The sequence below is a fragment of the Streptomyces sp. NPDC058289 genome (genome assembly GCF_042880975.1).
Classification (GTDB): Bacteria; Actinomycetota; Actinomycetes; order Streptomycetales; family Streptomycetaceae; genus Streptomyces; species Streptomyces stoeckheimensis.
In genome coordinates this window covers 1-55,292 of record NZ_JBHVYI010000013.1, presented here as the reverse complement: position 1 = coordinate 55,292, position 55,292 = coordinate 1, and the positions used below count along the sequence as shown (strand labels likewise).

52 protein-coding genes and 2 pseudogenes (1 of these 54 running past the window's edge) are annotated in these 55,292 nt (G+C 72.6%); 25 read left to right on the top strand and 29 right to left on the bottom strand.

Translation table 11 applies throughout. The features are described 5' to 3' along the window. From ACFVX6_RS09295 to ACFVX6_RS09275, 5 genes are all read left to right on the top strand, one after another. On the top strand, positions 1-984 hold the 3' portion of the coding sequence (locus tag ACFVX6_RS09295) for an AMP-binding protein (RefSeq protein WP_389689548.1). Its footprint begins 669 nt before the window's first position; 984 of the gene's 1,653 nt are visible here — the last part of the coding sequence; its start codon lies off the left edge, out of view; its stop codon occupies positions 982-984. A gap of 4 nt (positions 985-988) precedes the next feature. Further along, a complete protein-coding gene (locus ACFVX6_RS09290) occupies positions 989-1,798 on the top strand; it encodes a PaaX family transcriptional regulator C-terminal domain-containing protein (protein WP_389689546.1) in 810 nt (269 codons plus the stop codon). 26 nt (positions 1,799-1,824) lie between these two features. Continuing rightward, a complete protein-coding gene (locus ACFVX6_RS09285; protein WP_389689544.1) occupies positions 1,825-2,283 on the top strand; it encodes a hypothetical protein in 459 nt (152 codons plus the stop codon). A gap of 102 nt (positions 2,284-2,385) precedes the next feature. Continuing rightward, complete coding sequence (locus ACFVX6_RS09280; protein ID WP_389689542.1) at positions 2,386-3,225, top strand: GNAT family N-acetyltransferase; 840 nt, start codon at positions 2,386-2,388, stop codon at positions 3,223-3,225. Further along, complete coding sequence (locus tag ACFVX6_RS09275; protein ID WP_389689540.1) at positions 3,222-3,665, top strand: hypothetical protein; 444 nt, start codon at positions 3,222-3,224, stop codon at positions 3,663-3,665. The genes ACFVX6_RS09280 and ACFVX6_RS09275 overlap by 4 nt, the downstream gene beginning before the upstream one ends. 7 nt (positions 3,666-3,672) lie before the next feature. Here ACFVX6_RS09275 and ACFVX6_RS09270 read toward each other — a convergent pair whose 3' ends face one another. Next, on the bottom strand, positions 3,673-6,006 hold the full coding sequence (locus ACFVX6_RS09270) for a bifunctional salicylyl-CoA 5-hydroxylase/oxidoreductase (protein ID WP_389689538.1): 2,334 nt from the start codon (positions 6,004-6,006) through the stop codon (positions 3,673-3,675). A 4-nt stretch (positions 6,007-6,010) separates the two neighbouring features. Beyond that, positions 6,011-6,838 carry an enoyl-CoA hydratase family protein gene (locus ACFVX6_RS09265; protein WP_389689536.1) on the bottom strand — a complete coding sequence of 276 codons (828 nt, stop codon included), beginning with the start codon at positions 6,836-6,838 and terminating at the stop codon, positions 6,011-6,013. A 223-nt stretch (positions 6,839-7,061) separates the two neighbouring features. Here ACFVX6_RS09265 and ACFVX6_RS09260 point away from each other — a divergent pair, with 223 nt between their 5' ends. After that, complete coding sequence (locus ACFVX6_RS09260; protein ID WP_389689534.1) at positions 7,062-7,481, top strand: ATP-binding protein; 420 nt, start codon at positions 7,062-7,064, stop codon at positions 7,479-7,481. A gap of 37 nt (positions 7,482-7,518) precedes the next feature. On the opposite strand, the gene argF is transcribed toward ACFVX6_RS09260, so the two are convergent. The 5 genes from argF to ACFVX6_RS09235 form a co-directional block, all read right to left on the bottom strand. After that, entirely contained in the window at positions 7,519-8,529 is a 1,011-nt protein-coding gene (argF, locus tag ACFVX6_RS09255) for an ornithine carbamoyltransferase (RefSeq protein WP_389689532.1), read from the bottom strand. 141 nt (positions 8,530-8,670) lie between these two features. Continuing rightward, positions 8,671-9,900, bottom strand: a complete 1,230-nt coding sequence (locus ACFVX6_RS09250; RefSeq protein ID WP_389689530.1) for an arginine deiminase — start codon at positions 9,898-9,900, stop codon at positions 8,671-8,673. Positions 9,901-9,995: 95 nt separating this feature from the next. Then, positions 9,996-10,493: a hypothetical protein gene (locus ACFVX6_RS09245; protein WP_389689528.1), complete on the bottom strand. Its 498-nt coding sequence runs from the start codon at positions 10,491-10,493 to the stop codon at positions 9,996-9,998. A 179-nt stretch (positions 10,494-10,672) separates the two neighbouring features. Then, positions 10,673-13,258, bottom strand: a complete 2,586-nt coding sequence (locus ACFVX6_RS09240; protein ID WP_389689526.1) for a polynucleotide kinase-phosphatase — start codon at positions 13,256-13,258, stop codon at positions 10,673-10,675. Beyond that, positions 13,255-14,754, bottom strand: coding sequence for a 3' terminal RNA ribose 2'-O-methyltransferase Hen1 (locus ACFVX6_RS09235; RefSeq protein WP_389689524.1), 1,500 nt, complete (start codon positions 14,752-14,754; stop codon positions 13,255-13,257). The genes ACFVX6_RS09240 and ACFVX6_RS09235 overlap by 4 nt, the downstream gene beginning before the upstream one ends. Before the next feature lie 68 nt (positions 14,755-14,822). Between ACFVX6_RS09235 and ACFVX6_RS09230 the strand changes: the two genes are divergently transcribed. Both ACFVX6_RS09230 and ACFVX6_RS09225 read left to right on the top strand, forming a co-directional pair. Beyond that, on the top strand, positions 14,823-15,068 hold the full coding sequence (locus tag ACFVX6_RS09230) for a hypothetical protein (protein WP_389689522.1): 246 nt from the start codon (positions 14,823-14,825) through the stop codon (positions 15,066-15,068). Between the two features lie 197 nt (positions 15,069-15,265). After that, entirely contained in the window at positions 15,266-15,688 is a 423-nt protein-coding gene (locus ACFVX6_RS09225) for a hypothetical protein (protein WP_389689520.1), read from the top strand. Here the strand turns inward: ACFVX6_RS09225 and mmuM are convergent. Both mmuM and ACFVX6_RS09215 read right to left on the bottom strand, forming a co-directional pair. Next, entirely contained in the window at positions 15,675-16,586 is a 912-nt protein-coding gene (gene mmuM / locus ACFVX6_RS09220; protein WP_389689518.1) for a homocysteine S-methyltransferase, read from the bottom strand. The genes ACFVX6_RS09225 and mmuM overlap by 14 nt on opposite strands. Positions 16,587-16,599: 13 nt before the next feature. Continuing rightward, positions 16,600-17,523: an LLM class F420-dependent oxidoreductase gene (locus ACFVX6_RS09215; protein ID WP_389689516.1), complete on the bottom strand. Its 924-nt coding sequence runs from the start codon at positions 17,521-17,523 to the stop codon at positions 16,600-16,602. A gap of 200 nt (positions 17,524-17,723) precedes the next feature. On the opposite strand from ACFVX6_RS09215, the gene ACFVX6_RS09210 reads away from it, so the two are divergent. Further along, positions 17,724-18,011 carry a hypothetical protein gene (locus ACFVX6_RS09210; protein WP_389689641.1) on the top strand — a complete coding sequence of 96 codons (288 nt, stop codon included), beginning with the start codon at positions 17,724-17,726 and terminating at the stop codon, positions 18,009-18,011. Between the two features lie 201 nt (positions 18,012-18,212). On the opposite strand, the gene ACFVX6_RS09205 is transcribed toward ACFVX6_RS09210, so the two are convergent. From ACFVX6_RS09205 to ACFVX6_RS09190, 4 genes are all read right to left on the bottom strand, one after another. After that, positions 18,213-18,698, bottom strand: a complete 486-nt coding sequence (locus ACFVX6_RS09205) for a DUF6099 family protein (RefSeq protein WP_389689514.1) — start codon at positions 18,696-18,698, stop codon at positions 18,213-18,215. Positions 18,699-18,822: 124 nt separating this feature from the next. Then, positions 18,823-19,215: a nucleotide pyrophosphohydrolase gene (locus ACFVX6_RS09200; protein WP_389689512.1), complete on the bottom strand. Its 393-nt coding sequence runs from the start codon at positions 19,213-19,215 to the stop codon at positions 18,823-18,825. Next, positions 19,212-20,510, bottom strand: coding sequence for an ATP-binding protein (locus ACFVX6_RS09195; RefSeq protein ID WP_389689510.1), 1,299 nt, complete (start codon positions 20,508-20,510; stop codon positions 19,212-19,214). Before ACFVX6_RS09195 ends, ACFVX6_RS09200 begins: the two co-directional genes overlap by 4 nt. Positions 20,511-20,577: 67 nt before the next feature. Then, positions 20,578-20,973, bottom strand: a complete 396-nt coding sequence (locus ACFVX6_RS09190; protein WP_250742110.1) for a cell division protein SepF — start codon at positions 20,971-20,973, stop codon at positions 20,578-20,580. Between the two features lie 182 nt (positions 20,974-21,155). On the opposite strand from ACFVX6_RS09190, the gene ACFVX6_RS09185 reads away from it, so the two are divergent. Both ACFVX6_RS09185 and ACFVX6_RS09180 read left to right on the top strand, forming a co-directional pair. Continuing rightward, entirely contained in the window at positions 21,156-21,866 is a 711-nt protein-coding gene (locus ACFVX6_RS09185) for a DUF2470 domain-containing protein (protein ID WP_389689507.1), read from the top strand. Positions 21,867-21,954: 88 nt separating this feature from the next. Then, positions 21,955-22,875 carry an NADP-dependent oxidoreductase gene (locus ACFVX6_RS09180; protein ID WP_389689505.1) on the top strand — a complete coding sequence of 307 codons (921 nt, stop codon included), beginning with the start codon at positions 21,955-21,957 and terminating at the stop codon, positions 22,873-22,875. Between the two features lie 21 nt (positions 22,876-22,896). Here the strand turns inward: ACFVX6_RS09180 and ACFVX6_RS09175 are convergent, their stop codons facing one another. The 8 genes from ACFVX6_RS09175 to ACFVX6_RS09140 all read right to left on the bottom strand — a co-directional run bounded on the left by ACFVX6_RS09175 (position 22,897) and on the right by ACFVX6_RS09140 (position 30,747). Continuing rightward, on the bottom strand, positions 22,897-23,265 hold the full coding sequence (locus ACFVX6_RS09175; RefSeq protein ID WP_351370450.1) for a ferredoxin family protein: 369 nt from the start codon (positions 23,263-23,265) through the stop codon (positions 22,897-22,899). Next, on the bottom strand, positions 23,262-24,845 hold the full coding sequence (locus ACFVX6_RS09170) for an FAD-dependent oxidoreductase (RefSeq protein WP_389689503.1): 1,584 nt from the start codon (positions 24,843-24,845) through the stop codon (positions 23,262-23,264). The genes ACFVX6_RS09175 and ACFVX6_RS09170 overlap by 4 nt, the downstream gene beginning before the upstream one ends. Beyond that, positions 24,842-26,191 (bottom strand): LLM class flavin-dependent oxidoreductase, encoded by a 1,350-nt coding sequence (locus ACFVX6_RS09165; protein ID WP_389689501.1) that lies wholly within the window; start codon positions 26,189-26,191, stop codon positions 24,842-24,844. Before ACFVX6_RS09165 ends, ACFVX6_RS09170 begins: the two co-directional genes overlap by 4 nt. A 120-nt stretch (positions 26,192-26,311) precedes the next feature. Further along, on the bottom strand, positions 26,312-27,217 hold the full coding sequence (locus ACFVX6_RS09160) for an ABC transporter permease (protein WP_389689499.1): 906 nt from the start codon (positions 27,215-27,217) through the stop codon (positions 26,312-26,314). Further along, on the bottom strand, positions 27,214-28,044 hold the full coding sequence (locus ACFVX6_RS09155) for an ABC transporter ATP-binding protein (RefSeq protein WP_389689497.1): 831 nt from the start codon (positions 28,042-28,044) through the stop codon (positions 27,214-27,216). The genes ACFVX6_RS09160 and ACFVX6_RS09155 overlap by 4 nt, the downstream gene beginning before the upstream one ends. Before the next feature lie 8 nt (positions 28,045-28,052). Then, positions 28,053-29,087, bottom strand: coding sequence for an ABC transporter substrate-binding protein (locus ACFVX6_RS09150; protein ID WP_389689495.1), 1,035 nt, complete (start codon positions 29,085-29,087; stop codon positions 28,053-28,055). A 73-nt stretch (positions 29,088-29,160) separates the two neighbouring features. Then, positions 29,161-29,718, bottom strand: coding sequence for an NADPH-dependent FMN reductase (gene ssuE, locus ACFVX6_RS09145; RefSeq protein WP_389689493.1), 558 nt, complete (start codon positions 29,716-29,718; stop codon positions 29,161-29,163). Positions 29,719-29,808: 90 nt separating this feature from the next. Continuing rightward, complete coding sequence (locus ACFVX6_RS09140; RefSeq protein WP_389689491.1) at positions 29,809-30,747, bottom strand: TauD/TfdA dioxygenase family protein; 939 nt, start codon at positions 30,745-30,747, stop codon at positions 29,809-29,811. A gap of 840 nt (positions 30,748-31,587) precedes the next feature. Here ACFVX6_RS09140 and ACFVX6_RS09135 point away from each other — a divergent pair. The 4 genes from ACFVX6_RS09135 (at position 31,588) to meaB (ending at position 37,965) form a co-directional block, all read left to right on the top strand. Next, positions 31,588-32,865 carry an ROK family protein gene (locus ACFVX6_RS09135; RefSeq protein WP_389689489.1) on the top strand — a complete coding sequence of 426 codons (1,278 nt, stop codon included), beginning with the start codon at positions 31,588-31,590 and terminating at the stop codon, positions 32,863-32,865. 62 nt (positions 32,866-32,927) lie between these two features. Next, on the top strand, positions 32,928-34,784 hold the full coding sequence (locus ACFVX6_RS09130; RefSeq protein WP_389689487.1) for a methylmalonyl-CoA mutase family protein: 1,857 nt from the start codon (positions 32,928-32,930) through the stop codon (positions 34,782-34,784). Continuing rightward, positions 34,781-36,976, top strand: a complete 2,196-nt coding sequence (gene scpA / locus ACFVX6_RS09125; RefSeq protein ID WP_389689485.1) for a methylmalonyl-CoA mutase — start codon at positions 34,781-34,783, stop codon at positions 36,974-36,976. The genes ACFVX6_RS09130 and scpA overlap by 4 nt, the downstream gene beginning before the upstream one ends. 5 nt (positions 36,977-36,981) lie before the next feature. Further along, the gene (meaB, locus tag ACFVX6_RS09120) at positions 36,982-37,965 is read left to right on the top strand and encodes a methylmalonyl Co-A mutase-associated GTPase MeaB (RefSeq protein ID WP_389689483.1); all 984 of its coding nucleotides are present in this window, start codon (positions 36,982-36,984) and stop codon (positions 37,963-37,965) included. Between the two features lie 168 nt (positions 37,966-38,133). Here meaB and ACFVX6_RS09115 read toward each other — a convergent pair whose 3' ends face one another. Beyond that, positions 38,134-39,144: an asparaginase gene (locus ACFVX6_RS09115; protein WP_389689481.1), complete on the bottom strand. Its 1,011-nt coding sequence runs from the start codon at positions 39,142-39,144 to the stop codon at positions 38,134-38,136. Between the two features lie 136 nt (positions 39,145-39,280). Between ACFVX6_RS09115 and ACFVX6_RS09110 the strand changes: the two genes are divergently transcribed. From ACFVX6_RS09110 to ACFVX6_RS09095, 4 genes and pseudogenes are all read left to right on the top strand, one after another. Continuing rightward, the gene (locus ACFVX6_RS09110; protein ID WP_250742902.1) at positions 39,281-39,730 is read left to right on the top strand and encodes an Lrp/AsnC family transcriptional regulator; all 450 of its coding nucleotides are present in this window, start codon (positions 39,281-39,283) and stop codon (positions 39,728-39,730) included. A 165-nt stretch (positions 39,731-39,895) separates the two neighbouring features. Then, positions 39,896-40,072, top strand: a complete 177-nt coding sequence (locus ACFVX6_RS09105) for a hypothetical protein (protein WP_389689479.1) — start codon at positions 39,896-39,898, stop codon at positions 40,070-40,072. Then, positions 40,069-40,617 (top strand): annotated as a pseudogene (locus ACFVX6_RS09100) (caspase domain-containing protein); the annotation flags it as partial. The gene ACFVX6_RS09105 and the pseudogene ACFVX6_RS09100, both read left to right, overlap by 4 nt. A gap of 487 nt (positions 40,618-41,104) precedes the next feature. Continuing rightward, positions 41,105-41,625, top strand: a pseudogene (locus tag ACFVX6_RS09095) (ATP-dependent helicase); the annotation flags it as partial. A 58-nt stretch (positions 41,626-41,683) separates the two neighbouring features. Here ACFVX6_RS09095 and ACFVX6_RS09090 read toward each other — a convergent pair. Then, positions 41,684-42,718, bottom strand: a complete 1,035-nt coding sequence (locus ACFVX6_RS09090) for a hypothetical protein (protein ID WP_389689477.1) — start codon at positions 42,716-42,718, stop codon at positions 41,684-41,686. Between the two features lie 338 nt (positions 42,719-43,056). Between ACFVX6_RS09090 and ACFVX6_RS09085 the strand changes: the two genes are divergently transcribed. The 5 genes from ACFVX6_RS09085 to ACFVX6_RS09065 all read left to right on the top strand — a co-directional run bounded on the left by ACFVX6_RS09085 (position 43,057) and on the right by ACFVX6_RS09065 (position 48,263). Next, a complete protein-coding gene (locus tag ACFVX6_RS09085) occupies positions 43,057-44,931 on the top strand; it encodes a DNA/RNA helicase domain-containing protein (protein ID WP_389689475.1) in 1,875 nt (624 codons plus the stop codon). A 144-nt stretch (positions 44,932-45,075) separates the two neighbouring features. Beyond that, positions 45,076-46,674: an amidohydrolase gene (locus ACFVX6_RS09080; protein ID WP_389689473.1), complete on the top strand. Its 1,599-nt coding sequence runs from the start codon at positions 45,076-45,078 to the stop codon at positions 46,672-46,674. A gap of 14 nt (positions 46,675-46,688) precedes the next feature. Next, a complete protein-coding gene (locus ACFVX6_RS09075) occupies positions 46,689-46,919 on the top strand; it encodes a hypothetical protein (protein WP_389689471.1) in 231 nt (76 codons plus the stop codon). Next, positions 46,916-47,653, top strand: coding sequence for a 4'-phosphopantetheinyl transferase family protein (locus ACFVX6_RS09070; protein ID WP_389689469.1), 738 nt, complete (start codon positions 46,916-46,918; stop codon positions 47,651-47,653). Before ACFVX6_RS09075 ends, ACFVX6_RS09070 begins: the two co-directional genes overlap by 4 nt. 82 nt (positions 47,654-47,735) lie before the next feature. After that, positions 47,736-48,263 carry a GNAT family N-acetyltransferase gene (locus ACFVX6_RS09065; protein ID WP_389689467.1) on the top strand — a complete coding sequence of 176 codons (528 nt, stop codon included), beginning with the start codon at positions 47,736-47,738 and terminating at the stop codon, positions 48,261-48,263. Between the two features lie 84 nt (positions 48,264-48,347). Here the strand turns inward: ACFVX6_RS09065 and ACFVX6_RS09060 are convergent, their stop codons facing one another. The 6 genes from ACFVX6_RS09060 to ACFVX6_RS09035 all read right to left on the bottom strand — a co-directional run bounded on the left by ACFVX6_RS09060 (position 48,348) and on the right by ACFVX6_RS09035 (position 53,918). Then, complete coding sequence (locus ACFVX6_RS09060; RefSeq protein WP_389689465.1) at positions 48,348-49,532, bottom strand: acetylornithine transaminase; 1,185 nt, start codon at positions 49,530-49,532, stop codon at positions 48,348-48,350. Next, positions 49,529-50,497, bottom strand: coding sequence for an acetylglutamate kinase (gene argB, locus ACFVX6_RS09055; protein WP_389689463.1), 969 nt, complete (start codon positions 50,495-50,497; stop codon positions 49,529-49,531). The genes ACFVX6_RS09060 and argB overlap by 4 nt, the downstream gene beginning before the upstream one ends. Positions 50,498-50,529: 32 nt before the next feature. Then, complete coding sequence (argJ, locus tag ACFVX6_RS09050) at positions 50,530-51,681, bottom strand: bifunctional glutamate N-acetyltransferase/amino-acid acetyltransferase ArgJ (RefSeq protein WP_389689461.1); 1,152 nt, start codon at positions 51,679-51,681, stop codon at positions 50,530-50,532. Beyond that, on the bottom strand, positions 51,678-52,715 hold the full coding sequence (gene argC, locus ACFVX6_RS09045; protein WP_389689459.1) for an N-acetyl-gamma-glutamyl-phosphate reductase: 1,038 nt from the start codon (positions 52,713-52,715) through the stop codon (positions 51,678-51,680). The genes argJ and argC overlap by 4 nt, the downstream gene beginning before the upstream one ends. 86 nt (positions 52,716-52,801) lie before the next feature. Next, positions 52,802-53,470 carry an isochorismatase family protein gene (locus tag ACFVX6_RS09040; protein ID WP_389689457.1) on the bottom strand — a complete coding sequence of 223 codons (669 nt, stop codon included), beginning with the start codon at positions 53,468-53,470 and terminating at the stop codon, positions 52,802-52,804. Between the two features lie 235 nt (positions 53,471-53,705). Further along, entirely contained in the window at positions 53,706-53,918 is a 213-nt protein-coding gene (locus ACFVX6_RS09035) for an MbtH family protein (RefSeq protein WP_389689455.1), read from the bottom strand. Between the two features lie 187 nt (positions 53,919-54,105). On the opposite strand from ACFVX6_RS09035, the gene ACFVX6_RS09030 reads away from it, so the two are divergent. Beyond that, positions 54,106-55,221, top strand: coding sequence for an alpha/beta hydrolase-fold protein (locus tag ACFVX6_RS09030; RefSeq protein ID WP_389689453.1), 1,116 nt, complete (start codon positions 54,106-54,108; stop codon positions 55,219-55,221). The last annotated feature ends 71 nt before the right edge of the window (positions 55,222-55,292 follow it).

Genomic DNA, 55,292 nt, shown 5'->3' with positions numbered 1-55,292 from the left:
GTGGCCGACACCTTCTCCCGGGAGGTGCTGCGCCCCCGCCCCGAGGACGTCTTCGCGGGCAGTCCGCCGCTCGGCTTCACCTTCGGCCTGGGCGGACTGGTGGTCTTCCCGCTGCGGGCCGGCGCCTCGGCGCTGCTGCTGGCGGACGGCTCCCCGCGCCGGCTGCTGCCCGCGCTGGCCGAGCACCGGGTGTCGGTGCTGTTCACCGCGCCCACCGCGTACCGGTCGATGCTGGACACGCTGGGCCCGTACGACACGGGCGCCTACGACCTCTCCGCGCTGCGCCGCTGCGTCTCGGCGGGCGAGAACCTGCCGGCCGCCACCTGGCAGGCCTGGTACGAGCGCACGGGCCTGCGGATCATCAACGGGATCGGCGCCACCGAGCTGCTGCACATCTTCATCTCGGCGGCCGACGAGGACATCCGGCCAGGTACGACGGGCCGGGTGGTGCCGGGCTGGGAGGCCCGGGTGGTCGACGCGGCGGGGCTGCCGGTCGCGGACGAGGTGCCGGGGCTGCTGGCCGTACGGGGGCCGGTGGGCTGCCGCTACCTGGCGGACCCGCGGCAGGGCGAGTACGTACGGGACGGCTGGAACCTCACGGGCGACACCTACGTCCGCGACGCGGAGGGCTATTTCCGCTACGTGGCCCGGGCCGACGACATGATCATCTCAGCGGGGTACAACATCGCGGGACCCGAGGTCGAAGAAGCGCTGCTGCGCCATCCCGACGTGCTGGAGGCGGCCGTGGTCGGCCGCCCGGACGAGCGGCGCGGGCAGATCGTGGTCGCGTACGCGGTCCCCCGGGAGGGCGCGGTCCTGACCGAGGACGCCCTGCGCACCTTCATGCGGAGCGAGCTCGCCCCGCACAAGTGCCCGCGCACCTTCGTCTTCCTGCCCGCCCTGCCCCGGACGGCGACGGGCAAGCTGCAACGCTTCCGGCTGCGCGATCAACACGATGCCGATCACGGACACGAATTAGAGTGAAGCCGTGGTCGAGCAGCACACCCCGCGATCCCTGATCGTCACGTTCTACGGTGCCTACGGGCGGGCCTTCCCGGGCCCGGTCCCGGTGTCGGCGCTGGTCCGCCTGCTGGGCGCGACCGGCGTGGACGCTCCGTCCGTCCGCTCGTCGGTGTCCCGGCTGAAGCGGCGCGGCTTCCTGCTGCCCGCGCGGACCGGGGACCGCTCGGCGGGGTACGAGCTCTCCGGGGAGGCGCGCCGGCTCCTGGAGGACGGCGACCGCCGGATCTACGGAGCCGCCCGCCCGGCGGAGTCCCAGGAGTGGCTGCTGGCCGTCTTCTCCGTCCCGGAGCAGGAACGGGCGAAGCGGCACCTGCTCCGCTCCCGGCTGGCCGGGCTCGGCTTCGGCGCGGTGGCGCCCGGCGTGTGGATCGCCCCGGCGCAGTGGGACGGGGAGACCCGGCACACCCTGGAGCGACTGCACCTGACGCCGTACGTGGAGCTCTTCCGGGGCGCCCACCTGGGCTTCGCCCCGACGGCGGAGTCGGTCTCCCGCTGGTGGGACCTGGCGGCGCTGGCCAAGCAGCACGAGGAGTTCCTCGACCTCCACGAGCCCTCGCTGCGCGCCCTGCAGACGGGCACGGCCGACCCGACCCCGGAGGCCGCCTACCGCGGCTACCTGCTCGCCCTGGACACCTGGCGCCGCCTCCCGTACGCGGACCCGGGCCTGCCGCGCGCCCTGCTCCCGGCGGACTGGCCGGGCGACCGCTCGGCGGCGGTCTTCGCGGAGCTCCACGAGCGGCTGCGGGACCTCGGGGCCGGCTTCGTGGAACCGTAGCGGGGACCGGGGCGTCACCTGGTCTCGTGACAGGAACCGAACACCCGCCGCGCCGAGTCCGATCCGAGCCCCTGCCCGCGGACCCGGCCCCCGGCCCTGTCCCGGACTCCCCCCGCACGTGGCCCCACGTCCTCTCGCTGGTCGCTTCCGGGTTGCTGGGCGCGGCCGCCGGGTGCCTGGCGATCTCCCTCGCCGCCCACTCCCGCGCCTATTGCGACGCGGGCCGGGACGCGGGCGGCATGACCGAGCTGACCTTGCTGCTCCCGGTCCTGGTGGTGGGCTTCGCGTTCTGCGGGGTGATGGTCGCGATGCTCACGCCGCGCAGGCACCCGCTGCTGCGGATGGTGCCGGTGGTGCTCGCGCTGGGCGCGCTGGTGCTCTGGTTCTTCGCCGTCAGGGGCACCCTGGACGGGTATCCGGGGGACCTGGGCCGGTGCGGCCCGGACAACGTGCCGCCGTGGTGGCCGGGCTGGCTGCCGAGCTGACCCGGGCGGGGCGCCTCGACGGCCGCGGCCCGGGCGCGGCCGGGGCGCGGCCCGGGCGGAAAAGGGGCTGTACCGCGCGCTCGACGCGGGTGATCATGTGCCATGACGTGGACCTTCACCCCTGATCTGGCGGCCTGGGTGGCCGCCGTGCGCCCCGCGGTGGCGGCGCAGCCCGTGCCCCACACCCAGCTGGTCACGGTCATCGACGCGCTGGAGCGGCAGGGCCTGGACGCCTTCGGGTCCGAGCCGCCCCTCTTCGGCTGGTGGACCGGGGCCGACGGACTGGTCGCGGGCGCCGTGGTCCAGTGCCCGCCGCATCCGCTGCTGATCGGCACGCTGCCCGCCGAGGCGGTCCGGGAGCTGGGAACCGCCCTCGCCTCGGAGCCGCTGCTCGCCGGGGTCGACGCGCTCAACGCCCGCCGCGAGGACGCGGGGGCGCTGGCCGTCTCCTGGGGGAAGCCGACCGAGGTAGTGGAGGAGAACCGCCTCTACCGGCTCGCCGGGCTCATCGCCCCCGACCCCGCGCCGGCCGGGCGGGCCCGACCCGCGGCGGAGGCCGACCTCCCGCTGCTCCTGGAGTGGGTCACCGCCTTCAAGCAGGAGTCCGGCGAGGGCGGGGCCGCCTCGGAGGCGGCCCTGCGCGACCGGCTCTCGTACGGGGGCGTGCTGCTCTGGGAGGACGCCGGGACCCCGGTCTCGCTGGCCGGGTTCTTCCGCCCGATCGACGCGGTGACCCGGATCGGCCCGGTCTACACCCCGCCGGAGCTGCGCGGCCGCGGGTACGCCGCCGGGGCCACCCACGCCGCGACCGAGGCGGCGCACGCGGCCGGAGCTGCGGAGGTGCTGCTCTTCACCGACCTGGCGAACCCCACCAGCAACCGCGTCTACCAGCGCCTGGGATACACCCCGGTCGAGGACCGGGTGGAGGTGGCCCTGGCATGACCGGCCCCGCAGAAGGTGAGGAACCGGTCGAGCCCTTCTGGATGCTGGCCGCGAACGTGGTCATGTGGCGCCGCTACGGCGAGGGCGGCCAGGGGCAGCGCCCGGGCACGAAGATGTTCAAGGGCGGCTCCAAGGTGTTCGTCGGCACCACGCGGGGCGGCCTCCGGGACTGCGAGGTCGCCGGGCGGCCGCGACACGGTCGCGGGTACCGGCAGTCCTACGTGGCCACCCGGCACCTGCACAGCTTCCGCCCCGTGCTCGTACGCTCCCCTGCCCTCCTACGGTTCGAAATGGGCTACTTGGAGGAGGAGTACGCCCAGAACCTCGCGGTGCTCCTGGAGCACTATGCCTGGGAGCTCCGCTCCGGCGCATGGCCCGACCGGCCGCATCCGGAGCCCTGCCACTGCCACGAGTGCCTGACCCTGCGGCCACACCGGTAGGCGGGAGCTACCCCCGCCCCGTCGGCGGCTTGCGGCTGCCGGCGCGGTAGGGGGCGGGCCAGGGTGCGGCCGGGCCGGTGTAGGACTGGTCGGCGGCCGCGTGCAGGGTCCAGTGCGGGTCGTAGAGGTGGGGGCGGCCGAGGGCGCAGAGGTCGGCCCGGCCCGCCAGCAGCAGGGAGTTGACGTCGTCCCAGGAGGAGATCGCCCCGACCGCGATCACCGGGACGTTCAGGGCGTTGCGGATCCGGTCGGCGTACGGGGTCTGGTACGCGCGCCCGTATTCGGGGGTCTCCTCCGCCACCACCTGGCCCGTGGAGACGTCGATGGCGTCGGCGCCGTGAGCCACGAAAGCGCGGGCGATGGCCACCGCCTCCTCGGGCGAGGTGCCGCCGGGCGCCCAGTCGGTGGCCGAGAGGCGGACCGTCATCGGCCGGTCGGCGGGCCAGACGGCGCGGACCGCGTCGAAGACCTCCAGCGGGAAGCGGAGCCGGTTCTCCAGCGTGCCGCCGTAGGCGTCGGTGCGGTGGTTGGTCAGCGGGGAGAGGAAGCCGGACAGCAGGTAGCCGTGCGCGCAGTGCAGTTCCAGCAGGTCGAAGCCGCAGTCGGCCGCCCGGACGGCGGCGGCGGCGAAGTCGGAGCGGACGGCTGCGAGGTCGGCGTCGCTCATGGCCCGGGGCACGGCCGAGACTCCGGGGCGGTAGGGCAGTGCGGAGGCGGCCACCAGGGGCCAGTTCCCCTCGGGGAGCGGGGCGTCCATGCCCTCCCACATCACCCGGGTCGAGCCCTTGCGGCCCGAGTGGCCGAGCTGGACGCCCAGCGCGGTGCCGGGCGCCGAGGTGTGCACGAAGTCGGCGATCCGCGCCCAGGCGGCCGCCTGCCCGGCGGTGTAGAGGCCCGTGCAGCCCGGGGTGATCCGGCCCTCGGCGCTGACGCAGACCATCTCGGTCATCACCAGGGCGGCCCCGCCCAGCGCCCGCGCGCCGAGGTGCACCAGGTGGAAGTCGCCCGGCACGCCGTCGCCGTCCGCCGCCGAAGCCGAGGCCCCTCCATCCGCTGAATACATGTCCATCGGGGAGACCACGACCCTGTTGCGCAGGGTCAGTCCCCGCAGGGTGAACGGCGTGAACATCGGCGGGGTTCCCGCCGCGTCCGGGCCCGCATCGGGGGCGGCCTCGGGGCAGCCGAAGTCGCGCTCCACCGCACGCGTGAAGCGCGGATCGCGCAGCCGCAGGTTGCCGTGGGTGACCCGCAGACTGCGGGTGAGGAGGTTGAAGGCGAACTGCCGGGCGGGCTGTTCCACGTACCCGGCGAGCTCCTCGAACCACCGCATGCTGGCGGCCGCCGCCCGCTGGGTGGAGGCCACCGCCGGCCGGCGTGCGGCCTCGTAGGCGGCCAGTGCGGCCGGGACGTCCGCCTCGGTCTCCACCGCCCGGGCCAGCGCGAGCGCGTCCTCCACCGCCAGTTTGGTGCCGGAGCCGATCGAGAAGTGCGCGGTGTGCGCGGCGTCGCCGATGAGCACCGTGTTGCCGTGCGACCAGCGCGCGTTGACCACCGTACGGAACTGCGTCCACGTGGAGCCGTTCCCGCGCAGCGGCCGTCCCCGCAGCGCCTCGCCGAAGATCTTCGCGCAGCGGGCCGCCGATTCCGCCTCGTCACAGAGGTCGAAGCCGGCACTGTGCCAGACCTCCTCGCGCATCTCGACGATCACGGTCGAGGAGTCCGCCGCGTAGGGGTAGGCGTGCAGCTGCATGACCCCGTGCTCGGTCTCCGCGATCTCGAAGCGGAAGGCCTCGAAGGGGAAGTCGGCGGCGAGCCAGATGTACCGGCACCGCCCGCCCGTCACGGTGGGCCCGTAGTGCTCCGCCGCGGCCTCCCGGATCCGGCTGTGCACCCCGTCGGCCGCGACCACCAGGTCGTACGAGGCTGCGAGCGCCTGCGGTTCGGGGGCCGGGGTGCGGAAGCGGAGCCGGACCCCGAGGCCCGCGCAGCGCTCGTGCAGGATCTCCAGGAGTCGGCGCCGCCCGAGCGCGGCGAACCCGTGGCCGCCGGAGGTCAGCAGCCGGCCCCGGTGCACGATGTCGATGTCGTCCCAGCGGACGAACTCGGCGCTCAGGGCCGCGTAGACCACGGCGTCGGCCGCTTCGATGCCGCCGAGCGTCTCGTCGGAGAGGACCACCCCGAAGCCGAAGGTGTCGTCGGGGGCGTTCCTCTCCCACACGTCGACCGCATGCCCCTGCCGGGCCAGCAGCGCGGCGGCGTACAGCCCGCCCGGGCCCCCGCCGACCACGGCGACCCGCAGGGCGGCGCCCTGACGGCCGGTGCTCTGACGGCCGCTGCTCATCGCGCTACCTGCCCTTCCACTGGGGCGGCCGCTTCCCGGTGAAGGCCGCGTGGAACTCCCGGTAGTCCTCGCCGTTCATCAGCAGGGCCTGGGTGTTCGCGTCGAGTTCCACCGAGGCGGCGAGCGGCATGTCCAGCTCGGCGGTCAGCAGCGCCTTGGTCTGCGCGTACGCGAGGGCCGGACCGGCGGCGAGGTGCGCGGCGAGCTCCGCCGCGCGTACGGAGTCCTTGCCCTCCTCGGTGACCTCGCTGAGCAGCCCGATCCGCTCGGCCTCCGGCGCCCTGACCTGCTCCCCCAGCATCAGCAGCCGGGTGGCGTGCCCGAGCCCGACGACGCGGGGCAGCAGGTACGCGGCGCCCATGTCGCCGCCGGAGAGGCCGACCCGGGTGAAGAGGAAGGCGAAGCGGGCGGTGGGGTCGGCGATGCGGAAGTCGGCGGCGAGCGCGATGACGGCCCCGGCGCCGGCGGCGACCCCGTGGACGGCGGCGATGACCGGGAAGGGGCATTCGCGCAGGGCGCGCACGACCTGTCCGGTCATCCGGTTGAAGTCGAGGAGCTGGGCGGTGTCCATCGCGAGGGTGGCGCCGATGATCTCGTCGACGTCGCCTCCGGAGCAGAAGCCGCGCCCTTCGCCGCCGAGCACGAGGGCCCGCACGGAGCGCTCCCGGGACAGTTCGGCGAGCAGGTCGCGCAGGTCGGCGTAGGCCCCGAAGGTGAGCGCGTTGAGCTTCTCGGGGCGGTCGAGGGTGACGGTGGCGACGCCGTCCCGCCGGTCCACCCGGAGGTGGTTCCAGCGTTCGGTCGCGGGTGTGGAACCGAGGAAGGGACTCACCCTCCCGAAGGTATCACCGGTCCATGACTGTCGTCAGGGAAGCGCGATAACTGTGGGTCGATGCCGGGCCCCGGACGCCACACACACCGAAGGTCCCGAGCCGGTGTGCCCGACGTCCCTTGCGATCACGTCGGGGTGCCCTACGGCAGGACATTTCCACTTCGTATCGTTGAAAACAGGATTTCCCCCGCCCCTACGAGCAAACGGAACGGACGGTCCTGCCTTGCCCGATGCCTCCGCCTGGCGGATAGCCCTGCCGCACACGACAGCGGCCGTGCCCATCGCCCGCGCCCTCGTCCGTACGGCGCTCGCCGACATCGAGGCGCCCGCCGACAGCGACACCGCCGAACTGCTCACCGCCGAACTGGTCGCCAACGCCGTGGAGCACACCCCCGGCGACGCCCCCATCGAGCTCGTCGTGGAACTGCTGGCGAACGGCTGCCAGGTCGAGGTCCACGACGGGGATCCGCAGCTCCCCGCCGACCTGACCGCCCCAGGCCCGGACGACGCCCATCCCGACCCCTGGCAGGAGCACGGCCGCGGCCTGCTGCTGATCCGGACCCTGAGCTCGGCCTGCGGGCACCGCGCCACCCCGCACGGCAAGGCCGTGTGGTTCACCCTGCCGTCCCGGCCGGCCCTCTAGGGCGCCCGGCCCCCGACGTCTCAGCCCCGACGCATGACTATGCGGCCGACTCCGCGAGGGTCGCGACGAGCACGGCCTTGATGGTGTGCAGCCGGTTCTCGGCCTCGTCGAAGACGACGGAGTGCTTGGATTCGAACACCTCGTCCGTGACCTCCAGCGACTCCAGCCCGTGCCGCTCGTGGATCTCCCGGGACACCTTGGTGCCGAGATCGTGGAAGGCCGGCAGGCAGTGCATGAACTTCACGTCCGGGTTCCCGGTGGCGCGCAGCACGTCCATGGTGACGGCGTACGGGCTCAGCGCCTCGATCCGCTCGTCCCAGACCTCCTTGGGCTCCCCCATGGACACCCAGATGTCGGTCACCACGAAATCGGCCTGTCCGACGCCCTCCGCGAGGTCCTCGGTGAGCGTGATCCGGGCGCCACTGGCGGCCGCCAGCTCGCGCGCCGCGGCCACCACGGGCGCGGCCGGCCAGTAGTGCTCCGGCGCGACGATCCGTACGTCCATGCCGAGCAGCGCGCCGGTCACCAGGTAGGAGTTGCCCATGTTGAAGCGGGCGTCGCCGAGGTAGGCGAAGGTGATCCGCTCCAGCGGCTTGGTGCAGTGCTCGGTCATCGTGAGCACGTCGGCCAGCATCTGAGTGGGGTGCCAGTCGTCGGTGAGGCCGTTGAAGACGGGCACGCCGGCGTGTGCGGCGAGCTGCTCGACCGTGTCCTGCGCGTCACCGCGGTACTGGATGCCGTCGAACATCCGGCCCAGCACCCGCGCGGTGTCCTTGACCGATTCCTTGTGGCCCATCTGGGATCCGGAGGGATCGAGGTACGTGGTGTGGGCGCCCTGGTCGGCGGCGGCGACCTCGAAGGCGCAGCGGGTGCGCGTGGAGGTCTTCTCGAAGATCAGGGCGATGTTCTTGCCCTGGAGGCGGCGCCGCTCGGTCCCTGCCTTCTTGGCCGCCTTGAGTTCGGCGGCGAGCTCGACCAGGCCGCGGAACTCGGCGGCGGTGAAGTCGAGCTCCTTGAGGAAACTGCGGCCGACAAGTTCGGTGGCCATGGGGGCGCTCCAGAGTCACGGTGACAGGGGATGCTGGAAGTCTATACGACCGCCTGCATTGATATACAGAGCCTTCCCGTGTGAACCCGACCCCGACCTGACCTGCCCCTGCTTCCTGTCCCGCCCCCGCACCCCCGCCGGCTAGGACACCGCGTCCCGCTCCACCGGACAGCTCATGCAGCGCGGCCCGCCCCGCCCCCGCCCCAGCTCGCTGCCCGGGATCTCGATCACCTCGATGCCCTGCTTGCGCAGGTGGGTGTTGGTCGTGACGTTCCGCTCGTACGCGACGACCACGCCCGGCTCCACGGCCAGCACGTTGCAGCCGTCGTCCCACTGCTCGCGCTCGGCGGCGTGGACGTCCTGGGTCGCCGTGAGCACCCGGATCGCGTCCAGCCCGAGGGCGGCGGCGATGGCCCGGTGCATGTGCTCCGGCGGGTGGTCGGTCACCTTCAGCTCGCTCGGCCCGCCGCCGGGCTCGATCGTGTAGGAGCGCAGCATGCCCAGGCCCGCGTATTGGGTGAACGTATCCGCGTCGACCATCGTCATCACCGTGTCCAGGTGCATGAACGCACGCCGCTTGGGCATGTCGAGCGCCACGATCGTCGTCGCCGAGCCGGCGGCGAACAGCCCGCGCGCCAGCATCTCCACCGCCTGCGGGGTGGTCCGCTCGCTCATCCCGATCAGCACGGCGCCGTTGCCGATGACCAGGACGTCGCCGCCCTCGATGGTCGAGGGGTAGTCGGCCTGCCCCTGCGACCAGGTGTGGAAGGGTCCGGAGCCGGTGAAGAGCGGGTGGTGCTTGTAGATGGCCTCGAAGTGCACGGTCTCGCGCTGCCGGGCCGGCCAGCGCATCGCGTTGATGGACACCCCGTCGTAGATCCAGGCGGAGGTGTCGCGGGTGAAGAGGTGGTTGGGCAGCGGCCCCAGCAGGAAGTCGTCGAGGTCCAGGGCGTGGAAGCGGACCGACACCGGCTCCGCGTGCCGCTCCAGGAACTCCCGCTTGGTCATCCCGCCGATCAGCGCCTCGGACAGGTCCGCCGACGGCAGTCCGTCGAAGACGGCCCGCAGGTGGTCGGTGGCGAGCGGACCGTACTCCTTCTCGTCGAAGACCCGGTCCAGGACGAGGTGTCTCGCCTCCGGGATGTCCAGGGCCTCCACCAACAGGTCACCGAAGAGGTGGACCTCCACGCCGCGGTCGCGCAGGACGTCGGCGAAGCCGTCGTGCTCCTGGCGGGCCCGGCGCACCCACAGCACGTCGTCGAAGAGCAGCGCGTCCTTGTTGCTCGGCGTGAGCCTCTTCAGCTCCAGGTCGGGCCGGTGGAGGATGACGCGGCGAAGCCGCCCGGTCTCGGAATCGACATGGAATCCCATGCCGTACACGTTCGCAGACCGGGCGGCTTTTTGACGTGGCGTCGGCTCAGCGGGTTCGGACCGCCGGATCCGGCGGCGGGCCGGGGCCCGCCGGTTCAGCGCAGGCCGAGCAGGGCCTCCGGGGTGCCGGTGAGCTCCGGGGCGATGATGCCCAGCGCGGGGGCCTTCACGTTCGGCAGCCCGTAGTTGGACCCGTCGGGCATGGTCAGCGGGGAGCCGACGAGCAGTCCCGGGGTACGGGTGCGCACGGTGGTCGCGGGTGCGTCGAGCGAGCCCTCGCCGTCCGTCTCGGGCTTTCCGGCCAGGTTCGGCACCGGGGAGGTGAGCAGGGTGTTCCCGAGCTCGGTGCCGATCGGCACCGCCGGCAGCAGCGGGGTCGGGAGCATGTCGCCCTTGTGGAACCGGGGCGCCTCGGGCGCTCCGGCCACCGGCACCGGCACTCCGGTGGCCAGGTGCGGCACGTCCACGCCGAGCGTGGTCCGCACCGCGTCCAGGGGGACTCCCACCGGCACCGCGTCGGCCATGGCCGGGGTGGCCGCGCCTGCCGCGGCCATACAGGTCATGAGTGCCGCAATGCTTCCGCGCGCGGTCATCTTCATAGGTGACGTTCCGTCCTTCCAGGGTCGCGGACATTCCGCTGCCCTGGATGAACGATCCCGCCGGTGGTTTTCCCGGAGTTCTCCGCGAAAGTTCCCCCATACGACCTAATGAGCGGCCGTACGGGGGTCCTTCCTTGACGCCTCGACGCGCCTGCGGCACCGGGGCCGACGCGTCAGAGCCGCGGGTCCACCGGCTCCGACTCCAGCGCGAGGACGGCGAAGACCGCCTCGTGGACCCGCCACAGCGGCTCCCCGGCAGCCAGCCGGTCCACGGCCTCCAGGCCGAGCGCGTACTCGCGCAGGGCGAGCGAGCGCTTGTGCCCGAGGTGGCGCCCGCGCAGCCGCTCCAGGTGGTCCGGACGCGTGTACTCGGGACCGTAGATGATCCGCAGGTACTCGCGTCCGCGCACCTTCACCCCCGGCTGCACGAGCCGGCCCTTGCCGTCCTTGGCGTACGCCTGGAGCGGTTTGACGACCATGCCCTCGCCGCCGGCGGCCGTCAGCTCCAGCCACCAGTCGGTGCCCGCCCGTACCGAGGCCTCGTCGGCGGTGTCCACCAGGATCCGGCCGGTGCGGCGCAGCAGTCCGGTCCCGGCGGCCTCGTCGGCGGCGACGAGCCGGTCCAGCCAGAACAGCTGCTCGTCGTGGGGTACGGCCGCCAGCGAGCGCCCGGCCGCCGCCAGCAACTGGAACGGGGCGAACCGTACGCCGTCCAGCCCGTCGGTGCTCCAGCAGTAACGCCGGTACGCCTCGGTGAACTTCGCCGCGTCCGCGGCCCGGCCGCGCTGGCGCTCCAGGAGCTCCCCGGTGTCGACGCCCCGGGCCGCGGCCGCCTCCAGGGCGGCGACGGCGTCCGGGAAGACGGCTCCGGAGGCCGCGCCCACGGCGGCGTACTGGTTGCGCAGCAGGCCGGCGGACTTCAGCGACCAGGGCAGCAGTTCGCCGTCGACGAGCAGCCAGTCCGTGTCGAGCTCCTCCCACAGCCCGGCGTCGGTGACCGCCGCGCGGAGCCGGCCGAGGACCTCCTCGGTGACCTCGGGGTCCTTGAAGAAGGGCCGTCCGGTGCGGGTGTACACGGACCCGGTGGGACCGTCGACACCGAACCGCTCGCGGGCCGCGCCGGCGTCCTTGCAGAGCAGCACGGTGGCGCGGGAGCCCATGTGCTTCTCCTCGCAGACGACCTGGGCGATGCCGTCCTTGCGGTACTGCGCGAAGGCCTCGGCGGGGTGCTCCAGGTACCCCTCCTCCGAGGAGGTGGCGGTCGGCGCCATGGTCGGCGGGAGGTACGGGACCAGGCGCGGGTCCACGGCGAAGCGGCTCATCACCTCCAGCGCGGCGGCCGCGTTCTCCTCGCGGACGTTGACGTTGCCCAGGTGCCGGGTCTCGACGATCCGGCGGCCCTGGACGTCGGCCAGGTCGAGCGGGCGGCCGTCGTGCCCGCCCGGCGCCTCGGTGACGAGCGGCTTGACCGGCTCGTACCAGACCTTCTCGGCCGGTACGTCGACCAGCTCGCGCTCGGGCCAGCGCAGGGCGGTCATCTTCCCGCCGAAGACGGCTCCGGTGTCGAGGCAGATGGTGTTGTTGATCCAGGCGGTGTTCGGGACCGGGGTGTGGCCGTAGACCACGACGGCCTTGCCCCGGTAGTCCTCGGCCCACGGGTAGCGCACGGGCAGCCCGAACTCGTCGGTCTCCCCCGTGGTCTCCCCGTACAGGGCGTGCGAGCGCACCCGGCCGGAGGTACGGCCGTGGTACTTCTCGGGCAGCCCGGCGTGACAGACCACGAGCTTGCCGCCGTCGAGGACGTAGTGGCTGACCAGGCCCTGGATGAAGGTGCGGACCTCCTGGACGAACTCCGCCGGCTCCCCTTCGAGCTGCTCGATCGTCTCGGCGAGGCCGTGGGTCCGCTGGACCTTGGATCCCTTGAGGTGACGGGCGAGCTTGTTCTCGTGGTTCCCGGGCACGCACAGGGCGTTGCCGGAGCCGACCATGCCCATCACCCGACGCAGCACGCCGGGACTGTCCGGGCCGCGGTCGACGAGGTCGCCGACGAACACCGCGGTGCGGCCCTCGGGGTGGGCGCCGTCCTCGTAGCCGAGCTTGGCGAGCAGGGTTTCCAGCTCGGAGGCACAGCCGTGGATGTCTCCGATGATGTCGAAGGGGCCGGTGAGGTGGGTGAGGTCGTTGAAGCGCTTCTCCAGGACCACCTCGGCCGACTCGACCTCCTCGGGCGTGCGCAGCACGTGCACCTTGCGGAAGCCCTCGCGCTCCAGGCCGCGCAGCGAACGCCGCAGGTCGCGGCGGTGGCGCTGGATGACGGCGCGCGGCAGTCCGGCCCGCTCGGGGCGGGCCGCGTTGCGCTCCGCGCAGACCTCTTCGGGCAGGTCGAGGACGATCGCGATGGGCAGGACGTCGTACTCGCGGGCGAGCTGGACCAGCTGCCGGCGGGACTCGGCCTGGACGCTGGTGGCGTCGACCACGGTGAGGCGGCCGGCGGCGAGTCGCTTGCCCGCGATGTAGTGCAGGACCTCGAAGGCGTCCTTGCTGGCGCTCTGGTCGTTCTCGTCGTCGGCGACCAGGCCCCGGCAGTAGTCGGAGGAGATGACCTCGGTGGGCTTGAAGTGCCTGCGGGCGAAGGTGGACTTGCCCGAACCGGTGGCGCCGATCAGGACGACGAGGGACAGGTCGGTGACGGGAAGTACGCGCTTGCGGTCGGTGGTCGCATCGCCTGCGGCCGTGGTGTCGGGGGTGTCGGGGGTCATGCTGCCTCGCCCTCCTTCGGGGTGTCGGTGCCGGTGGTGGCGGTGCTGGTGTTCGGGGCGGTCAGGGTGAAGACGGCCATCTGGGTCGGCGGCCCCACCTCGGGGTCGTCGTCCCCGACGGGCAGGTACGCCACGGAGTAGCCGTGCCGGGAGGCGACGTCCCCGGCCCAGGCCCGGAACTCCTCGCGGGTCCACTCGAAGCGGTGGTCGCCGTGCCGGACGTGCCCGGCGGGCAGGGTCTCCCAGCGGACGTTGTACTCGACGTTCGGAGTGGTCACGAGAACCGTGCGGGGGCGGGCCGATCCGAACACCGCGTACTCCAGGGCGGGCAGCCGCTCGAGGTCCAGGTGCTCGATGACCTCGCTGAGCACGGCCGCGTCGTAGCCCACGAGCCGCTTGTCCGTGTACGCGAGCGAGCCCTGCGTCAGGCGGACGCGGGAGCTCTGCCGCTCCCCCATCCGCTCCAGCCGCAACCGCTTCGCGGCGATGTTCAACGCCCGGACGGACACGTCCACACCGACGATCTCGGTGTACGCCGGGTCCTTGAGCAGCGCCTGCACCAACTGGCCCTGGCCGCAGCCCAGATCGAGCACACGGGCCGCACCCGCTGCTCCCAGCGCGGCGAGGATCGCCTCGCGGCGCAGCACCGCGAGCGGTACGGGCTTCTCCTCCGTGTCGCTCGCCTCGTCGACCGCGTTGTCGAGCTCCTCCACCTCACTGCCGTCGGCCTCGGCGAGGCGGACCAACTCCAGCCGCTCCAGGGCGTCCTGGGTCAGCCGCTTGTGGCGGGCCAGGTAGCGGGAGGTGATCAGCCCGCTCTCCGGGTGTTCGGCGAGCCAGCCGTCTCCGGCGCGCAGCAGCTTGTCCACCTCGTCGGGGGCGATCCAGTAGTGCTTGGAGTCGTCGAGGACGGGCAGCAGGACGTACAGGCCGCGCAGTGCATCGGAAAGCCGCAGCTCGCCCTCCAGGACGAGGCGTACGTACCGGGAGTCGCCCCATTCCGGGAAGGTCTCGTCGAGCGCGACCGGGGTGGCCGTGACCGACTCCCAGCCGAGCGGGCCGAACAGCCGGCGCACGAGCTCGGCGCCGCCCCGGGCGGGCAGTACCGGGATCTCGATGCGCAGCGGGCGCACCTCGTCGGGCAGCTCGGGGCGGGCCGCGCACTGCCCCTTCAGCGCGTTGCGGAACACGCCGCTCAGGGCGACGGCCAGCAGCGAGGAGGCGGCGTAGGGGCGGTCGTTGACGTACTGCGCGAGCGCGGCGTCCGGCGTGCCGCCCTGCCCCTTGCCCTGACCGCGCCGCACGAGCGCGACGGGATCCACCTCCAGCAGCAGGCCCGCCGTGCACCGCTCGTCCGTGGCTTCGGGGTAGAAGACGTGGGCGGTGCCGTGGGAGGTGGAGAACGCCTGCGCCTTCCCGGGGTGCTTGTGCAGCAGGAAGCCCAGGTCGGTGGCGGGGCGCTCGGCCGTGCCGGTCGTGGAGATCGTCAGGAACATGCGAGCGATTGTTGCTGGTCAGCGGTGTTGCCCGCGCCCCATTTTCCGGCGGCGCCTACCGTCGAAGCATGAGCGGCATCGTTGTTGTGTACGAGCTCGACCACCCGGTGGCGGGGTCCGTCCACCGGGTGCACGCCGCGCCCACCACCCCGGGAGGCGGCTCCGAGCGCGGCCCGCGGACCATGTGCGGCAAGGACACCTTCGCCATGGAAACGGCCGACTGGAAGCCGGCCGACCATCCGGACGCCTGGTGCCCGCCGGAATACGCCGACGCGGTGTGCCCCGGCTGCGAGGCGGTGATGGGCGAGGACTAGGCCGACTCTTTCGGATCTTGCCGGGCCCGCGCCGCCCTCCGCATCGGGTCCCCCATGAGGTCCCGCTCGAGGTCCCGTAGCGGGTCCCCAGGGTGATGACGTCTCCATCATGACAGGTCAGAGGCGGTTTTCGTAGGACGGACGGCACAGCCGATCTTCCTTGTCCGGAGCCCTGCGCGGATCGCAAAATCTCCCTCATGAATCCCACGGAGAACATCAATCACGACGCCGTACTGCGAGCCCGGGTGGCGCTCCTCGGATCGGGCACCCTGCCCGTCCGGGAGCGGGTGGCCGCCTATCGCGTCCTCGTCCGGGTGAGTCCGTTGGCCTATCTGCCGCTGCTGGCGGCCGCGTTGTTCGCGTACAGCCGTCAGGAGTTCGCCCACCGGCCCGGGATAGCGCTTGCCCTGCGCGCCGAGTCCGTCGCCGCCGCGCGCCGGATGTGCGCGCTGGAACCCGAGGAGACCCAACTGCTCCTCACCGCACTGGTGCACTACCGCGAACAGCTGCTCCTGATGGAGCGTCCGGAGGAACTGGCCGCCGCGGAAGCGGAAATGGGCGCGCTCGTGGCCTCGGGCGGCGGATCGCCGGGCGTGCGCTGGGACCTCAGCGGAGCGTAGCGGCCAGTTCCGCGATGCGGTCGGGACCGATGCGGCAGCAGCCGCCGATGAGGCGGGCTCCAGTACGCCGCCAGGCGGTCGTGGGCCAGGGGGCGGGGGTGGCCGGGGCCCGCCAGGTCTGGGTCTCGGCCTCCCAGACCGAGCCGTCGTTGGGGTAGGCCAGCAGCGGTTTCGAGGTGACGGTGGCGGCCGCTTCGAGGGCGGGCAGGACCTCCGCCGGGTCGCAGCAGTTCACGCCGACGGCGATGACCTGCGGGGACCCGGCGGCAAGGGCGAAGGCCTCGGGCAGGGGCTGCCCGGCCCGGGTGCGGCCGTCCGCCACCGTGTAGCTCAGCCAGGCGCGGGCTCCGCTCTCCCCGAGCACCGTGAGCAGGGCTTCGGCCTCGATGGCGTCCGGAACGGTCTCCAGGGCCAGGACGTCGGGGCCCTCGGCCAGCAGCGCCGCGATCCGGGGCCGGTGGAAGTCGGCCAGCTCCCGCACGCTCAGGCCGTACCGGCCCCGGTACTCGGAGCCGTCCGCCAGCACCGCCCCGTACGGGCCCACGGACGCGACGACCCACACCCCGCGCTCCGCGGCCCGGGCCGCCGCGTCGGCCAGCCGCACGCTGCGCCGCAGCAGGGCCGTGGTGCGCTCCGGGCCGTAGCCGCGCCGGGCGAAGGCGGCGTACCCCACCTGGTAGCTCGCGGTGATCAGCACCTCGGCGCCGGCCCGCGCGTAGGCGGTGTGGGCGGCCGTCACCTGCTCCGGCCGCTCGGTGAGGACCCGGCCCGTCCACAGGCCGCCGGACAGGTCGCAGCCCTGGTCGGCGAGCTGGTTGCTCAGCCCGCCGTCCAGGAGCACGGTCCGCTCGCCGGGGCCGGCCAGGGCCTCGGCGAGCGGCCGGGATGCGCGGGGCACGGTGGCCGCCCCGTCAGCCGAGCTGGGACTGGACCCTGGAGGAGATCAGCTCCAGGTGGTCCAGATCGCCGAGGTCGAGCAGCTGGAGGTAGAGACGGGAGGAGCCGACCGCCTCGTAGGCTCCGATCCGGTCCACCACCTCGGCCGGGGAGCCGGCCAGGCCGTTGGCCTTGAGCTCCGCCACGTCCCGGCCGATGGCGGCGGCCCGCCGGGCCACCTCGGCGTCGTCCTTGCCCACGCACACGACGAGCGCGTTGGAGTAGACGAGGTCGCCGGGCTTGCGGCCCGCCTGCTCGACCGCCGTGCGGACCCGGCCGAACTGCCGCTCGCTGTCCGCGATCGAGGCGAAGGGCATGTTGAACTCGTCCGCGTACCGGGCGGCGAGGCGCGGGGTGCGCTTCGCGCCGTGGCCGCCGATCAGGACGGGGATCTTGTCCTGGGCCGGCTTGGGCAGCGCCGGGGAGTTCTCCACCTGGTAGTGGACGCCCGCGTAGTCGAAGGTGGCGCCGGGCTCGGTGGCCCACAGGCCGGTGATGATCTCCAGCTGCTCTTCCAGCCGGGCGAGGCGTTCGGCCGGGAAGGGAATGCCGTACGCCTTGTGCTCCTCCTCGAACCAGCCTGCACCCAAGCCGAGTTCGATCCGGCCGCCCGACATCTGGTCGACCTGCGCGACCTGGATGGCGAGCACGCCGGGGAGCCGGAAGGTGCCCGCCGTCATCAGGGTGCCCAGCCGGATCCGCTTGGTCTCGCGGGCCAGGCCGGCCAGGGTGATCCAGGCGTCCGTGGGACCGGGCAGACCGTCGGCCGCACCCATGCGGAGGTAGTGGTCCGAGCGGAAGAAGGCATCGAAGCCGAGGTCCTCGGTGGCCTTGGCGACGCTCAGGAGGGTGTCGTAGCTCGCGCCCTGCTGGGGCTCGGTGAAGATACGGAGATCCATGTCTCCATCCTGCCCCTTCGGCCCCGGCCGGGTGAATCTGCGTCAACCGGGCGGTCGCCGCCGCCCGCGCCAGTGACCAGCCCGGATGGGGATCGTTGGCTCGGACGGAGCCGGACCGCCCGGCCCGCGCGCCGGCGGCCTTCGCCGGTGCGTCCACCGCCCCCTTCCGCCCCGGAAGGGCCAGGGCCGAGGAGGCCGCCATGTCCCAGGAGTCCGCGCCGGAGACCCTCCGGCAATCCCGTCAGGACTGCCAGACCGGACAGGCAGCGCACGACCCCGCACGCCAGGAGTCCGCGGTACCCGCCCAGGGCGGCGCGCCGAAGGGCCTGCTGCAGCAGATGGAAGAGCTGATGGCGGCGCTGAACGCCGACCTCTCGCAGCTCGACGCCGACCTCCAGTCCTCCACCGACCGCAGCCCCGGCACTGCGCTGCACCAGGGCGCCCGCACCCCGGAGACCGGAGACCGCCCGTCCTACCGGCCCTCCTGACCACCCGGGTCCCGTCGCGCGCGGCGGGACCCCACCGAAGCACCCCCGGACACCGAAGCACCCCCTGCTCGGGCCATGCCGGCTCAGGCCACGACAGCTCAGGCCACCCCGGCTCAGGCACGCCGCCCCGGGCCACCCTGGCTCAGGCACCCCGCCTCGGGCCACCCCGGCTCAGGCCACGCCGCCTCGGGCCACCCTGGCTCAGGCCACCCCGGAGGCGGATCCCCGCTCGCGCACGGCCATCCGTCGCAGGATCGCCCGGACCCGGTCGCTCGACTCGTCGGCCGCGTCTATCGACTCTATGCACTGCCAGTACAGACCCTCGTCGTCCGTCCCACAGGCCACCCCGACCAGCGCTATGCCCACTTCGCCGAGCAGCGCCTGGAGCCCGAGCAACGCCTGCCGGGCGTCCGTCACCTCGGTCAACTGCGCAGCTCTGGGCGGGAGATCGGGCGCATAGCCCTCTCCGCGCAGAGCCGCCCGGTCGAGCACCCCGCAGCCTCTGCCCCCCGCTTCACCCAGCCCCCGTGACTCCGCTCTCAGCTCCGGCGGCCCGGTGACCGCCAGCCAGCTCCCAATGCCCTGCGCGAGGGCCTGTGCCTGCCAGGCCTCGCCCACGATGTCCCAAGCAGCCCCGCTCTGCGCCAGCGCGTGCCGGCCGGCTGCGATGAGCCGTACCGCGTCCATATGCCGTCCCCCGTCCGCACGACATCTCGCCGTTCTCTCCACTACCCAGAGTGAGGGCAACGGGCCGGTAAAGCCAGGGGTATTCGGAAATTGTGGACACCGAAGATGGTTGTGGATATCGCCATCACTCCGAAGAGTGACGGTCTGCCCCCGGAGTACCCGGGACGGGGAACCTCAGCTCGTTCCGGTCGATCTTCGCGGCGAGCGCATCCAGCACATCGACCCCGAGAACCTCACAGAACTGCAGCAGGTAGGCGAGTACGTCCGCCACCTCATCGGCCACTCTGTGCGCGGTGTCCGGCTTCTCCATGACCTTGGCGGACTGTTCGGGCGTCAGCCACTGGAAGATCTCCACCAGTTCGGCCGCCTCGACGCTCAGCGCGACCGCCAGGTTCTTGGGCGTGTGGAAGGGCTCCCACCCGCGCGCCGCCGCGAACTCGGCCAGCCGCCGCTGGAGCCGGTCGATCCGCTCGCCGGCTCCCTTCTCTTCCCCGGTCACTCCACGCTCTTCGCTCATGCACCCAGGTCTACCACCGAGACCCCCGCGACCCCCCGGGCGGCCGTCGCGCAGGCCTCGCCCGCCGCTGCCGCCAGCCTGACCTGCCCGCGCCCGCACGCCAGTACGGCCAGCCGCAGCAGTTCGGCGGTCTGCCGGCCGTCCAGGTCCCGGTCGAAGCCGTCTGCGAGCACCGCCAGCGTCTGCCGTGCGGAGGGCAGTTCGGCCGCCGGGTCCACGTCCAGGACCCCCGGCCCGGTCAGCAGCACCAGCGCGAGGGCGAGGAAGCGCAGCTCGCCCGCGCCCAGCCGGGCCAGTTCGGTGGCGGGCCTCGACGGGCCCCGGTCCAGCAGGCCGGTGACCGGGCCGCCCTCGGGAGCCCGTACGTCCAGTCCGGCCACCCACCCCGCGCAGCCGGTACGGGCGGCCCCGGTCAGCAGCCCGTACCGGGTGCCGCACTCCAGGCGGGTCCGACGCAGCACGTCGGCCAGATTGGCGCAGTCGCCCAGCAGCCGCCCCTCCCCCGGCGCGACGGGCTCCCGCATCCGCTCCGGGCGGGGATCGCAGGGGAACACCGAGCGCAGTGCGACCACCACTTGTTCGGCGGCGGCCAGCACCTGCCGCTGCCCCTCGGTGGCCCCGGCCACGCGCAGCGGGAGCAGCGCGGTCCCGAGCCGGTCGTCGGGCAGCGGGGCCCGGGTGACCCCGGTGGCTCCGCCGGTCAGCCAGGCCGCCTGGACGGACCGTCGCCCGGGGTCGCGCAGTGCGGTGGCGAGGAGGACCTGCCCGTCCACCGAGAGCCGTTCGCCGACGATCCGCAGCGCGGGCTCCGCCTGGACGGCGAGGTCGAGCCGGACCGGCCCGGCGGGGCCGTCGACCGTACAGCCGATCCGGAACCCCCGGCGCCGCTCGGCGTCGGGCACCGCCCGGTCGGGGATCCGGGCCCGCGGGTCGGGAAACACCTCGTCCAGGGTGGCCCCGGCGCCCAGCGCGGCCAGCGCCCCGTAGGCCTCCAGCACCTGGGACTTGCCGCTCCCGCTCGGCCCGGCGAAGAGGGTGACGGGACCGAGCGCGAACCGGGCCCCGCGGTGCGCCCCGTAGGCGGAGAGCCGCAACTCGGTGACGGCCGGCCGCAGATACGGGGCTCCTGCGGCGGGCGGGACGGGGGCCGAAGCCTGGGCCGGAACCTGGGCCACGGCTAACCCCGGACCGGCAGGCCCGGCCGAAGCCGCGGAGGCGGCAGGCCCGGTCAGTGCGGCGGAAGGCGTGGCGGTGGCCGTGGAAGGGGCCGTCGGGGCGGTGAGGGGCGAGGTCATGCGCGGGACGGTACGGGCCGCCGGACCCCCCGTGGGTCCGGCGAACCGTTCCGCCCGCGGGACCTTCCTACGATCGGGGGACGGCCGCGGCCGCGATCCCCTCCACCTCGGTCCCGACGGGCGCCAGCAGGAAGACGTTGCGGTCGACCCGGTGCATCCCGCTGCCCAGGCCGAAGACCACGCCACTGCTGAAGTCCAGGATCCGCTTGGCGACTTCGCCGTCCGCGCCCGTGAGGTCCAGGAGTACCGGGATCTGCGCGATCAGGTACTCCGCCACCTCCCGCGCGTCCGCGAAGACCTGGACCCGGATCACCACGAAGCGCCGCTGCTCCGCCGCGGACGCCCCCGGAACCGTGGGGATCGTGCGGTGATCCACCCGGGAGGGCCACTCGTTGCGACTCCGCAGGGGGACCACCTGCGCGAGCCCCTCCCACTGTTCGTCGGTGACGTCGTACCTGCTCACCAGGCCGCCTCGGCCTTGCGCTTCATGTGCATCCCCCCATCCTCTCGCGTTTCACCCGTTCAGCCCAACACCGACACGAGGCAGCCGAGAAGCCCCTCCGACTACCCCTCACCCACCCGATAGGTTAGGTTAGGCAAACCTAAGTACGCGCCATCTCGCCACTCGGGACGACGGAGATCCACATGCAACTGCCCCTGCTGCTGCCCACGGACGCCGAGCGGGTCCGGTCCGTCCTGGCCGCCGCCCATTCCATGACCGTCGTCACCGACGGACAGCGCACGGAGATCCGTCACCTCGACGGCACCGACCCCCTCGGTCGGCTGCACCTGCACCCCGCCGAGCCGGGCGGCTGCGCCGAGCACCGCCCCGCGATCCGGCTGGAGTTCACTGACATCGCACCCACCCCCGTACGGGACCGCGTGCGCGCCCGGGTCACCCTCGTCGGCCGCCTGCTCACCCCCTACACGGACGAGGGCTCCGACTCCACCTGCATGGAGTTCGGCCGGGCCGTCCTCGAAACCGCCGACGGCGCCCGTTCGTACGTCGGTCTCGACGAGCTGGACGCGGCCCGCCCCGACCCGCTCGCCTCCTACGAGGCCGGGATGCTCACCCATCTCCTCGACGACCACGCCGAACTCGTCACCCTCCTCCTGCGCCTGGTCCGGCCGCAGCCCGCGGCACAGCCGGGGGTTGGGCCCACCGTCCTGCGCGCACTGCCCCTCGCCATGGACCGGTATGGGATCACCCTGCGCCTGGAGGAACGGCGCGGCCACCACGACGTACGGATCCCCTTCCCCTCCCCGCTCGACGACGTGGAGCAGTCCGGGGCGCAGATCCAGGCCCTGTTCAGCGCGGCCCGGCGCAGCTCGCACCGCAACACCCTGCCCGCCTGAGCGGCCCCCCCCAGAAAGGAACGGGCCATTCCGGAAAAGGAGCGCAAAACACGGAACAACGCTCCCCCGACGGCCGGTTGGGAAGATCATGAAGGCAATCACATACACCGCATACGGACCGCCTGACATCCTCGCGCTCACCGAGGTTCCGGAGCCCAAGGTCGGTCCGGGCGAGGTCCTCGTCCGCGTGAAGGCCGCCGGCGTGAACCCGGTGGACTGGAAGCTCGCCGCCGGATACCTCGACTCGATCCTCGAAGTTCGCTACCCGGTCATACCCGGCTGGGACGTCGCGGGGGTCGTCGAGGCGGTCGGCGAGGACACCTTCGACTACGCCGTCGGCGACGAGGTGTACGGCTACGTCCGCAAGGAGTGGGTGGAGCTGGGCACTTACGCCGAGCTGGTCTCCGCCCCCGTCCGCACCCTCGCCCGCAAGCCGCGCGAGCTGACCTTCGAGCAGGCCGCCGGCATCCCGCTGGCCGGGCTCACCGCCTACCAGTCGCTCACCCGCGTGGGGCTCAAGGCCGGCGAGACCGTGCTCATCCACTCCGCCGCCGGCGGCACCGGCTCCTTCGGCGTGCAGATCGCCGTCGCCCTCGGCCTGCGCGTCATCGGCACGGCCGGCGCGCACAACCACGACTACCTGCGCTCGCTGGGCGCCGAGCCGGTCCTGTACGGCGAGGGCTTCGCCGACCGGGTCCGCGAGCTGGCGCCCGAAGGGGTGGACGCCGCCCTGGACTTCTTCGGAGACGACGTCATCCCGGTGCTCCGGTCCCTGGTCAAGGAGGAGCACCGGGTGGTTTCCATCGCCGACTACACGGCGGCCGCCCAGGGCGCGCACCAGCTGTGGGTCCGTCCGGACACCGCCGACCTGACCTTCCTGGGCCGGCTCGCCGACGAGGGCAGGCTCACCGTCAACGTGGAGCACGCCCTGCCGCTCGCCGAGGCGGCGAAGGCCTGGGAGCTGAGTGCCGCGGGCCGCACCCGCGGCAAGATCGTCCTCACGGTCTGACCCGGGGCGCGACCCCCTCGCTCAGGAGGTGATCGGCGGCGCCGTCCCGCCGCCGCCCGCCGGGCCGAGCGAGGGGCCGACCGCCCGTAGGGCGCCCGGTGTGCGCCCCTCGCCCCAGCCGATCTCCCGGCGGTAGCTGCCGAGCAGGCCGCGGCCGGCGAGCCCGGCCTCGTCCCGTACGGCCGGGTCCTCGGGCACCGGCCGGGTCAGCGGGGACACGAACAGCGCGTCCACCGGGCAGTTGGCCTCGCACAGGAAGCAGGTCTGGCAGTCCTCCTGCCGGGCGAGCAGCGGGATCCCCTGCGGTCCCCGCTCGAAGACGTCGGTCGGGCAGACCTCCACGCACTTGTCGCAGGCGATGCACCGCTCGGCCGAGACCAGTTCGATCATGCGACCAGCTCCGCCGGCCGCGTCCACACCCGGTCGAGCCCGCCCGTCACGATGCGGTGGTGCTGCGCCGGGTCCTGCCCCGGGTGGTCGAGCCGGCGGGCCATCCCGCGGCTCTCTGTACGGGCCAGCGCGGACGCGTACATCCAGCGGGCGTGCGCCGTCATGGCCGCCGCCTGCCGGACCTTGACCAGCCCGGCGCCCTCCCCGCGCAAGGAGCCGCGCACCTGCGCCCAAACCTCGTCGAGGGCGCCGAGCGAGCCGGTGAGGACGGAGCCGCGCCGCAGGTAGTTCTTGTCGTACGGCAGCACCTGCTCCTGGACCAGGCGTACGAGTTCCCGTGCCTCCCCGGGTCCGGCCGCGGACCCGGCGTCCCCGGTCGGCCGCAGGCCCGCCCCGCCGGCCCCGGTGACCGGCCGGAAGGCGGCCCGGCCCGAGCCGAGGGAGCGGGCGTACCGGGCCGCGCCGGCCCCCGCCCAACTGCCCGAGGACATCGCCCAGGCGGCGTTGTGGCTGCCGCCTCCGGTGAAGCCCCCGCAGATCTCCTCCCGGGTGGCCGCGTCCCCGGCGGCGTACAGACCGGGGACCGTGGTGGCGCAGTCCTCCCCGGCGATCCGGATCCCGCCGGTGCCGCGGACGGTGCCCTCGGCCAGCAGCGTGACGGAGAAGCGGTCGGTGAAGGGGTCGATGCCGAGCCGGTCGAAGGTGAGGAAGAAGTTCGGCTGCGCGAGCCGCATCGCGGCCTGTGCGGTGGCGTCGGCCCGGTCGAGGCGGGCGTAGACCCGGGCTCCGGTGAGGAGTTCGCGGGCGATGGCGGAGCGGCCGCCGAGGCTGGCGGCGCCCTCCAACACCTCGCCGTCCTCCCGGTAGAAGGAGGCGAAGGAGTAGAAGGCCGTCTTGGTGACGGAGGTGCCCTCGGGGGCGATCCCGTAGGAGTTGGAGAACTCCATGCCGGACAGCTCGGCCCCCGCCTCGGCGGCGAACAGTGCGCCGTCCCCGGTGTTGGTGTTGGTGCCGAGCGCGCCGCTGAGGAAGGCGCAGCCCCCGGTGGCCAGGACGACGGCGCCGGCCCGGACCCGATAGGGCTCGCCGGCCTGGCGGCGGTGGCCGGCGGCGCCCGCGGCGGCGCCGTCCGCGTCGGTCAGCAGCTCGGTGACCGGGCTGTGGTCCAGGATCCGGACCCCGGCGCGGCGGATCCGGATGCGCATCCGCCTCATGTACTCGGGCCCCTGGAGGCCGTTGCGGAGCGGCCGGCCGTCGGGGCCGGTCGGGAAGCGGTAACGCCCCTCGTCCGCCAGCTCGTTCATCCGGTGGTACGTCTCGTCGAGGACCCGGGACATCCACCGCCGGTCGGCGAGGTACCCGCCGAGCCCCTCGCGGCTCGCCATCGCGGCCTCGCGGGCCGCCGGCTCCGGCGGGACGTACCAGACGCCGGTGCCCCCGGCGGCCGTCGCCCCGCTGGTGCCGCAGTAGCCCTTGTCCGCGAGGACCACGGAGGCCCCGGCCCCGGCCGCCTTGAGGGCGGCCCAGGCGGCGGCGGGGCCCCCGCCGACCACGAGCACGTCGGCGACGTGCTCGCTCACGCGTCGGCCCCGGCGGCGGCTCCGGCTGCAGCGTACCGGTTGGCGGGGCGTGCCAGCCCGTAGTTCTCGCGCAGGGTCCGGCCGGTGTACTCGGTGCGGAAGAGCCCGCGGCGCTGCAGGATCGGCACGACCTGGTCGACGAAGTCGGTCAGCCCGGTGGGGAGCACGGGAGCCATGATGTTGAATCCGTCGGCGGCCCCCTGGGTGAACCACTCCTCCAGCTGGTCGGCGATCTGCTCGGGCGTCCCCGCGAAGACGCGGTGGCCGCGGCCCGCGCCCAGGCGGGCGATCAGCTCGCGCAGGGTGAGGCCCTCGCGGCGGGCGAGCTCGGCCACGAGCGTGAAGCGGCTCTTGTTGCCGTTGATGTCCCGCTCCTCGGGCAGCTCGGGCAGCCCGCCGTCGAGCGGCAGCCCGCTGAGGTCCACGCCCAGCATGTTGGAGAGCTGCGCGAGGCCGTACTCCGGGATCTGGAGCTCGGTGAGCTCCTGCTCCAGGGCCCTGGCCTCGGCCTCGGTGGAACCGATGACGGGGGCGATGCCGGGCAGCACGAGCAGCTCGTCCTCGGAGCGGCCGTACTTGGCGAGGCGGGACTTGAGGTCCTTGTAGAAGGCCTGCCCGTCGGCCAGGGTCTGCTGGGCGGTGAAGACGGCCTCGGCGTACTGGGCGGCGAACTCCTTGCCGTCCTCGGAGGACCCGGCCTGCACGAGCAGCGGGTGGCCCTGCGGGGTGCGGGGCACGTTGAGCGGTCCGGCGACGCCGAAGTACTCGCCGCGGTGCGCGGCGGGGTGGAGCTTGTCGGTGTCGGCGTAGATGCCGCGCTCCTTGTCGAGGACGATCGCGTCGTCCTCCCAGCTGTCCCACAGCTTGGTGGCCACCTCGAGGAACTCCCGGGCCCGCTCGTAGCGGAGGTTGTGCTCCAGGTGCTCGTCGCGGTTGAAGTTGCGGGCCTCGTCGACGCTGCCGGAGGTGACGATGTTCCAGCCGGCGCGGCCGCCGCTGATGTGGTCGAGGGAGGCGAACTTCCGGGCCAGGTTGTAGGGCTCGTTGAAGGTGGTGGAGACGGTGGCGATGAGCCCGATGTGCTCGGTGACGGCGGCGATCGCGGAGAGCAGGGTGAGCGGCTCGAAGCCGCCGACGGCGTTGTAGCGGGCCTTGCCCCAGAGGGCGACCCCGTCGGCGAAGAAGATCGAGTCGAGCAGGCCGCGCTCGGCGGTGCGGGCCAGTTCCTGGAAGTAGCGCAGATCGGTGATCCGCTCGGGGCTGCTGGAGGGGTGGCGCCAGGCGGCGTCGTGATGCCCGGCGTTCATGAGGAAGGCGTTGAGGTGGAGGGTCCGGGGTGCGGTCATTTCTTGTCCTCGGATAGGACCCCGGGCGCGCGGCGCCCGTGGGGGTGGTCGTGGCGGGCCGACCGGCCGGAACGGCCGCCGGCGGAGGCCCGGGGCATCAGGGGTGGCCGGGGCCGGGGGTCAGGACGGGACGCGCCACGTGCTGAGGCGGCGTTCGATCGTGACGAGGATCTGGTTGAAGGCGAGGCCGATCGCGGAGATCGTGACGATGCCCGCGTACATCTGCGGGATCGCGAAGTTGAACTGCGAGGCGTTGATCAGGTAGCCGAGGCCCGCCTTCGCGCCGATCATCTCGGCCGCGACCAGGACCAGGATGGAGACCGCCCCCGCGAGCCGGATGCCGGTGAAGATGACGGGTACCGACGCCGGCAGGATCACCTTCTGGAACAGCTTCGGCGTGGAAAGGTCCATCGAGCGCGCCAGTTTCACCAGGGTCGGATCGGCGTTGCCCACGGCGCTGATGGTGTTCAGCAGGATCGGCCAGACGCAGGCGTACACGACGATCGAGACCTTCGAGGTCTCCCCGATGCCCAGCAGGAGGACGAACACCGGCAGCAGCGCGAGCGCCGCCGTGTTGCGGAACACCTCCAGCAGCGGCCCGAGCAGCGCCGCCACCGGCCGGTACCAGCCGATCAGCAGCCCGAGCGGGACCGCGACGGCCACCGCGATGCCGAATCCGCCGAAGGAGCGGGCCAGGCTCGCCTTGCTGTGCTCGGCGAGCTGCCCGTTGCCCAGCAGCTCCCACCAGGCCTTGGCGACCTCGCTCACCGGCGGCAGGAACGTCGCGTCGACCAGCCCCAGCCGCGGCGCCGCCTCCCACAGGGCAAGCAGCGCGAGGATCGCCGCCGAGCGCAGCGCCACCGCCCGCAGCCCCCGCAGGACGCGCAGCGCCCATGCCGCGGCCGGTGCCCGTACGGGGGCCGGCGCGAGGGTCCGTACCGCCGGGGGCGCGAGGGTCCGTACGGCCGTCGCCTCTGCTTCCGTCGTCGTCCCGGCCTTCACCGCCGCTTCCACCGTGGTGCTCATACGGCGACCTCCTCCTTCTCCAGTTGCTGGGCGCGGGCCACCTCGTCGTGGAGCAGGGTCCAGATCTCGTGGCGGTAGCGGGCGAACTCCGGGCTGGAGCGCAGGTCTTCACCGGTGGCACCGGTGGCCCGGTCGCCGAACGACACCGGGACGACCTGCTTGACCCGCCCGGGGCGGGAGGTGATGACGGCCACCCGCTGCCCGAGGTAGACGGCCTCTTCGATGCCGTGCGTGATGAACACGATCGTCTTGCCGGTGCTCTGCCAGATCCGCCGCAGTTCGTCCTGGAGGGACTCGCGGGTCTGCGCGTCGAGCGCCGCGAACGGCTCGTCCATCAGGAGCACGTCCGGGTCGTACGCGAGCGAGCGCGCGATGGCGACCCGCTGGCGCATGCCGCCGGACAGTTCGTGCGGGTGCCGGTCCTCGAACCCGGTGAGACCGACGAGGTCCAGGAACTCCCTTGCCTTCGCAGCTCGTTGGCGGCGCGGAACGCCGGTGGCCTCCAGGCCGAACTCGATGTTGCCCAGCGCGGTGCGCCACGGCAGCAGCGCGTACTGCTGGAAGACGATGCCCCGGTCGAGCCCCGGCCCGGTGACCGGCTTGCCGTCGAGCAGGATCCGGCCGGAGGTGGGCGGGGTCAGGCCGCCGAGCAGGTCCAGGAGGGTGGACTTGCCGCAGCCGCTGGGGCCCACGACGACCACGAACTCCCCCGACCCGATCTCCAGGTCGATGCCGTCGAGGGCGGTGAACTCCTCCTTGATCCCGTTCTTCTTCTTGTTCTTCGTCGGGAAGGTCTTCGTCACGGATTCGAACACGATCTTTGCCATGGCGCCGGTCAGCCCTTCCCGTGTCCGTTGAACTCGTTGGTGTAGAGGTCGGCCGCCTTGAGCTGGCCCTTCTTGATCTCCCCGCGGTCGCCGAGCCAGTCGAGCCAGAGCTGGAACTCCTTGTCGGCGATCCGGCCGCCTGCCTCGGCGACCCCGTAGGAGCGCCAGTACTGCAGGGTCGAGGTGTCCTCGTTGCGGCCGCGCTTCTTGACGATCTCCGTCATCCGCGCGACGACCTCCTCGCGCGGGGTGGTGCGGGACCACTCGATGGCCTTGGCCACGCCGGTCACGAAGGTCCGTACGGTGTCCGGGTTCTGCTTGATGAAGCGCTCGGTCATGATGTAGGTCCCGGCGCTGAACGGACCGAGCAGTTCCACATCGGTGAACAGCGGACGGATGCCGCCGGCTGCGAGGGCCTTGTCGCGCAGGACTCCGGTGAGGACACCGACCTCGATCTGCTTCTGCCGCAGCGACTGTTCGGTGTTGACGGGCGGAACCACGAGGGGCTCGACCTTGGCCGCGTCCTCCTTGGAGAGCCCGCCCCGGCTCAGGTAGATGTCGAGCAGGGCCTGGTAGTGGGCACCCAGGGTGTTCATGCCGACCTTTTTGCCGACCAGGTCGCGGGCCGAGCGGATCCGGCTGTCCTCCAGCACGTAGTAGCCGCCGTAGGAGTACTGGTCGGAGCCGTAGGAGGAGATGACGGCCTTGATCGGCGCCTTGGTGGAGGCGAGCTTGATGACGGCGCCGTTGAAGGCGCTGCCGAAGTGCGTCTGGCCCGTGGCCGCGGACTGGATGTCCTGGGGGCCGCTGATGGTGTTGCCGACCCAGTCCAGGGTCACGTTCCCGAGGTAGCCGAGCTCCGCGGCGAGTTCGGGGAGCGTGACCGCGCCGACCGCTCCCTGGTACTTCAGGGAGGTGATCTGCTCGCCGCTGGAGCCGCCGGTGGCGGTCGCCGTCCCGCAGCTCACCGCGGCCGCCGAGATGCCGAGCAGGGTGAGGAACTGGCGTCGGGAGGTACGGGTGGTGGTGAAGGCTGCGGACATGGCGATTCCTTGTCGATCCGGTCGGGCGGGTCGGGCGGTTAGGACAGGTCGGGCGGGTGATTCCGTACGAAGATCAGCGCGCGGTGGCGAGCGCGGCGGCCTGGGCGGCGCGCAGGGCCTCGGCGAACTCGTCGACGGCCTGGTACAGGTCCAGCTCCGCCTCGGGCCGCAGCCGGTCCGGGCCGGCCCCGCGCTCGACGGAGGAGTCGAGGACGAAGCGGCCGGCGGTGACGTGCCGGGCGCCGAGCGCGGCGAGGACCGGGCGCAGGGCGTAGTCGATGGTCAGGACGTGGGCGAGGCTGCCGCCCGTGGCCAGCGGGAAGACCGTCTTCCCGGCCAGCCCGTCCTGCGGGAGCAGGTCGAGGAAGGCCTTGAGGAGCCCTGTGTACGAGGCCTTGTAGACGGGCGTCGCGATGACGATCCCGTCGGCTTCGGCGACGGCTTCCAGGGCCCGGCGGATCTCCGGCTCGCCGCGGCGGGCGGCGAGCAGATCGGCGGCGGGGAGCTCCCGGACGGCGAGCTGCGCGGTCTCGAACCCGGCGTGGTTCAGGCGGCGCAGCACGTGGTCGGCGACCACGTCGGTACGGGAGTGGACGGACGGACTGCCGGTGAGGGCGAGCAGCTTGGGCACGGAGCGCTCCTTGGCTGACGGGGAGGGTGGGGTGGGACGGGTCGTTCGAGGCCGGGCGGTGCCGGGCCGTGCGTTTCGGTGCCCGGCGGCTCAGGCTTCGGAGGCGGAGGCTCCGGAGGCGATGCCGAAGGCCGGGTCCGGGACGGCTTCCGGGCTGATCAGCCGGGACGGGACCCCGTCGGGCCCGACCGGGACGTCGCCGTCGACGGTCACGCGGCGCAGGGTGCGCTCGTGGTCGTCGGAGTCGTCGACGCCGTAGTGCTGGGTGGCGCGGTTGTCCCAGATCGCGACGTCACCGGCCTGCCACTGCCAGCGGACGGTGTTCTCGGGGAGCTCGATGTGGGCCTGGAAGAGGTCCTGGAGGAGGCGCGAGTCACGGCCGGTGAGCCCGTTGATCCGCTGGACGAAGTTGCCGAGCAGCAGGGTGCGTTCGCCGGTCTCGGGGTGGACCCGGACCACCGGGTGCTCGGTGAGGAACTTGGTCGAGGTGAACACCTCGCGGTACTGGGCGAGCGCCTCGGGCAGGGCGTCGGGCCTCAGGGCCGCGTAGTCGTACTCGTTGGAGTGCACGGCACGCAGGCTGTCGGCGAGGACGCGCAGCGGCTCGGGCAGGCCGGCGTAGGCGGTGGCCGTGTTGGCCCACAGGGTGTTGCCCCCGTACGGCGGGATGGTGACGGCGCGCAGGATGGAGAAGGCGGGGTAGGCGGGGACGAAGGTGACGTCCGTGTGCCACTGGTTGGCGCGGGCTCCGTGGTGGGAGTCGATGCCGAGCGCGTAACGCCCGTCGGCGGAGGGCACGGTGGGGTGCGCGACGGGCGCGCCGAGCAGCTGGGCGAAGGCCTCGTGCCCGTCTTCGTCGAGGTGGCCCTGCCCCCGGAAGAAGACGACCTTGTGGGCGAGCAACGCGGCCCGGATCCCGGCGACGGCCTCGGCTTCGAGCTCGCCGCCGAGCCGGACTCCGCCGATCTCGGCGCCTATGCGGCCGCCGATCTTGGTGACGGTGAGGTCGGTGCGGGTGGCAGTGGACATGACGGGCTCCTTGTTTATTTCCGCAGAGGAAGAAATGAAGGGAAGCGAGGACGAGGGAGATCCGACCGGGGAAGACGGACGGGTGGTGGAGGGGCGGGGGCCGCCCGTGGGCCGGCCGACCGGGCTACGACTTTCGGCCTTCGGCTTCGCCTTTGGGCTTCGGCTTTGGGCTTCGGCTTTGGGCTTCGGCTGGCGGCTGGCGGGGTTCGGCGGGGCGGCGAGGTTCGGCGGGCAGGGGCCTGCGGCAGAACAACGACGTTCAGCCGGCAGAGCCGGTTCGAGCATCGACGGGCAGCCGACGGCCGGCGACGGGGCGAGCGGGCGGTGCGCGGATCAGGTCAACCTGACCCCGGAGCCTTGGCCACCACCAGTCCGTTGGTGACACGGCTCGAGCCCGTACGTCGACCAGCCCGGCCGACGGGGGCACGAACGCCCAGCCCCTCGACAACTAGGCGACTCGGCGGCTCGGCGGCTCAGGGGCCGGGGGGCTCAGGGGCGCAGACGCTCAGGAACAGCGCGGGGCCGTACAGCGACGGCCCTGACACTCGCCCGGCGCGGTACAGAGGCCGGGGGTGTGGAGCCGCGGGGCGAGGAACTCGGTCGCGGTCATGTCCCGGAGACTGCCAGCGCCCCCACCCCCGGTCAACCCCACCGAGCACCCCCCACCAGCACCCCCGACCCCCGACACGCACCCTCTTCGACCTGCGCTTTCACCATTTCCCGCCACTCCCGGAACGGCCGAAACCCATGCCCTGATTTCACGCCCCCGCAACGCACCCGCCACGCACCACCACATCCCGCCCCACCTCGACGCGCCCCCGCCGAGCGCAGCGACACGGCATGATCGGGACCACACCCCACCCCCCGAGGAGCCCGCCCGTGTCCCCCACCCCCGGTGACAGCCGGGCCGCCGCCAACGCCGCCTCCGTGCTCCGCGCCGTCCTGACCCACGGCCCCCTCGCTCGGAGCGACCTCCCGAAGCTCTGCGGTCTCAGCCCGGCCGCCGTGTCCCGGCAGACCACGGCCCTGCTCCGCGCCGGCCTGCTGCACGAGCACCCCGAGCCGGAGCAGCCGCCCGCGGCAACCGGAACCGGACCCGGCGGCGGACCCGGCACCGGACCCACCACCGGCCCCGGCCCCGGCCGCCCCCGCATCCCCCTCGACCTGCACACCGGCCCCCTCGGCGGCCCCCTCGCCGCCGGCCTGCACATCGGCGTGCCCGCCTCCACCTTCAGCCTCGTCGACCTGCGCGGCCGCGTCCTGGCCCGCCGGGCCTTCCCGCACGCGGGCCGCTCCCCCGGCAGCCTCCCCGCGGACATCGCCGCCGAACTCGGCCGGTTCCTCCAGGTCTCCAACCCCGCCGGCCGCCCCCTGCTCGGCGTCGGCGCGGCCCTCGGCGGCTGGGTCCGCCCGGCCGACGGCACCGTCGTCCGCCACGACGCCCTCGGCTGGCGCGATCTCCCCCTCGGCCCCGAGCTCTCCGACCGCCTCGGCCTGCCCGTCTCCGTGGACAACCACGCCCGCGCCGTCGCCCACGCCGAGATCCTCTTCGGCCGCCCGGAGGCCCGCTCCAGCCTCCTCCACCTCTTCATCGGCAACGTGGTCGACGCCGCCTTCGGCATCGAGGGCACCGTGCACCAGGGGCCGGGTGCCGCCGCCGGGGACGTCGCGCACCTTCCGGTGCCCGGGTCGCAGACCCCCTGCGCGTGCGGTCGTACGGGCTGCCTCCAGGCGAGCGCCTCCGACGGGGTCCTCGGCGCCGAGGCCGTGCGCCGCGGGATCATCCCGGAGCCCGCCGACAACGCAGTCAGCCTCCTGGTCGACGCCGCCGCCACCGGCGACCCCCGTGCCGACCGGCTGCTGCGCGAACGCGCCCGTACCGTGGGCCGGGCCGCCGCACTGCTCCTCGACGTGTTCAACCCGGCCGTCATGGTGGTCGCCGAGCTGGCCGGCATCCTCCACGACGGCTATCTCGACGAGATCCGCGACGCAGCCGGTGACCAGGACCGCTACGGGCGGCGGATCGTCGCCCCGCAGGCGGGTCCCGCCGTACTCCCGGTAGCCTCCGCGTCCGTCCTCCTCGCCCCGCTCTTTCGTGACCCCTCCCGACTCACATGAGAGGGCGAGATCACATCCGGTGGTTATAGGTCGTTCACAAGGACCCCCCTAACATTCGAGCCATGACGGTCCTGCCTGATGACGGGCTCTCCTTGGCCGCCGAATTCCCTGACGCGACGCATGAGCAGTGGCAGCGCCTGGTAGAGGGCGTGCTGCGCAAGTCGGGCAAGGAAGTTTCCGGCGAGGCAGCGGAAGACGCGTTGTCCACGAAGCTCGAGGACGGGCTCACCACCCGCCCGCTGTACACCGCGCCCGAAACCGCGCCCGACACCGGGTTTCCCGGGTTCGCGCCCTTTGTACGGGGCGGGCGCGCCGAGGGCAGCGCCGCCTCGGGCTGGGACGTGCGCCAGCGGATCGCGGGCACCGACCCCGTACGGGTGAACGACGCGGCCCTGGCCGACCTGGAGAACGGCACCACCTCGCTGTGGCTGGCCGTAGGCGACGCCGGCCTCCCCGCGGAGGGCCTGGGCCGTGCGCTGGAGGGGGTCTACCTCGACCTCGCGCCCGTCTCCCTGGACCCCGGAGCCCAATTCGCCGAGGCCGCCAGAGCTTTGCTCGCGCTGTACGCCGAGCGTGCGGTGGCCCCCGAGGCCGCCCATGCCTCCCTGGGCGCCGACCCGCTGGGCCACGAGGCCCGGACGGGTGAGGCACTGGACCTGGCGGAGGCCGCGGCGCTCGCCGCGGACACGGCCGCCTGGCCCCACGTGCGCGCCCTGACCGTCGACGCCCTGCCCTACCACGAGGCGGGCGGCAGCGCCGCCGAGGAGCTGGGACTCTCCCTGGCCACCGGGGTCGCCTACCTGCGCGCCCTCACCGATGCGGGCCTGAGCACCGAAGCGGCCTTCGGCGAGCTGGAGTTCCGTTACGCCGCCACCGCCGACCAGTTCCTCACCATCGCCAAGCTGCGCGCCGCCCGTCGGCTGTGGGCCCGGATCGCCGAGGCCTGCGGGGCTCCCGGGGCCGGCGCCCAGCGCCAGCACGCCGTCACCTCGCCGGTGATGATGACCCGCCGCGACCCGTGGGTGAACATGCTGCGCACCACCGTCGCCTGCATGGCGGCGGGCGTGGGCGGCGCCGACGCGGTCACCGTGCTCCCGTTCGACCAGGAGCTCGGTCTGCCCGACGCGTTCGCCCGGCGCATCTCCCGCAACACCTCCACCATCCTGCTGGAGGAGTCCCACCTGGCCCGCGTGATCGACCCGGCCGGCGGCTCGTACTACGTCGAGCAGCTCACCGACGAACTCGCCCACGCCGCCTGGGAGTTCTTCCGAAGCATCGAGAAGGCGGGCGGCCAGGCCGCCGCCCTGCGGTCCGGCCTGGTCGCAGACCGCCTCGCCGCCACCTGGGCCGCACGCTCGAAGAAGCTGGCCACCCGGCGCGAACCCATCACCGGAGTCAGCGAGTTCCCGCACCTCTCCGAGAAGCCGGTCGTACGCGAACCCGCGCCGGCCCCGCTCACCGGCGGATTGCCGCGCGTGCGGCGCGATGAGGCGTACGAGGCCCTGCGCGCCCGCAGCGACGTACACCTGACGGCGACGGGAGCCCGGCCCACCGTCTTCCTGGCGGCCCTGGGCCCGGCGGCCGCGCACACCGCCCGCGCCACCTTCGCCTCGAACCTGTTCCAGGCGGGCGGCATCACCCCGGTCCACGACCCGGTGTCGGTGACCCCGGAGACGGCGGCGGCGGCCTACGCGGCCAGCGGCGCCGACGGCATGGCCGTGCTGTGCTCCAGCGACGCGCTGTACGAGGAGCAGGCCGAGGCGGTGGCCGCGGCCCTGCGCTCGGCCGGCGCGACGACCGTGTTCCTCGCGGGCAAGCCCGGCACCGCCGCGGCGGCCGTGGACGAGTACGTCTTCGCCGGCTGCGACGCGGTCGCCGTGCTGTCCTCCGTACTCGACCGGATGGGAGTCGCGTCTTGAGCACCCCCCGCATCCCCGATTTCTCCGAACTCCCGCTGGACGGTGCGGCCCCCGCCGCCGGTTCCGAGGACCAGTGGCGCACGGCGGTCAAGGAGTCCACCGGCACCACCCCCGCCGACCTGCTGTGGGAGACCCCCGAGGGGATCGGCGTACAGCCCCTGTACACGGGCCGCGATCTGGAGGGCCTGGACTTCCTCCAGACCTATCCGGGTGTGGCCCCGTACCTGCGCGGCCCGTACCCGACGATGTACGTCAACCAGCCCTGGACGATCCGGCAGTACGCGGGCTTCTCCACGGCCGAGGAGTCCAACGCCTTCTACCGGCGCAACCTCGCGGCCGGCCAGAAGGGCCTGTCGATCGCCTTCGACCTGCCCACGCACCGCGGCTACGACAGCGACCACCCGCGCGTGACGGGCGACGTCGGCATGGCGGGCGTGGCGATCGACTCGATCTACGACATGCGCCAGCTCTTCGACGGCATCCCGCTGGACAAGATGACGGTGTCGATGACGATGAACGGCGCCGTACTGCCGATCCTCGCCCTCTACATCGTGGCGGCGGAGGAGCAGGGCGTCTCCCCCGACAAGCTCGCCGGGACCATCCAGAACGACATCCTCAAAGAGTTCATGGTCCGCAACACCTACATCTATCCGCCGAAGCCCTCGATGCGGATCATCTCCGACATCTTCGCCTTCACCTCGCAGAAGATGCCCCGCTACAACTCCATCTCGATCTCGGGCTACCACATCCAGGAAGCCGGAGCCACGGCCGACCTGGAGCTGGCGTACACCCTCGCGGACGGCGTGGAGTACCTGCGGGCGGGCCAGGCCGTCGGCCTGGACGTGGACGCCTTCGCACCGCGCCTGTCCTTCTTCTGGGCGATCGGCATGAACTTCTTCATGGAGGTGGCGAAGCTGCGCGCGGCCCGCCTCCTCTGGGCGCGGCTGGTCAAGCAGTTCGACCCGAAGAACGCCAAGTCCCTTTCCCTGCGCACCCATTCGCAGACCTCGGGCTGGTCCCTCACGGCGCAGGACGTCTTCAACAACGTCACCCGTACCTGCATCGAGGCGATGGCGGCGACCCAGGGCCACACCCAGTCGCTGCACACCAACGCCCTGGACGAGGCCCTCGCCCTCCCCACCGACTTCTCCGCCCGCATCGCCCGCAACACCCAGCTCCTCCTCCAGCAGGAGTCGGGGACCTGCCGGTCCATCGACCCGTGGGGCGGCAGCGCGTACGTCGAGAAGCTGACGTACGACCTGGCGCGCCGGGCCTGGCAGCACATCCAGGAGGTCGAGGCGGCCGGCGGCATGGCGCAGGCCATCGACGCGGGCATCCCCAAGCTCCGTGTGGAGGAGGCGGCGGCCCGCACGCAGGCCCGCATCGACTCGGGCCGCCAGCCGGTGATCGGCGTCAACAAGTACCGGGTGGCGACGGACGAGCAGATCGACGTCCTCAAGGTCGACAACTCCTCCGTGCGCACCCAGCAGATCGAGAAGCTCCGGCGGCTGCGCGAGGAGCGCGACGAGGCGGTCACCCAGGACACCCTGCGGGCGCTGACCAACGCGGCCGAGCGCGGGGACGGCAACCTCCTCGCCCTGGCGGTGGACGCGGCGCGCGCGAAGGCCACGGTGGGCGAGATCTCGGACGCCCTGGAGAAGGTGTACGGGCGGCACGCGAGCCAGATCCGTACGATCTCGGGTGTGTACCGAACCGAAGCAGGCGAGTCCCCGTCCCTGGAGCGCACCCGCGCGCTCGTCGACCGGTTCGAGGAGGCGGAGGGCCGCCGGCCGCGCATCCTGGTCTGCAAGATGGGCCAGGACGGGCACGACCGCGGCCAGAAGGTGATCGCGACCGCCTTCGCCGACCTGGGCTTCGACGTGGACGTCGGCCCGCTGTTCCAGACCCCGGAGAAAGTGGCCCGCCAGGCCGTGGAGGCCGACGTGCACGTGGTCGGCGTCTCCTCGCTGGCCGCCGGCCACCTGACCCTCGTACCGGCGCTGCGCGAGGCCCTCGCCTCGGAGGGCCGCGGGGACATCATGATCGTCGTGGGCGGGGTCATCCCTCCGGCGGACGTCCCCACCCTCCTCGAGATGGGGGCGACGGCGGTGTTCCCGCCCGGCACGGTCATCCCGGACGCGGCGCACGACCTGGTGACGCGGCTCGCCGCGGACCTGGGCCACGAGCTGTAGCCGCCGTGCCCCCGATCGACATCACCGCCTACACGAAGGGCGTACTCGACGGGAAGCGCGCGTTCATCGCGCGCGCGATCACCCTCGTCGAGTCCACCCTGCCCGCGCACCGGGCCCTGGCCCAGAGCCTGTTGACGGAGCTCCTGCCCCACTCCGGGCGGGCGCGCCGCATCGGCATCAGCGGGGTGCCGGGCGTCGGGAAGTCCACCTTCATCGACGCGTTCGGCACCCTGCTGACGGGGCTGGGCCACCGGGTGGCGGTCCTGGCCGTCGACCCGTCCTCCACCCGTACGGGCGGCTCCATCCTGGGCGACAAGACCCGCATGGAACGCCTCTCCGTGGACCCCGCGGCCTTCGTCCGCCCGTCCCCCTCGGCGGGGACGCTGGGCGGGGTGGCGAAGGCCACCCGGGAATCGATCATCGTGATGGAGGCGGCGGGCTACGACGTGGTCCTCGTCGAAACGGTGGGCGTGGGCCAGTCGGAGACGACGGTCGCCGGGATGGTCGACTCCTTCCTCCTGCTCTCCCTCGCCCGGACGGGCGACGGGCTCCAGGGCATCAAGAAGGGCGTCCTGGAACTGGCCGACGTCCTCGCGGTCAACAAGGCGGACGGCCCGCACGAGCGCGACGCGAAGTCCGCGGCGCGCGAACTGTCGAGCGCGCTGCGCCTGATGCACCCGGCCGACGCCGCGTGGACCCCGCCGGTCCTGACGTGCAGCGCCCGGGAATCCACGGGCCTGGAGGAGGTCTGGAACCGCCTGGAACAACACCGCCTGCTCCTGGAGGCGGGCGGCCGCCTGGCATCGAAGCGTGCGGCCCAGCAGGTGGAGTGGACCTGGTCGATGGTCCACGACGAACTCCTGGAACGCCTCCGCTCGAACCCGGCGGTACGAGACCTGGCCCCCACCCTGGAATCAGCGGTCCGCGCGGGCACCCTGACCCCCACCCTGGCAGCGGACCGCCTACTGGCGGCTTTCACCGACTCCTGACGGGGGCCATTCCAGCCTCGCCGGCGTTTGAGGCGCGGGGTCTGGGGCGGAGCCCCAGGAAACGGAGAAAGGGCGGGGCGGGGAGCAAGCCCGCGCAGCGGCACCCCCGACCCCGCCCCGGAATCCGGCACCGGGAGCCCCGGCCCTCCGGACTCGGGTCAGACCGGGTCAGGCGGCGACCAACACGGGCCCACCGGTGCCCAGCATCCGCCGAAGCACCCGCACCCGCTCCTCCGCCTCCCCCTCGGCGAGCAACGCCGCCAGCACGGCAACCCGCGCCTGCGGCGCCCGCAGCGTCCCCGTCGGCACGGCCCCGGCCGCAACCAGGTCCACCGCACCCCCGTGGGTGTAGATCTCCGTCACCGGCCCGGCCGCAACCCGCGTGGTCAACGCCACCAGCACACCGTCCGCGACGGCCGCCTTCACCGCGTCGACAACCTCCGGCGTAGCGTTGCCCGCACCCGTCCCGACCAGGACGATCCCCCGCGCCCCCGCCGCCACCGCGGCGTTCAGCAACACCGCGTCACCACTCACGTGGTGCACCACGACGTCCACCCGCGGCGGCCCTTCCGGCGCCTCCGGCATCGCCGGCAACGGCAGCGGCTCCGGCCGCACCGGCGTCCGCAGCACGGTGACCTTGCCGAAACCGACCTTCCCCAGCAGTTCCTTCGACGGGTCGGCAAAGGCATCCAGCGCCACGGCCTGCGCCTTCACGGTCCCGCGCGCCGCGTGCACGCGCCCCGCGAACGTGATCAGGACGCCGAGCCCGCGCGTCTTCGACGCGGTCAGCAGGGCATCGTAGAGATTGCCGGGACCGTCCCCGTCCGCCGCCCCCATGGGCCGCTGCGAGCCGGTGAAAACAACAGAACGCTCATCGTGATGGTGCAGGTCCAACAGGAACGCCGACTCCTCCAGCGTGTCGGTGCCGTGCGTGACGACGACCCCGTCCACACCCGGGTCGGCGAGCACCTCGTGCACGGTCCGCAGCAGGGTCAGCTGGTGCGCGGTGGTCAGCCGAGGGCTGTTGACGCTGAACAGGTCGACGACCTCGACGCTCACGCCCTCCGGCAGCGGCGCAGTGGCCATGACTTCGGCCCCGTCCGCATCGGCCGCGAAACCGGAACCCTGCCAGCGGCTGGCTATCGTCCCGCCCGTACTGATCACGACGATGCGTCCCATGACCACGACCCTTCCCTCACACAGCCCGAAACGGCCCGCACAGATTTTCTACAAACGGCAATGGTAGGCCGATCTACGCGCAACGCGATTGCGATTTCGCCCCACCGCGCAATAAAACCTGAGTGATAATTGCGCAATGGACGCGATCGACAAAGAAATCTTGCGCGAGCTCCAGGCCGACGGCCGGCTCAGCAACCAGGAGCTGGCCCAGCGCGTGGGCCTCACCCCCTCCCCCTGCATGCGCCGGGTCCGCCAGCTCGAAGAGGAAGGCATCATCCAGGGCTACCGCGCGGTGATCTCCCCCGAAGCCGTGGGGCGCGGCTTCGAGGTCCTGGTCTCCGTGGAGGTCCGCCGCGACCGCGAGGCCGTAGAAGCCTTCGAAGCGGCCCTCCAGGACATCCCCGACGTCATCGAGGCCTACCGCCTCTTCGGCAGCCCCGGCTGCCTCCTGCGCATCGCGGTGGCAGACCTCCGCGCGTACGAACGCCTCTGGATCGAGCAACTGACGGCCCTCTCGGGCGTCACGGAGGTCAACTCCCAGATCATCATGAAACGCATCAAGGAACCGACGGGCCTGCCGGTCTGACCCGGGGGAAGTCAGGTACTCCCCCTACTCATCTCGGCGCCTTTGCGCCAATGAACAGGACGTTCTCGGAAACCCGGCAGCTGGTGGCCGTTCCCCCTCGATAGCCTGATGGGTTCGTGCCCACCGCCTCTGGTCTTCGGCGGGGGTTCCCTGGCCGCGGCAACCATGCAGCTGTGGCTGGCCTGTGTACCGCAGCGGACCGTCGTCGTCACCCGTCCGGACGGGGCGGTGCTGCGGATCTCGGGCAAGGAGGCGCGCACTGACGACGAGCGGATCGCGCGGTTCCTCGCCGGGGACGGTCCGGCCGGTGAGGGTGGCGGGAACGGGTCCGGGGCGGCATGAGCGACAACGACCGGTACGCCATCCTCATCGGGGTATCCACGTACGACAGCGACCTCTACTACGATCTGCCGCCCGTGCGGGCCGACTTGCACTACATGCAGGCGGTCCTGGAAAGCACCGAGATCGGGATGTACAACGACTGCGCCATGGTCCCCGAACCGACCAAGGCCGAGATGCTGCATACGCTCGAGTCCTTTCTGGAGGACCGGCAGCCGAGCGAGACGGCCCTGTTCTACTTCAGCGGACACGGCGAGTTCTGCGAGAGCGACAACCAGCTCTACTTCCTCACCCGGGACACCGACCCGGACGACCTGCCGGGCACGGCAGTCTCCGCGGAGTCGCTGGAGCGCGCGCTCCAGGCCTGCCGCGCGTCCTCCAAGATCGTGCTACTGGACTGCTGCTCCAGTGGCTCCTTGGTGCAGGGCTGGACGGCCAAGGGGACGGCGGACACCACCGATCGGCCGGTGCCCAGCACCGTCCTGCGGCCGGCCGGTGTCTACTTCATCACCGCCTCCGACGCTCTCCAGGCCGCCTCCGCGATGGCGCCGGCAGGCACCTCCCGGTTCACCGGAGAAATCGTCGAAGGACTCCGCACCGGGCGGATCAAGGAGAACGGAGGGTGGATCACCCCTGACGACCTCTTCGAGTACCTGACCTGCCAGATGGTGCGCAGCGGGGTCCCCGAGGAACAGCGGCCGACGAAGTCGACGATCCGCGCGACGAACAGCCTGCCCTTCGCCCGCTCAGTGGCCAGGTCCATCCAGCATCCGGCCCCTCCCCACGACGCCGCCGGGGCCCTGCGGCACTCCCCCGCCCTGCTCAGGCCCGTGAACTGGCGGAACGGGACGCCCGCGACGGCGTGGAATGGCAGCGCCTCCTGCGCTACTACGTCCACTGCCTGTCCGCGCAGGCGGCATCGCGCACGCTGCCCGAGCGTGACAAGGGACGCGACTCGGCCTATTTCCTGCTGGGCAGGGGATCCGAGACGATCCAGTCCGGCCTCGGCTCGGTCCTGTCCGCCCCGGCACAGGCAGCGGGTCTCTCGCCGGCCTTTCCTACGCGTTGACGCGAGCGATGCGCGAGGTGCTCCTTGGCGCCGCCCCCTAGCATCGCTCACTCGGCGGGCAGAGGTCTGCCTGGCCGAATGGCGCGAAGAGGACGCTCCGCAGCTGGTACATCCCGGCGGGTCTCTCGTCACGCGTCTGGGAAATGACGTCCGTTGGTGGACTTGGGCCGGCTACCGCGCGAATGCCACCCTTGCGGCAACACTCCCCTCGATCGCCGACCCCGTTCAGCGCCCGACGGACTGCTGCGTCCGGCTACGGGAAGATCTGACACCCGACATGTGGCATCTCGCCCTCGAAGGGACCGACGGCGGCTCCGCATTGGTACTGCCGGACGTCGATCACCGGGCGGTGAACGGCTTGAAGTTCTCGGCAGCACTGCCGCAGCGCGTCGCAGTGGCTACGGTCGCGGCCCGGCTGGCCGACTTCGACGGTGCACGCGCAGCCCTCGGGGAACCCGTGCGCTTCAACACGGGATCAGCCACCTGAGATCTACTCGCCGAGACGTGCACACGGCCACAGAGCCATCACCACACTGCCCGCAGAGTCACAGGCTCCGGACCGCGAACGCCATGTGCTGGATGTTTCCGACAGTGAGCCACTTTCCGAAGGTGCCGACCCCGCCCGAGCCGTGCGCACAGTTCCTCAGCCAGACTTCGCCACCGCTGGCTCCCGGGCCCCGGAAATCCGGTAGTTCGAGAATGCGCCGAGCAGCCGCCCGGTTGTGGGCCGCCCGGCCGTCTCCTCGGGCCAGCGTCTTGGCGATGACGAACGACTGGTCCGTCGTGTACCGGAGAGAGCCCCAAGGCGGCCCTCCCCCGGCCGCCCGTGGAACGCGGGCCAGGGCGGACGCGGGCTGGATTCCGTAGTCGCCGTACCGGAGGACAGGCAGGTAGGAGCGGCCGCTGGCCGCTATGTCCCGCCACATGCTCCAGTCCATACGCGGCTCTTCGAACTCCCCCCGCTCAAGAGCGTCGGCGGTGACCTCGGGGAAGCCACCGCTCAGCAGTGCCACGGTCCGCCAGGGAGCCAGGGGGACGAGTGCGTCCAGGGCCCTCAGTGCTTCCTTGCCCGCGTCAGGCCGGTCGGCTCGTACCGTGACGAGATCAAGGAGAAGGTCCACCTGGACTGAGAGATCGGCTCGCGCAAGCAGGTCGCGTACGTCGTCCGTCGTACCGCTCCCCCACTCTCCGGGGACGGTCACCCGGATTCCGAGGCCATAGCCCGACAGCCGAGCGATGGAAAGCGCCGCAGCCTGCTGGCCCGCCGGGCGACCCGGGCCGGTCACGGGGCGTAATGGCCCCCGCGAGCTGGCCTCCCGTAACAGCTCGGCGAGTACGCCGGCCTCCGACTCGACGGCGAAAGGAGCGTCCAGCCAGGCTTGTTGGTAGCGCTGGGCTTGGACCACCAGGGCCAGGTCCTTACGGATGGCCGTTGCCAGGTCGGTCCGCGACAATCCAGGACGAGGCGGAAGGCTCCAGACCGGCATGACGGCGTTCTGCGCATCCGGCCAAAGGCCCCGATAAGCTGCCGTGGCGTGCGGCCGGGTCGGCAGAACGGGAACGTACAGCGGTTCGGACATGACGGCTCCCCCTTGGCACTGTCCTCGCCCACCACTTCATGGGCAGGATCAGCAACCCGGACGCTTCTAGAAAGAGCGCCGTTTCAGCCAATTCCTTTGTCGGCGCTCCGGACAGAACGGGGGCCAGAACGGACCAGACCCGGGGACGACATCCCTGGAGCTTCTTCAGAGTTCACGCATGAGGTCGCCGCCCAACTCGCCGCGGACATGATCCGCTTCCTGTTCTAGGATTGCGATGACCAACTCAGCGGCCCGCCGGGCTTCCGCTCCACCTCTGTGGAACTGAAGGAAACGCCCCCACCCGCACGAGCTACTTCGTGCTGCCTGGGGGCATTTCCTTGCTATTCCGTGAGTCCGCGGCGTCGTTGGCCACCCGCACCCACGTCGAAGGACGGCTGGCAGACCTCCTGAGCGAAAGCTTCCTGCACAAGCACCGCCACAGGCCCCACCCGTCGGAGGTGCGCTCCTGGGACCGGAGCATCCCGGCGCTCACCAACGCGCTGGTCGAAGCCGGGCTCGGCGAAGTGGAGATGCTGCTGGAGTACGGACTGCCGCTCACGAGCAAGCGCGCGGACGTAGTACTGGCCGGCGTGCACCCGGCTACCGGCGAACCGTCGTACGTGGTAGTCGAGCTCAAGCAGTGGAGCAACGCCTACCCGGAGGACGACGACCCCCTGCGATGCCGCATCGACGCGTACCCGGAGCCCGTGCTGAACCCGATCGAACAGGTGCGGGGCTACTGCGACTACTTGGTGTCTTTCAACGGAGCGTTGGACCAGGCACCGGATTCGATCGCCGGCGTGGCGTACCTGCACAACGCGACCGAATTCGGGGTGGCGGGGCTGCGGGGCGTCACGGAAGACCGTCGAGGCCGGATGTTCACCGGTGAGCAGCGCGGGGCCTTCCTCGACTACTTGCGCTCGGTGCTGGCACCGAAGCCGGGCGCCGAAGCCGCCGACGCCCTGCTCCAGGGCAAAGTGAGGCCGTCCAAGCAGCTGATGGCCGTTGCCGCCGAAGAGGTGCGCAACCGGGAGCAGTTCGTCCTGCTGGGTGAGCAGCGGCTCGCCTACGAGACGGTGATGTCCGCGGTCCGCAAGGCGCGCAGGTCCAACCACAAGCAGGTGGTCGTGGTGGCCGGCGGTCCGGGCTCCGGCAAGAGCGTGATCGCACTGTCCCTGCTGGGCGACCTCTACCGGCGCGGAGTACCCGCCCTGCACGCCACCGGATCGGCCTCGTTCACCAAGACGATGCGCAAGGTCGCGGGAGCCCGCAAGCCCGAGGTCCAGAAGCTCTTCAGCTACTTCAACAGCTTCATGGACGCCGAGCCCAACGATCTCGACGTACTCGTCTGCGACGAGGCCCACCGGCTCCGCAAGACCTCCGCCAATCGCTACACCAAGGCCGCGCTGCGCACCGGCCGCCCTCAGGTGGCGGAGCTGATCGACGCCGCGAGGGTCCCCGTGTTCCTCCTGGACCAGCACCAGGTGGTGCGCCCTGGCGAGATGGGAACCGTGGAAGAGATCCGGGAGGCGGCCGCCGAGCAAGGGTTGGAGTGCACGGTGGTCGAACTGGACAGCCAGTTCCGCTGCGGCGGTAGCGACGCCTACCTCCGATGGGTGGTGGACTTGCTGGGCCTCGAAGGAAGCACGCCCACCGTGTGGGAGCCGGATGGCAAGGTGCGCCTGCTGACGGCCGGCAGTCCGCAGGAACTGGAGGACTTCCTCTCGGAGCAGCGGACACGGGGCTTCGAGGCTCGGATGTCGGCGGGGTACTGCTGGAAGTGGACGACGAAGATCACACCGGCCATGACCGCGTTGCCCTCGGACGTCGTCATCGGCGAGTGGACGAAGCCGTGGAACCTGTACGGGGACCGCTCCCTGCTCGGTGCGCCTCCGGCGCCGCTCTGGGCCACCGACCCTGCGGGGTTCGGGCAGGTCGGCTGCGTCTACACCGCGCAGGGCTTCGAGTACGACTGGTCAGGGGTGATCATGGGCCCGGACCTCGTCTGGCGAACAGACCACTGGGTCGTCGACCGGGCAGCGTCCAAGGACCCCTCCTTCACCAAGGCCACCCCTGACGAGGACGTCGACCGCCTCGTCCGCAACACCTACAAGGTTCTGCTGACCCGGGGCATGATCGGAACGATCATCTACTCCACCGACCCGGAAACCCGCGAGAAGCTCCGCACCTTGGTCCCGGGCGGTGAGGTGTAGGGCGCGGGCGGGGATGGCAGTCCGTACATTGACCGGGCCGAGAGCATTCAGTTAGCCTTACCTAAGTCGGAATCGGCTGCTGTTGGTGCGCTGCCCGGAACCCGCTGTGGCGGTCTGACGGACCCCTCAACGGACGGACTGCCCATGCTGTGTTCGAGGCTGACCAACGCGAACATCGTCACCATGGATCCGGACCGTCCCGTCGCCCACACGCTGGGGATTTGGCGGGGGCGGATCGTGGGGCTCGATGAGGACGTGGCCTCGTTGCCGGCCCGTGAGGTCATCGATCTGCAGGGCGCCACCGTGCTGCCCGGGTTCATCGACAGTCATGTGCACCTGGCCTGGACCGGGCTGAAGCAGAGCACCCCGAGCGTCGCCCCGTGCGAGCGGGTCGAGGACGTGCTGGCGGTGGTGGCAGAGGCGGTCTCCCGCTCGGCGGGCGGGGACGGGGCCTGGGTCGATGTGATGGGGTATGACCAGCGGGCTCTGGGACGGCACCTGACCGCCGCCGAGCTGGATACGGTCAGCCGCGGGCGCAAGGTGTTCCTGATGCACGACTCGGGGCACGGCTGCGTCGTGAACAGTGCGGTGCTGGGGCTGCTGCCCGCCGATGTCCCGCACCAGGACGGCTTCCTCGCCGAGGCGGCCATGACCGCCGCGCGGCGGCTGCGGCTGCCGTACGGGCAGGCCGAGATCGCCGACGCCGTCGAGCGCGCGGCCCGGACCTGCCTCGCCGAAGGCGTGACCGCCGTCGCCGAAGCGGGCATCGGGGGCGGGCTGCTCGGCCACAGCCCGGTGGAACTCGGCGCCTACCAGCTGCTGCGGGACCAGGGGAGGCTGCCCCTGCGGGTGCAGCTCATGCCCGCCGGCGACGTGTTGCGGCCGCGCGAAGTGCACCGGGAGGACGGCTTCCCCCGCGCCCTGGACCTGGGCATGCGCACCGGGTTCGGTGACGACTGGCTGTCGCTGGGCGCACTCAAGATCTATACCGACGGCGGGATGATGGCCCGTACCGCCGCGCTCACGGCCCCGTACGCGGGCACGGACCACACCGGCCAGCTCCAGGACGACCCCGAGCGCCTCACCCGGCTGATCGTGGACGGTCACCTCGCCGGCTGGCAGCTCGCCGTCCACGCCATCGGGGACCGCGCCGCCGATCTCGCGCTCGACGCGCTCGAGCAGGCGCAGCGGCTGCTGCCCCGCCCGGACGCGCGGCACCGCATCGAGCACGCCGGACTGATCCGCCCCGACCAGCTCCCGCGCTTCGCGCGCCTGGGCGTCAGCGCGGTCGTCCAGCCGACCTTCCTCTACTCCTTCGGGGACGACTACGCGGACGTGATGGGTGAGGAGCGGGCCCCCTGGATGTACCGGGGGCGCGGGTTCCTGGACCACGGCGTGACCCTCGTGGGGAGTTCGGACCGGCCCGTCACTGACGGAGCTCCGCTCCGGGCGATCCAGTTCATGGTCGAGCGCGCCTCCGCCTCCGGACGGCCGATCGGGCCGGACGAGGCGGTCACCGTCGAGGAGGCGCTGCGCGCCTACACGGTCGCCGGTGCGTACGCCTGCCGGTGGGACGACAGCGCCGGCAGCCTCGCCCCGGGGAAGCGCGCCGACCTGGTCGTCCTGGGTGACGACCCGCGGTACGTCGATCCCTCCCGGATCGGCGCCATCGAGGTCGTGGAGACCTTTGTCGACGGAGACCGCACGACGGATACGGATGCGGGAAAGCTGAGAATGGAGTGAGCAGAGTGAGTCGTGTGAGTGGTGTGGGTAGCGTTCTGGAACGGCTTTCCCCGCTGTGGGAGGCACCCGAGATGCCGCCGCGCTGGGTGATCTGGCACGCGGGCGCGGGCGACTCCTTCGTCTTCGACCGGGAGTTCAACATGCCCGTCGACGTGGACGACACGCTCCTCGGGGAAGTCCTGTGCCGGATGCGCGAGGCCGGGGCCCCCGAGGGCGTCGATTACCCCGGCCGCCCGTGCGGATGACGGCCGCACCGGCGTCGGCCACAACGGCCCCGGCCGCCGGCCCGGACGACCCTGCGCAGCCCTGGCTCACCTCGCCCGTACCGGGGCTGTGGGCGGTGCGCGTGAGCCTGTACGCGGAGCGGGCACGGGAGCTGGAGGGGTTGCTCGACGGCGACGAGCGGGCCCGGCTCCAGGGGATCAGGCGCGCCGGCGACCGTGACCAGTACCGGGTCGCGCACGTCGCACTGCGGCAGTTGCTGGGCGACCGGCTCGGCCGGGACCCGGCCCAGGTGCGCTTCTTCCGCGAAGCCTGCCCCGGCTGCGGCGCGCCGCACGGCCGGCCCGCCGTGTCCGACGCACCGCTGCACTTCTCGCTGTCCCACGCGGGGGACGCCGTACTGGTGGCCTTCGCGGACAGTCCGGTCGGCGTCGACGTCGAGCAGCGGCCGGCCCCCGAGCTGGCGGCCCAGGTGGCCTCCGAAATGGCGGAGGTCCTCCATCCCGCCGAGCGCGCCGAGCTGTCGGCGCTGCCGGCCGGCGAGCGCCCCGCCGCGGTGGCCCGCTGCTGGTCGCGGAAGGAGGCCTACCTCAAGGGAGTCGGCATCGGCCTCGGCGGGAACCCGGCCCTGACCTACGTGGGCACGGGCGCCACTCCTTCGGCTCCGCCGGGATGGACCGTCGCGGACGTGCCCGCCTTCCCCGACTACGTGGCCGCACGTGCCGTCCGTACGGGCCGACTTGGCTCCGTTAGCTAGGTAAGGCTAACCTTACCTCGACTGTTCCGCCGGGAGGCCCTGCCCCCGCACCCGCACACGGCGGAACCGAGGAAGGAACACCTTGACCACGGCCACGCTGCCCCCTGCCGCCGCGCACGCCACCCTGTCGCCCCGCACCCCCGCACCCCGGTGGCACGAGGTCCCCGAGTTCTCGGTGCGCCCGGCCCGCCGGGACGACGGCCCTGCGCTCGCCGCCCTCTCCCGGCCGTTCGTCCACGCGGGGGCGCTCCGCGAACGCCCGCTCTCCCTCTACCTCTCCCGGGCGTCCGACTTCCTCGTCGCCCAGGCGCCCGACGGAACCCTCGAAGGCTGCCTCGGTCTGCGCGAACACCCCACCGCGGGCGTGCTGTACAACTTCTGCGTCGCCGCCCACCGGCAGGGCACGGGCATGGGCGCCCGCCTGCTGCACGCGGCGTTCGCCCGGGCCCGCACCCGCTCGCCGGCCACCCTGTTCACGGCGACCACCGGCAGCGGCCGCCTCTTCCTCCTCCACGGGTTCCTCCCGGCCTGCCCGAGCCTGGCGCCGGCCGCCTGGGCGCGCTCCCTGGACCCCGGCCGGGGGGCGCGCGTCCTGTCCCGCGGCCTGTAGACGACGCAGACCGCGCGGGGGACGTAGACGACGAAGGGGCGGGCCCCTGAAGGACCCGCCCCTTCGTCGTACCGACTGCCGGCCCTACGAGGCGTCGAGGATCGCGGGCAGCGCCGCCACCAGGGCATCGGCCCGCTCCTGCGGCAGCGTCAGGGCGGGAGCCAGCCGTACGACGTCCGCACCCGCCGCGTTCACGAGGAACCCGGCGTCCTGCGCGGCCCGCTGGACCCGTGCGGCGACCGGCTCGGCGAGGGCGATGCCCAGGAGCAGACCGGCGCCCCGCACTTCGCGGACCAGGGGGTGTTCCAGGGCCTCGATGGCGAGCCTCAGCCGCTCCCCCACCCGCGCGGCATGCGCGAGCAGCCCTTCCTTCTCGATGGTCTCCAGCACGGCGAGCCCGGCCGCGCACGCGACCGGGTTGCCCCCGAAAGTGGATCCGTGCTGACCGGGGGTCAGCAGTCCGGCGGCGGCGCCGAAGGCGACCGTGGCGCCGATCGGCAGGCCGCCGCCCAGCCCCTTGGCCAGGGTGATCACGTCCGGCTCCGCTCCCGGCTCCGCCTGGTGCGCGAACCAGTGGCCGGTGCGGCCGATCCCGGTCTGCACCTCGTCCAGGACGAGCAGGGTGCCCGTGGCGCGGGTGATCTCGCGGGCCGCCCGCAGGTAGCCCCGCGGTGCCGGGACGACTCCGGCCTCGCCCTGCAAGGGTTCGAGGAGGACCGCGGCCGTGTGTTCCGTGACGGCCGCGCGGAGCGCCTCCGCGTCCCCGTAGGGAACGTGCGTGACCTCCCCGGGCAGGGGCAGGAAGGGGGCGCGCTTGGGCGGCTGGCCGGTGAGGGCCAGCGCCCCCATGGTGCGCCCGTGGAACCCGCCCTCCGTCGCGACCAGGTGCGGGCGCCCGGTCCGGCGGGCGATCTTGAAGGCGGCCTCGACCGCCTCCGCGCCCGAGTTGGCGAAGAACACCCGCCCCGGCCTGTCCAGCAGGGCCAGTAGCCGTTCCGCCAGTGCGACGGCCGGCTCCGAGACGAACAGGTTCGACACGTGGCCGAGCCGGGCGACCTGGTCCTGGACGGCCGAGACCAAGGCCGGGTGGGCGTGTCCGAGGGCGTTGACGGCGATCCCGCCGGTGAAGTCCGTGTACGCGCGGCCGTCCTCGTCCCAGACCGTGCTGCCCTCGCCCCTGACCAGGGCCAGCGCGGGCGTACCGTAGGTGTCCATCATCACGGCGCGCCAGCGGTCGGCGAGCGGTGTCTTCGTGCTGTCGGCGGTCACGCGCCGTCCCCCTCGTCGCCCGGGCCCTGGGGACCGGGCGCGTCGTCCGGCACCACCGTGGTGCCGGGTCCGTCCTCCGTGAGGACTCCGCGCAGCAGCGCGTGCGGCACCCGGCCGTCGATGACCTGCGCCCGGGCGACGCCTCCCTGTACGGCGCGCAGGCAGCCCTCCATCTTGGGGAGCATGCCGCTGGCGAGCTCCGGGAGCAGTGCGTCCAGCTCACCGGCCGTCAGGCGGTCGATCACCTCGGTGCTGTGCGGCCAGTCCGCGTACAGCCCCTCGACGTCGGTCATCACCACGAGCCGGTCGGCCCCGAGGGCCACGGCCAGTGCCGAGGCCGCGAGGTCGGCGTTGACGTTGTAGACCTGGCCGTCCTCGCCGCGCGCGACGGGTGAGACCACGGGGATGCGGCCCTGTTCCAGCAGGGCGGCGATGGCGCTGCCGTCCACGTCCACGATGTCGCCGACCTGACCGATGTCCACCGGCAGGCCGTCCACCCAGGCCGGGCGCCGGACGGCGGTCATCGTGTGGGCGTCCTCGCCCGACAGGCCCACGGCGAACGGCCCGTGGGCGTTGATGGCGCCGACCAGTTCGCGCTGGACCTGGCCGGTGAGCACCATGCGCACCACGTCCATGGTCTCCGGCGTGGTCACCCGCAGCCCGGCCTCGAAGCGCACCTCCAGTCCGAGCCGGTCGAGCAGTGCGCTGATCTGGGGCCCGCCGCCGTGGACGACGACGGGCCGCAGGCCCGCGTGCCAGAGCTCCACGACGTCCTGGGCGAAGATCCGGTGCGCGGACGGGTCCGCCATGGCGTTGCCGCCGAACTTGACGACGACCGTCCGGCCTTGGAGCTGCTCCAGCCAGGGCAGGTCCCGGGGGGCCGGCACGGTGGCCGGCGCCGGCGCATGCGCCTGTGTCTGCGTCTGCGTCTGCGTCACCGCAGGCCGCTGCGTCCGCGTCTGCATGTGTGTCGTCTCCGCCGTCATCCCGACCCCGTTCACGAGCTGTAGGCGCTGTTCTCGTGCACGTACTCGGCCGTCAGGTCGTTGGTCCAGATGACGGCCGAGGAGTCACCGGAGCGCAGGTCCACGGTGATGACGATCCGACGGCCGGACAGGTCGACCTTGTCCCGCGACTCTCCCTCGGCGCCGTCCCGGCACACCCAGACGCCGTTGATCGCCACGTCCAGCCGGTCCGCGTCGAAGACGGCCGACGTGGTGCCGATCGCGGACAGCACCCGGCCCCAGTTCGGGTCCTCGCCGTGCAGCGCGCACTTGAGGAGGTTGTTGCGGGCCACCGAGCGGCCCACCTCCACGGCGTCCGCTTCCGAGGCCGCGCCGACGACGGCCACCTCGATCTCCTTGGACGCGCCCTCGGCGTCCGCCACCAGCTGGAGCGCCAGGTCCCGGCACACGGTGTGCACGGCCGCGGTGAGCTCGGCGGGTTCGGGCGTGAGGCCCGAGCTGCCCGATGCAAGCAGCAGGACGGTGTCGTTGGTGGACATGCAGCCGTCCGAGTCCACCCGGTCGAACGTGGTGCGCACCGCCGCGCGCAGCGCGGAGTCGAGCACCTCGGCGCTCGCGTCGGCGTCCGTGGTCAGGACGACCAGCATGGTGGCGAGGCCGGGGGCGAGCATTCCGGCGCCCTTCGCCATGCCCCCCACCGTCCAGCCGGGTCCGGAGGCCGCCGCCGTCTTGTGGACGGAGTCCGTCGTCTTGATCGCGACGGCCGCCTCCTCGCCGCCCTCGGGCGACAGCCGGTCCGCGGCGGCGGCGATGCCGGCCGTCACCCGGTCCATCGGCAGCCGGACGCCGATGAGGCCCGTGGAGCACACCGCGACCTCTTCGGGGGCGACCTCCACGGCCAGCCCGGTGCGCTCCGCCATCACCTGGGTGTCTTCCGCGCCTCCAGGACCCGTACAGGCGTTCGCTCCACCGGAGTTGAGGACGACGGCGGAGATCCGCCCGTCGGCGAGCGCGCGGCGGGACCAGCGTACGGGCGCGGCCTGCACGCGGTTCGAGGTGAAGACACCGGCGGCGGCGCGGGACGGTCCCCGGTTCACCACCAGGGCCAGGTCCGGGTCACCGGACTCCTTGATGCCGGCGCGCACGGCGCCGGCAAGGAATCCCCGGGCGGCGGTCACACTCACGGAGCCACTCCATTCATGGGCAGGCCCAGCCGTTCCGGCAGGCCGAGGGCTATGTTCATGCTCTGCACCGCGCCACCGGCGGTGCCCTTCGTCAGGTTGTCGATGGCGCTCACGCAGATCAGCCTGCGGGCGTCCGGGTCCACGGCGATCTGCACCTGCGCGGTGTTCGAGCCGAGGACGGCGGCGGTGGTGGGCCACTGGCCGGGCGGCAGCAGCCGCACGAACGGCTGGTCGGCGTACGCGGCTTCGAACACGGCGCGCACCTCGCCCTCCGCGAGCACCTCCGCGGCCGGGCTCAGCCGGGCCGAGCAGGTGGCGAGGATGCCCCGGGGCATGGGGGCCAGGGTGGGCGTGAAGGAGACCGTCACGTCCGCGCCCGCCGCGCGGGACAGGTTCTGCGCGATCTCCGGGGTGTGCCGGTGGCCGCCGCCGACTCCGTACGGGCTCATGGAGCCCATCACTTCGGTGCCGAGGAGGTGCGTCTTGAGCGCGCGTCCGGCGCCGGAGGTTCCGCTGGCGGCGACGATGACGGCTTCGGGCTCGACCAGGTGCGCCGCGTAGGCGGGGAACATGGCCAGGGTGACCGCCGTGGGGTAGCAGCCGGGAACGGCGATCCGGGTGACGCCCTTCAACTCGTCGCGTGCTCCCGGGAGTTCCGGCAGGCCGTAGGGCCAGGCGCCGGCGTGGGCGCTGCCGTAGAACCGCTCCCAGGCCGCCGGGTCCCGCAGCCGGAAGTCGGCGCCGCAGTCCACCACCAGGGTGCCGGGTTCCAACTTGGCTGCCAGAGCACCCGATTGGCCGTGGGGCAGGGCGAGGAAGACCACGTCGTGGCCGCGCAGGGAGGCGGCGGAGGTGTCCAGGAGGATCCGGTCGGCGAACTCGGGAAGCTGTGGCTGCACGGACCCCAGCGGACGCCCCGCGCTGCTGTGCGCGGTCAACGCACCGATCTCCACGGCGGGATGCGAGCTCAACAGGCGGAGCAGTTCCCCGCCCGCGTAGCCGCTGGCACCGGCCACCGCGACCCGTACGGTCATGTTCTTCCGCTCTCTCTCGGTTCGTTGGGCGATCCATCGGCGACCGACCGCAGGCGGGCGCCGCGGTCCGGGCGCCGCGGGTGCGCTCAGGCGTCCTTGCGCACGTCTCGGGACCCTCCCCCGAGCAGCAGCTCGCGGAGCAGGGTCTCGGTCGTGCACACCACCGCGCTGCGGGCTGCCCAGCGCAGGGCCATCGCGTGCTCCTCGGCGGAGAAGTCGGCGACGGCGTCGGCGACCACGAAGGGCTGGATGTCGTTCATGAAGGCGTCCGCGGCGGTCAGCAGGACGCCGAGGTGGGCGTGGACCCCGCAGACGATCAGCTGGTCGCGCCCTTCCGAACGCAGCAGCCTGCCCAAGTGGCTGCGGAGGAAGGCGTTCTGGCGCACGTTGGCCAGCACGCGCTCGCCCGGCCGCGGGGTGAGCGGCGGGATGATCGCTGCGGCGTCGGTGCCGTCACCGATGCCCGGCCCCCAGACGTCCGCGGCGAGGCCGCGTTGGCCCGGCGGCTGGGCGGCCGGCTCGGCGGTGAAGACGACCGGTATCCCGAGTGCCGTGGCGAGGGCGCGGAGAGCCGCGATGTTCTCCACGAGTTCCACGACCGGGGACCTGTCCGTGGGGAGCTCCCCCACGAAGTGGTTCTGCATGTCGTGGACCAACAGGGCGGCGCGGCCGGGGTCGATGGCCCAGGACGCGCAGGAGCGGGGCAGGGCGGCGCGATCGGGCATGGGGTAGGAGCCGATGGCCGGCAGGCCCATGACGATCCCCTCCCCTGATGCCGTGCGTGCGGCTCCACATGGAGCCCCTTCATGGTTAGCTTAGCCTAACCTAATTTACTTCCACCCCGCTCGCACGACCCGTCGGCAACCGGCCATACACGGAGGCCCCTTGGACCCGAGGGGCGCCGGGCCGACCCGCCCGGACACAAGGCGGCCCCGGACACAAGGCAGCCCCGGACGCGCCGCGAGCGCGGCACGTCCGGGGCCGGCCCGGTCAGGCCTCGACGGCCGTCGCGAGGGACCGGGGGCGGAGGTCGGTCCAGCTCGACTCGATGAACTCCAGGCACGCCTCGCGGGTGGTCTCGGCGAGGGCGACCGTCCACCCGCCGGGAGCGTCGGCGAAGGAGGGCCAGAGGGAGTGCTGACCCTCGTCGTTCACCAGGACCAGGAAGCGGCCGTCGGCATCGTCGAACGGGTTGGTGCTCATACTGGGGTTCCTCCAGGAGCCCGATGGGACCGGCGGGTGGCGTCGGTGTGCGGCGCGCGCAGTCCGACAGCGGGCGCCGAGCCCGTGGGGAAGGTCGATCGGGAATGAAGAGAGCCCATCCACTTAGGTTAGGCTCGCCTAATTATAGAGCTTAACGTTTCCCCTTCCCCCTCACAAGGAGGCACCGATGCGTGCACTCGAACGGATCCTGGCCGAGGACGGCTCGGAGAGCCCCTTCGCCGCGTTCGACCTGCCCGGCACGCCCGGCACCGATGAGTTCTGGGCGGCCGCGGCTCCCGCGTCCGCGCCTTCCGGCGACGGCGGTTGGGTCACCCTGTTCCTGTGGCGCGGCAGCCCGACGGTCATCGATTTCGAGAGCTGGTCGGATCCGGTGGTGCTGCTCAGGTGGCGCGACACGGACTGCTGGTACGCCGAGGTGCGCATGCCCGCACGGCTCCGAGTGACCTACCGGTTCCTCGCCGATGACGGATCGTCGTACCCCGATCCCCTCAACCCGGTCCGGGCCGGCGGCGAGCGGTCCATCGTGGCCACCCCGGACGCTCCGCCCCAGCCGTACTGGCCGGCCGTGGGCGCCGACGACGTACTGCCCCTGCCGCGCACCCGGATCCGCTGGGCGAGCGAACGCCTCGGCGGGAAGCGCACCGTACGGGTCCACCCGGTGGGCGGCGGCGGACCGGTGGTCCTGCTGCTCGACGGGGACGACTGGCTGTACCTCCACCCGGCCATGACGGCCTTCGACGCGGCCTTCGACGCCGGCGACATGCCCCCGGCCACGCTGGTGTTCCTGCCCACCAAGGACCGGCGGGCGGAGTTCGGCTGCCGGCCCGAACTGTGGGAGGCGGTACGGGACGAACTGCTGCCGCTGGTGGCAGACAGCGGGGTGCCCGCGGACCTCGGCCGGCTGGTGGTCGCCGGGCAGAGCCTTGCCGGTCTGAGCGCGATGTACGCGGCCCTGGAGTTCCCGGAGCTGGTGTCCCGGGTCGCCTGCCAGTCGGGGTCGTTCTGGTGGACCCCGGAAGCCGCGGACCTGCCGGACCCGCTGGGCGGTCCGCGCGGCGGCACCATCGCCGCGCGGCTGCGCGAGCGCCCCGCCCCGTCCGGACTGCGGATCGCGTTCGACCTGGGCGAGCACGAGACGCGCATGCAGCCCCACTGCGAACTGGTAGAAGCCCTGACGGAACAGGCCGGTGCGACCGTACGGGTCTCCCGGTCGGCATCGGGCCACGACCGGGCGGGCTGGCGGCAGGCCCTGCTCAGGGACGTCGCCTGGGCGCTGGCCTGACCACCCAACGGGCCATCGGCCCAACCGACTGACGGCCTGACAACGACGGGGGCCTGGTTGCCCGGCGGAAT

What these genes read in the sequence shown, in the direction of transcription:
- ACFVX6_RS09280 (WP_389689542.1), top strand. Translation starts at nt 2,386, where the DNA reads ATGACGTGGACCTTCACCCCTGATCTGGCGGCCTGGGTGGCCGCCGTG.
- ACFVX6_RS09275 (WP_389689540.1), top strand. Translation starts at nt 3,222, where the DNA reads ATGACCGGCCCCGCAGAAGGTGAGGAACCGGTCGAGCCCTTCTGGATG.
- ACFVX6_RS09270 (WP_389689538.1), bottom strand. Translation starts at nt 6,006, where the DNA reads ATGAGCAGCGGCCGTCAGAGCACCGGCCGTCAGGGCGCCGCCCTGCGG.
- argF (WP_389689532.1), bottom strand. Translation starts at nt 8,529, where the DNA reads ATGGCCACCGAACTTGTCGGCCGCAGTTTCCTCAAGGAGCTCGACTTC.
- ACFVX6_RS09250 (WP_389689530.1), bottom strand. Translation starts at nt 9,900, where the DNA reads ATGGGATTCCATGTCGATTCCGAGACCGGGCGGCTTCGCCGCGTCATC.
- ACFVX6_RS09245 (WP_389689528.1), bottom strand. Translation starts at nt 10,493, where the DNA reads ATGACCGCGCGCGGAAGCATTGCGGCACTCATGACCTGTATGGCCGCG.
- ACFVX6_RS09240 (WP_389689526.1), bottom strand. Translation starts at nt 13,258, where the DNA reads ATGACCCCCGACACCCCCGACACCACGGCCGCAGGCGATGCGACCACC.
- ACFVX6_RS09235 (WP_389689524.1), bottom strand. Translation starts at nt 14,754, where the DNA reads ATGTTCCTGACGATCTCCACGACCGGCACGGCCGAGCGCCCCGCCACC.
- ACFVX6_RS09230 (WP_389689522.1), top strand. Translation starts at nt 14,823, where the DNA reads ATGAGCGGCATCGTTGTTGTGTACGAGCTCGACCACCCGGTGGCGGGG.
- ACFVX6_RS09225 (WP_389689520.1), top strand. Translation starts at nt 15,266, where the DNA reads ATGAATCCCACGGAGAACATCAATCACGACGCCGTACTGCGAGCCCGG.
- ACFVX6_RS09215 (WP_389689516.1), bottom strand. Translation starts at nt 17,523, where the DNA reads ATGGATCTCCGTATCTTCACCGAGCCCCAGCAGGGCGCGAGCTACGAC.
- ACFVX6_RS09210 (WP_389689641.1), top strand. Translation starts at nt 17,724, where the DNA reads ATGTCCCAGGAGTCCGCGCCGGAGACCCTCCGGCAATCCCGTCAGGAC.
- ACFVX6_RS09205 (WP_389689514.1), bottom strand. Translation starts at nt 18,698, where the DNA reads ATGGACGCGGTACGGCTCATCGCAGCCGGCCGGCACGCGCTGGCGCAG.
- ACFVX6_RS09200 (WP_389689512.1), bottom strand. Translation starts at nt 19,215, where the DNA reads ATGAGCGAAGAGCGTGGAGTGACCGGGGAAGAGAAGGGAGCCGGCGAG.
- ACFVX6_RS09195 (WP_389689510.1), bottom strand. Translation starts at nt 20,510, where the DNA reads ATGACCTCGCCCCTCACCGCCCCGACGGCCCCTTCCACGGCCACCGCC.
- ACFVX6_RS09185 (WP_389689507.1), top strand. Translation starts at nt 21,156, where the DNA reads ATGCAACTGCCCCTGCTGCTGCCCACGGACGCCGAGCGGGTCCGGTCC.
- ACFVX6_RS09180 (WP_389689505.1), top strand. Translation starts at nt 21,955, where the DNA reads ATGAAGGCAATCACATACACCGCATACGGACCGCCTGACATCCTCGCG.
- ACFVX6_RS09175 (WP_351370450.1), bottom strand. Translation starts at nt 23,265, where the DNA reads ATGATCGAACTGGTCTCGGCCGAGCGGTGCATCGCCTGCGACAAGTGC.
- ACFVX6_RS09165 (WP_389689501.1), bottom strand. Translation starts at nt 26,191, where the DNA reads ATGACCGCACCCCGGACCCTCCACCTCAACGCCTTCCTCATGAACGCC.
- ACFVX6_RS09160 (WP_389689499.1), bottom strand. Translation starts at nt 27,217, where the DNA reads ATGAGCACCACGGTGGAAGCGGCGGTGAAGGCCGGGACGACGACGGAA.
- ACFVX6_RS09155 (WP_389689497.1), bottom strand. Translation starts at nt 28,044, where the DNA reads ATGGCAAAGATCGTGTTCGAATCCGTGACGAAGACCTTCCCGACGAAG.
- ACFVX6_RS09150 (WP_389689495.1), bottom strand. Translation starts at nt 29,087, where the DNA reads ATGTCCGCAGCCTTCACCACCACCCGTACCTCCCGACGCCAGTTCCTC.
- ACFVX6_RS09140 (WP_389689491.1), bottom strand. Translation starts at nt 30,747, where the DNA reads ATGTCCACTGCCACCCGCACCGACCTCACCGTCACCAAGATCGGCGGC.
- ACFVX6_RS09135 (WP_389689489.1), top strand. Translation starts at nt 31,588, where the DNA reads ATGATCGGGACCACACCCCACCCCCCGAGGAGCCCGCCCGTGTCCCCC.
- ACFVX6_RS09130 (WP_389689487.1), top strand. Translation starts at nt 32,928, where the DNA reads ATGACGGTCCTGCCTGATGACGGGCTCTCCTTGGCCGCCGAATTCCCT.
- ACFVX6_RS09115 (WP_389689481.1), bottom strand. Translation starts at nt 39,144, where the DNA reads ATGGGACGCATCGTCGTGATCAGTACGGGCGGGACGATAGCCAGCCGC.
- ACFVX6_RS09110 (WP_250742902.1), top strand. Translation starts at nt 39,281, where the DNA reads ATGGACGCGATCGACAAAGAAATCTTGCGCGAGCTCCAGGCCGACGGC.
- ACFVX6_RS09105 (WP_389689479.1), top strand. Translation starts at nt 39,896, where the DNA reads ATGCAGCTGTGGCTGGCCTGTGTACCGCAGCGGACCGTCGTCGTCACC.
- ACFVX6_RS09090 (WP_389689477.1), bottom strand. Translation starts at nt 42,718, where the DNA reads ATGTCCGAACCGCTGTACGTTCCCGTTCTGCCGACCCGGCCGCACGCC.
- ACFVX6_RS09080 (WP_389689473.1), top strand. Translation starts at nt 45,076, where the DNA reads ATGCTGTGTTCGAGGCTGACCAACGCGAACATCGTCACCATGGATCCG.
- ACFVX6_RS09070 (WP_389689469.1), top strand. Translation starts at nt 46,916, where the DNA reads ATGACGGCCGCACCGGCGTCGGCCACAACGGCCCCGGCCGCCGGCCCG.
- argB (WP_389689463.1), bottom strand. Translation starts at nt 50,497, where the DNA reads ATGCAGACGCGGACGCAGCGGCCTGCGGTGACGCAGACGCAGACGCAG.
- argC (WP_389689459.1), bottom strand. Translation starts at nt 52,715, where the DNA reads ATGACCGTACGGGTCGCGGTGGCCGGTGCCAGCGGCTACGCGGGCGGG.
- ACFVX6_RS09040 (WP_389689457.1), bottom strand. Translation starts at nt 53,470, where the DNA reads ATGGGCCTGCCGGCCATCGGCTCCTACCCCATGCCCGATCGCGCCGCC.
- ACFVX6_RS09035 (WP_389689455.1), bottom strand. Translation starts at nt 53,918, where the DNA reads ATGAGCACCAACCCGTTCGACGATGCCGACGGCCGCTTCCTGGTCCTG.
- ACFVX6_RS09030 (WP_389689453.1), top strand. Translation starts at nt 54,106, where the DNA reads ATGCGTGCACTCGAACGGATCCTGGCCGAGGACGGCTCGGAGAGCCCC.